The organism is Williamsia limnetica, assembly GCF_003217475.1.
Taxonomy (GTDB): domain Bacteria; phylum Actinomycetota; class Actinomycetes; order Mycobacteriales; family Mycobacteriaceae; genus Williamsia; species Williamsia limnetica.
Window position 1 is genome coordinate 161499 of sequence record NZ_QJSP01000006.1, and the last position, 57134, is coordinate 218632.

A 57134-nucleotide genomic window follows, 5' to 3' on the forward strand; every position below is an offset into this window, starting at 1 on the left:
GTGATCGCACGAGCGATCTCCTGGGCATGCGCAACGTCCTCGACGCCCTCGCAGATGATCAGGAACTCATCTCCACCCAGACGGGCCACGGTGTCCTGCGGGCGGGTCGCCGAGTTGAGTCGGCGGGCGAAATGGCGCAACGCGATGTCGCCGGTGTCATGGCCGAGACTGTCGTTGATGATCTTGAAGTCGTCGATGTCGAGCAGCAGTATGGCCACCAGGGATCCGTTGAGTCGCGCGCGTGCGAGCGCTTCATCAATACACTCGTAGGCCACCTCCCGGTTGGGCAGACCCGTCAACTGATCACTCATTCGACGGTGCCGCAGCCGCCGGTCGAGTTCGATGCGACGAATTGCCGTGGACAGCACACCCGCCACTGTTTGCAGGAATGCGATCTCGCGCGGGCCGTACGGGCGAGCGCGGACACTGTGCACCGACAGCGCACCCCACGGCCCGGAACTGCCGGCGATCGGAACCGACGCCCCGCTCTTCATGTCGGCGGTGGCCATGGCGCTGGTGTCGAAGCGGGTTTCCCCCGCGATGTCAACGCAGACGATCGGCGTATTGCGCAAGATCGTGTAACCCATCAGGGAATAGGTACCCGCGGGTATGCGGCCCAACTTCCAGGGCGTTCCGGTGAACGCCTCGAGGACCAGAACGGAGTCGTCGCGGACATCGGCGCGGGTGATCGTCGACCGCTCGACGCCCATCATCGTGGCGGCCGCGTCGGTCGCGATGGGGAGTAGCTGGGGAAGGTCGCCGCTGATGGCGAACCGGCTGAGTTCGGCCACCGACTGCTGCTCCGCGGCAAACTGCGACGCGCTGGCGGCCGCGTCGAGGAGCTGTAGGTCCCGGTCATGGCCCGCGCGGCGGTCGCGGACATAGGACGCGATCAACTGCGGATTGTCGCCGTCGCTCTCCACCACGAACGTCGAGATGGCGACCGGGATGGCCTCTCCCGTGCCGAAGTGGCGCATCTCGCTGCGACCTTGCCAATGTCCTACGGTGCTCAGCCCTTCTTCTACTTCGCCTGCCACCCGCAAACCTTCTGGGGTGAAGAAGTCCTGGGTGGTGAGGGGGCCGTCGGTCGGCAGCGCGTTCAGTCCCAGCAACTCGAGGCCGGCCGGGTTGATGTACCGCACCAGGCCGGAGAACTCCGACAGGGAGATGAGATCGGGCGAACGCTCCATCAGCGCTTGCAGGATGGGCAATTCGTGCTCGGGTCCTGGCATCGTTGTCCTCCTCCCGGAGCCGTGGCGTCGGCCGGGGCAGGCGGGGCTTGACCTCAGGCTGCCTATGAATCTACTGCGGTACGTCGGGTGGCGGACGCATTTGACCACCGAAGCGCTCGCGCGTTCAGCAGTTCAGAGCCCAGGGATGCCACCGCGATACCGGGCAGGTGTTCTCACGGAGTTCACCGCGGTGCCACCGTGTGTTCTGTCAACGGGTCTGGCAGACGCCGACACTGCGACCATGCGAATACTGCAGGTCGCCAACTTCTACGGTCCACGGTCGGGGGGACTCCGTACCGCGGTCGACGAACTGGGGTCCGGATACGTCCGGCGCGGCCACCACGTGACGTTGATCGTTCCTGGACCGGCTGCCGAGCGTGAAGTTCTCACCTCGGGAGTTGTCCGGGTGACGGTGCCCGCCCCGGTGCTTCCGTTCACCGGCGGATACCGTGTCGCTCGCTTCACATCCGTTGCTGCGGTGGCCGCGTCGCTGGATCCTGACGTCATCGAGGTGTCCGACCGCCTGACATTGCGGCGCATGGGGGCCTGGGCGCGAGAACGGGATGTGGGCAGCGTGATGATCGCCCACGAGCGACTCGACCGGCTACTCGGCCAGGTTCTTCCACGTTCCATGGCGCAATCACTCGCCGACGTTGCCAATCGGGCGACCGCTCGTGCCTACGACACAGTGGTGTGTACCACCGCGTTCGCCGGTGAGGAGTTCGACCGCATCGGCGCGAGCAACCTCTGCCGAGTTCCGCTCGGCGTCGACCTCGAGGTGTTCCATCCGAAGCGACACGACGACGCAGTACGTCACCGGGCCCGACGAGGAGCTGAGCATCTGCTGATTCACTGTGGACGGCTGTCGGTGGAAAAGCACGTACACCGCAGTATCGATGCCGTTGCGCTGCTTCGTGACTCGGGGATGTCCGTACGACTGCTGGTCGTCGGCGACGGTCCTGGGATGCGCAAGCTCACGCGGCGTGCGGAGGGGCTTCCGGTCGACTTCGCGGGCTACCTGGGCAGTCGGTCCGAGGTTGCCGCCTTGATGGCGTCCGCAGACGTGGCGCTGGCGCCGGGACCCCACGAGACGTTCGGGCTTGCCGCTGTCGAAGCGCTCGCGGCAGGCACCCCGGTGGTGGTGTCGCGCAGTTCGGCGCTGGCAGAGATCGTGACGCCCGAGTCCGGTGCGCTGGCGTCGGATTCGGCGGATGGTGTGGCCCGCGCGGTCATGGCCGTATTGGACTCACCCGTCGCTCAACGGCGGTCCAGTGCCCGCGAGCGCGCGGAACAGTTCAGTTGGCCGCACGCCGTCGACGGCATGCTGGCAGCTCTCGTCGGCTGACCAACGGTCACTGCCACCACGTGTCGGAAGGCGCAACCGGTAGATGACGCTTGTGCCGGGTGCGCAGGTAGGCGGTCTCGATCGTCTCGGCGGCCTCGGCAGAGACCGACTCGCCTTGCAGGTAACGGTCGATCTCCGAGTACGTCACCCCGAGCGCTTCTTCGTCGGGCAGCGCGGGCCGGTCGTCCTCGAGGTCGGCTGTCGGTACCTTCTGCCACGTCGACTCCGGAGCGCCCAAGGAGCGAAGAATCTGCGCACCTTGGCTTTTCGTCAAGCCCGCCAGGGGATTGATGTCGGTCCCGCCGTCCCCGTATTTGGTGTAGAACCCGGTGACGGCCTCGGCGGCATGGTCGGTTCCGACCACGAGTAGGTTGCGCTCGCCGGCCACTGCGTACTGCGCAACCATGCGGGCGCGAGCTTTGACATTCCCTCGTACGAAATCCCGCAAACGGTCGACCCCGAGACCGTCGGCGATCGCGGTGGACTCGGCGTCCACGCCTGGTTTGATGTCGATGCTGATCACCCGGGATGGCTTGATGAATTCGAGAGCGATGTCGACGTCGGATTGGTCGGACTGCTTGCCGTGCGGCAATTGCACGCCCACGAACTCAGCGTCACCCCCGGCCTCATTGACCTGGTCGACGGCCATCTGGCTCAATTTTCCCGCCAGCGTGCTGTCTTGACCCCCACTGATGCCGAGCACCAATCCTTGTGTGCCGGTGGCAGAGAGATACGAGACAAGAAACTGCACTCGCGATTTTGTCTCGGCCTCGGGGTCGATCGTCGGTGACACCTGCAGTGAATTGATGATCTCGTCACGGAGTGAGGTCATGAGGCCTGCTCCCCGGGTCGCGGGGTCTGTTCCTCCGGATTGCCGACACCCGCCTTCGCGTGCTGGATGAGCAGATCCACGCCGGTCGCGATCGTCGCAGCGAGAACGTCTGGTGGTTCTCCCTCGAACACGCGGTGCAGTGTCTGGACCGATCCGTTGTCGTAGACCCCGAACCACACGGTCCCCGGTGGCACGTCTTCCTGCGTTTCGGGTCCGGCTTCACCGGTCACCGCGACTGTCAGGTCGGCACCGAGCAGCGCCGCAGTGCTACGCGCCATCGCTGTGGCTGCCGCTTCGCTGACCACCGGTCCGTCTGGGACGTGCAAGACGTCATGTTTGACCTGCTTGCGGTAGGCGATGATGCCTCCGCTGTACCAGTCGCCCGACTCGGATGCGCGTCCCAGCTCGGCGGCGATGTTACCGGCGGTGAGCGATTCGGCGGTGGCGATCACCCGGTCGTTCTGTTCGGCCAACTCTGCCAGTTGCTCGCACCATTGCGCGAGCTCCGAATCAGTGGGTACCCGGTCGTCGGGATCGGCGATCATCGGCTCCTCCGTACTCGAATGATGCTGTGTTGCAGGTCTTCAGGCGTCAGTTCTTGTCTTGCGCGTCGTCCACCAGCTGCTGCTCGTGCTCGGCCCGTTCGTTCAGGGCGTCGTCATCAAGGTGCTTGGGCGACTTGGCGTGTTCGCGGTGATCGGGGTTCACGGTCTCGGTAGGGACCATCACCTCATCGAGCCCTGTTTCATTGTCTGATTTCGGCATGCCTGGAACGTAGCCATTCTGGGCGGCCCTGAAACGTGGGTGGCCGCGAAGCCCGATCAGTCCTCGGAAGCCACCCAGTCGTCGGTGCGCGGATCAAACGCGATCAGACCTCGGTCGCGGAAGCCGTCGAGCCAACCCTGCATCGGCCACCATCCCCACCGGGAGTGAAAGATCCGGGCATTCCGCAGGATGTCGTCGAGGTGTTCCACCGGAGGGTCGGACACCGGGTGGTACTGGTGATAGGCGTGCGCGCCTCCGACCCAGGCGATACGAAAGTCATTCGCCGCAGCAGACATGGCGAAATCGGTGTCCTCACCGCCGTAGCCCTCGTATGCGGTCGAGAATCCGCCGATGATCTGCCAGTTCGCCGCGGTCGTCGCGAACGACAACGACCAGAACAGGGTCATCTCGGTTCCGAGGACGATGTCGCCGGACTCCGGGTCGGGGCGTGCACCGTGCGGATGTGTCAGCGCCGCGAGGTCGGACAGGTCCGCCTGCGGAGGCAGGTAGGTGACGGGACCGCAGTAGAGCAGTCGCTCGCCCACCCTGCGCTCGGCGGCAGCGCCGTAGTACCGGAACAACTCGGGACCGGGTACGCAGTCGACGTCCAGGAAGACCAGTAACTCAGCGCCGGCATTGATCGCGGTCTGCGCGCCGAGGTTGCGCGCGAGCGCCAGAGGCAGGTGCGCGCCTGTGCGTTCGACGTCGATGACCCTGGTGTCGGTGTACTGCGAGGCGATGTCGTGTACCGCAGCATCATCCATCGCAACGATGAGGTGTTCTGCAGGCGGCGTCATGGCTGCCCTCACCCCGTCGAGCTGGCGCGCCAGGTGATCATGGCGACCGGAGACGATGGTGATGGCGACGACCTTCGGTGACCGGGGTGCCGAGGTCATCCGAGCACTGCCTCGATGGCCGCCGCTGCCCGTCGCGCGGCGCCTGCTGTGCGCCACCGCGACCAGGACGACGCCGACTTCGGTATCGAGGCCAGGATGGTCGCCCATTCACCGGCGGAAGGCCACGCCGGGGCGACGTGCGCCAGACCCGCACGGGCGACGGTTCTCCCGGTGCGTAGCTGTTCGTCGAATGGGCGGTCCTGGGGCAGGAGTACCGCAGGCTTGCGGGCGGCGGCCACGTCGGCGACGCTGCCCTGTCCGGCGTTGGTGATCACGAGTCTGGTGCTGCACAACTGCAGCCATGGATCGTCGCTCCACGTTCCGAACGCCGGTCCAAGCCCGCGAATGGTGAGGTCGGGGTGGTCGGCGGCCAACCGCGTCACCGCCTCCTGCGAGGTCGTGGCTCCGCCGGTCCCCGTCATGATCAGGACGTCGGACTCGCAGTCGGTGGCCACGTCCAACGGCCGCCCGTCGAACCTGCTGATGCCACCCGTGAACGTCGTCTTGTGCAGGTGCGGGATTAGCCAGTCCGGTTGGTAGAGCTCCTGCGGCCACGGGGCGATGATGGCGTCGGCCAATTGATATGCCAGCAGATGAGGTGGGTCGGTCCGTTCCCCCGGCATCGCGGTGACGATCACGGGAACACCGAGCAGTCGTACGAAGGCTGCGACCTCGACGGAGACGTCGACCACCATCGCGTCGGGGCGGTGCACGGACACGAACTCCGCGATCTGGGCCATCCGCGCCCGCAGTCCGCTGTCCAGGCGTGGCGCCCAATGCAGCGCTCCTCCTGCGGCGACGTCAAGGGGGTTCTCCGACAGATCATCTCGCATGAGCCTGATCAGGTCGGCGTACCCGGTGCTGTCGATGTCGGCGCTGCTGAGCGCGACAACCGGTACCGAGAGCTGACCGGTGATCGCCTCCGCGCGCATGCGGTGGCCGCTGCCCTGGTGGTGGATGTAGTAGCCGATCATGCCGGGATGTTCTCGCGGCCGGCCATCTCCGAGTAGAGCACGTGGTACTGCTGCATCATGGCGTCTTCGCTGCAGTGGGTCAGCGCGCGCTGCCGGACGCTGCAGCGGTCGTACCGCGCTGCCGCGAGCGCCGCCGACGCCAGCGCCGCAACGTCTCCGGGTGGGACGAGGATTCCGCCGTCGGCGCCGACGATCTCGGGAATGCCACCGCGGTCGAACGAGGCCACGGGTGTGCCGCACGCCAGTGACTCGGCGACCACGAGCCCGTACGGTTCGTCCCACATCGGAGTGACGAGGGTGGCCGCCGACGAGCCGACGAGTTCGGCCAGGGCACTGTGCCCGAGATGCCCGACGTAGCGGATCTGGTCGTCGAGCGCAGGCTCGATCATGGTGGTGAAGTAGTGCTCGTCGCTCCGGGGGCCGGCAAGTCGCAGCGGCTTCCCGGCCAGGCGGGCGGCCTCGATCGCCAGGTGTGCGCCCTTCTCGGGGACCAGCCGTCCGAACCAGACCAGGTCGGTGCCGCCCGTGCCTTCGGGCCAGTGCTCGATCCGAACCCCGTTGCGGACCACGGGCGTCGGGCCCAGCACATGTTCCCACAGCCGGGCTGTGTGACCGCTGACGGCCACACAGCGAGGATGGGGCGCGGCGGTCATCGCCGACTCCAGCCAGGGCGTGGGTGGGGTGTGCAGAGTGGTCACCATCGGGGTGGACAGAGCGGGGGCCATCGCAATGGGCAGGTAATGCAGGCTGTGGTTGTGAATCACATCGAACCGGCCCGGATCGGCGGCGAGTTCGAGCATCAACGTCAGGTACGCGTGATGATCGCGCATCGCTGTCTCGGACGGCATCGACACATCACCCCGTGCCACCTCGGAAGGCTCGAAGATGTTGACGTGCATCACATGCACGCCGGGGCCGACGTCCGATCCCGGTCCAGCGAACAGGGTGACCTCGTGTCCCGCGGCGGTCAGCGCCCGGGTCAGGTGCCACACGTGGGCTTCGAGACCGCCGGCGAACGGCTCTGCGATGGGGTGGCGGCTCGAAGCGATGACCGCGATCTGCAAGGGGCGTTCCGTCGTTCCGTCAGGCATCGAGGCACCTGCTGTAGATGGCGGAGTGTTGCTGGGCCAGCCATTGTCGCTGTGCCAACCGCTCCGACCAGGACGGTGCCGGCGCGGGAGTCTCGTATGCCGATTTCAGTGCTGCAGCCAGGGTCTCGGGGTCGAAATGGTTCTCGTCGAGGTCGAATCCGAAACACTCCTGCTGTTGACCGTAGAAACCGCAGCTGGGGGCGAGGACTTTTGTGCCGAGATCGTGGCATGCCTCGAGCCAGCCGGAGTGTGTCCCGAAGCGGTACGGAAGCACCGATACGGACAGTCCCTGCAGATACGTCCACAACTGGTCATCGGTGAACCGTCGATGCTCGACCAGCCGCGCGTGACGGTTCGCGCCGAGCGTGCGCAAGGCCTTTCCGAGGTCGGGGTCGAACCCGTGACTGCTGCGATCGAAGATGTCGTCGTGCACGTTGATCTGCACCACCATGTTGTCGTACGACGCGGCGATCTCCACCAGGGCCTGCGCCACGGTCAGCGGATCGCAGTTCGCTCGTGCGCTTTTGGCGTGTACGCCGACGGTGAACTCGGGGGAGTCGGTCGGGCGTCGGGTGAACCACCGCGGCGGAACCACATGAGGGTGGGGCAAGACAGTGGCGGTGCGGTTCCAGCTGCCCTGGATGCGCTCGGCCGCACCCGGGGTCAGCGTGATGATCTCGTCGGCCTCCGGAACGAGGATGTCGAGTATCTCCTCGTGCGCTCCAGGCTCCGGATGGTGCGGATTGCGCAGATCGTGCAGCGTGTAGACGATCGGTTTGCCGTGCGATCGAAGCTCGGAGATCACGTCGATCATGGTCGCCGGTGTGACGTCGTCGAATCCGAAATGGATGTGAAAGACATCGAACTCGGCGTGGTGGTCGCGGATCCACTGCGGATCGAACATGCGGGGCGGCCACCACACGCCCGGCTCGTCCGTGCCGTCGGCAGGGAGAGGATCAGGAAGCCGGATGACATTCGTCTCCTCCGGCATCAGTGGCGAGATGTGCCGGACGTACACATGAGAGTTCGGCACCGACGCGACCCTGATACTGCTCCGCTTCACGCACGACCTCACTTCACCATCGCTCACGGGCGTTCAGGGCTGACTACTCAACCAAAGACAGGCACGGCGCGGCGGTCCCGCCGCCTCGCCATGCCGAAGGAACTTGTACCCAGCAATGAGGGCGGCTAATCGTCTGGGAAGGAAATGGACGATCAGTCCCGGAGCGCGCGGAACAGTTTGGTCAGCCAGAGTGCGGCGGGTTCTCCGCTGTCAACGTCGGGTGCGCGCAAAGATCCCGTAAAGATGCAGGCTGCGCGCGTATAGAGGTCGTCAACGATCTGGTGGCGGACGGCGGACGGTGACCATGCTGAATCCACAGGCCGGACCCGACCGAGTGGTCCGGCTCCCTCATCTTCAGGAGTGGGCGTGGCAGATCTGTATTTCGTGCCGGCGATCATCGGCGGCTTCGGAGTGTGCGCACTCGTCCTGCGCCTCGTGGCCGCCAGGACCCGCAGGTGACCGCCGACGGCGCGACGAACGTCGTATTGCTGATCATCGCGGTCGTGGTGGTGCTCTACCTCTGCGCCGCCCTGGTGTTTCCCGAAAGGTTCTAGGCAAACGTGAACTCTTCTCTGGCCGCCGCCCTCCAGGTCGGGCTGGTGGTCTTCATCCTCGCGGCGGCGTACGTCCCGCTCGGCGACTACATGGCTCGCGTCTTCTCCACCCAGCGCGATCGTGCGCCGGAACGGATCCTCTACAAGATCGCGAGGGTCGATCCGCACCGGTCCCAGACATGGACGGGTTACGCCACCGCGGTGTTGGCGTTCTCCTTCGTCGGGGTGCTGTTCCTCTACGCGCTGCAGCGAGTGCAGGGCGTGCTGCCCTGGAGCGACGGTCGCGACGCGGTCTCGCCGTCGATGGCCTTCAACACCGCCATCTCCTTCGTCACCAACACCAACTGGCAATCCTTCTCACCCGAGGTGGTGATGAGCAACCTCACCCAGATGATCGGGTTTGCGGTCCAGAACTTCCTCTCGGCCGCGGTCGGCCTCGCGGTGGCGATCGCGCTCGTCCGGGGCATCATCGCCAAGAAGGGTGACGGTGAACTCGGCAACTTCTGGGTGGACCTGACCCGCGCAACGCTGCGGATCTTGTTGCCACTGAGTCTCATCGTCGCGGTACTGCTGCTCAGCCAGGGCGTGGTGCAGTCGTTCAAGAGCGGTTTCGACTTCATCGGTCTCGACGGTACGAGCGGGTCCGGCGTGGTCGGGCCGTTCGCATCTCAGGAAGCGATCAAAGAACTCGGCACCAACGGCGGTGGAACCCTGTCGGCCAATGCAGCCCACCCGTTCTCCAATCCCACACCGCTGAGCAACATCGTCGAAATCATCGCCTTGCTGATCATCCCGGTATGCCTGACCCGCACCTACGGCACCATGGTCGGCGACCGCCGGCAGGGCCTGGCCATTCTCGGGGTCATGGCGACGATCTGGTCCGGCATGGTCGCCGTCGTCTGGGCGTTCGAATCGCACACCAATGGGCTGGCGGCGCAGGCGGCAGGCGCGATGATGGAAGGCAAAGAACAGCGCTTCGGGGTCGCCGGGTCCGCGCTGTTCGCGGTCTCGACCACGGGCACGTCCACCGGGGCGGTGAATTCTGCCCACGACTCGTATTCCGCGGGCGGCGGCGGCGCTCTGATCTGGAACATGCTGTTGGGTGAAGTCGCACCCGGCGGCGTCGGCACCGGGCTGTACGGGATGCTGGTGCTGGCCATCATCGCGGTGTTCGTCGGCGGCCTGCTCGTGGGTCGAAGCCCGCAGTTCCTGGGTAAGAAGATCGGCCAGCACGAGATCACGATGGCGGCGTTGTCGATCCTGGTGATGCCGGCGCTGGTGCTCATCGGCACCTCGATCACCGTGGTTCTGTCATCCACCACCGGTTTCCAGGGAAACGGCGGCGACCCCGGGACTCCGGGATCGATTCACGGATTCTCAGAGGTGCTGTACGCGTTCGCCTCTGCGGCGAACAACAACGGTAGTGCGTTCGGCGGACTGACCGTCACCAGTGACTGGTTCCAGACAGCGCTGGGCATCGCCATGCTGCTCGGCCGGTTCCTGCCGATCATCTTCGTCCTCGCACTGGCAGGACTGCTGGCCTCGTCGAAGCCCCGACCTTCCAGTTCGGCCACCCTTCCGACCCACGGCCTGCTCTACGGCGGCCTGCTCACCGGCACAGTTCTTCTCGTCGCCGGACTCACCTTCTTCCCGGCCATGGCGCTGGGACCCATAGCAGAGGCATTGTCATGACCGCAGTCGCCGAGCGCGACCCCTCACCCGTCCGACCCGACGATGACCTGGCGGGTAGCGGAGCATTCGACCCCCGGCAGCTGATCACCTCGGTACCCCAGGCCCTTCGTAAGCTCAACCCACGAGATCAGGCCCGCAATCCGGTGATGTTCGTCGTCTATCTGGGCGCGATCATCACGACGGTCCTCGCGGTGTGGCAGCCCTCGTGGTTCTCGTTCGCCGTGGTGTTCTGGCTCTGGTTCACGGTGCTGTTCGCAAACCTCGCCGAAGCGGTCGCCGAGGGTCGCGGCCGTGCACAGGCCGCGAGCCTCCGGAAGGTCAAGCAGGACACCACCGCCCGGCGTCTGGACGCAGACGGCGCGATCACCGAGATCTCGGGCAGCGCGCTGGTGATCGGCGACCTGATCGTCGTCGAAGCCGGGGAAGTGATCGCCGGAGACGGCGACGTGGTCGACGGCATCGCCACGGTCGACGAATCGGCGATCACCGGCGAATCCGCACCGGTGATCCGGGAGTCGGGCGGTGACCGCAGCGCGGTGACGGGTGGCACGGTGGTGTTGTCCGACAAGATCATCGTGAAGATCACGACCTCGCCGGGTGAATCGTTCGTGGACCGGATGATCGCTCTCGTCGAAGGGGCGTCGCGGAAGAAGACCCCCAACGAGATCGCTCTCGACATCCTGCTCTCGAGCCTGACCATCATCTTCCTGTTGGCTGTCGTGGCCGTCGGGCCGATGCAGCAGTACGCGGGACAGACGCCGGATGCGGTGAAACTCATTGCCTTGCTGGTCTGTTTGATACCGACGACCATCGGCGCGCTGCTTTCGTCGATCGGGATCGCCGGCATGGACAGACTCGTGCAACGCAACGTGCTCGCGATGTCGGGGCGTGCGGTGGAGGCGGCAGGTGACATCGACACGCTGCTCATGGACAAGACCGGAACCATCACCTTCGGCAACCGTCAGGCGACTGCGTTGGTGCCGGCTCCCGGTGTGACACTGCCGGAATTGGCGCTGGCAGCATGTCAATCGAGCCTGGCCGACGACACCCCGGAAGGCCGCAGCATCGTGGAACTGTGTCGGGTCGAGTTCGGTCAGGACCCGGCGGCGCTCGACGCCGCGGATCGCGCCACCCGGGAGATCGTGCCCTTCACCGCCCAGACGCGGATGAGCGGGATGGATGTGCCGGGTACCGCGGGGACGGTCAGGATCCGCAAGGGCGCGGCCGACGCGCTGTTGCGGTGGGTCGCCGACAACCACGGGGACACCCCGAGCGAGGTGAGCGACGAGGTCGCGAACATCTCGCGAGCAGGCGGCACACCGCTGGTCGTCGGCACCCAGACCGGCGACGACCGTGCGGTCATCCTGGGGACCGTCGCACTCTCCGACGTCGTGAAGCCGGGTATGGCCGAGCGTTTCGCGCAGCTGCGTGCGATGGGGATCCGGACGGTGATGGTCACCGGCGACAACCCGCTCACCGCGACGGCGATCGCTGCGGAAGCCGGTGTCGACGACTTCGTCGCCGAGGCGACGCCGGAGGACAAACTGGCACTGATCCGCAAGGAGCAGGCCGGTGGGCGGTTGGTCGCCATGACCGGCGACGGCACCAACGACGCCCCGGCCCTCGCGCAGGCCGATGTCGGGTTGGCGATGAACACCGGTACCTCAGCCGCCAAAGAGGCGGGCAACATGGTGGATCTGGACTCCGACCCCACCAAGCTGATCGATGTGGTGGCGATCGGCAAGCAACTGCTGATCACCCGTGGAGCGCTGACCACGTTCTCGCTGGCCAACGATCTGGCGAAGTACTTCGCCATCCTGCCTGCGCTGTTCAGTGGCATCTATCCGCAACTCGACAAACTCAACATCATGGGATTGCACTCGTCGGAGTCAGCGATCACATCGGCGGTGATCTTCAACGCCCTGATCATCGTGGCCCTCATCCCGTTGTCATTGCGCGGTGTCCGCTACCGGCCCAGTTCGGCATCGAAACTGTTGGGCCGCAATCTGTTGATCTACGGGCTCGGGGGTGTGATCACGCCGTTCCTCGGGATCTGGCTGATCGACCTGGTGGTCCGTTTTCTCCCGGGAATGGGGTAGGCGCATGAGAACCATGACGATGTGGATACGGCAGTGCACGGTGGCCGTCGCCGTCCTCGCGGCGATGACGGTGATCCTGGGGATCGCCTATCCGGCCGTCGTGTGGGGGGTTTCGCGCCTCGGCACCACCTCGGCCGAGGGGTCGCAGGTCACCGACCGCAACGGCTGCGTGGTCGGATCGACCCTGATCGGCATCGACCCGCAGGTGGCCCCCGGCGAGCCTGACCGGTATCTACACGCCCGCGTGCTGGGGTCGGCGGACGATCCGATGGCGCCCGGTGATCCGGCGGCGTCCGCGGCGAGCAATCAGGGCCCGAACAGCGAGAAGCTGGCCGGCTGGATAACCGAACGCCGGGATTTGATCGCGACCCGGGAGGGCGTGGCCCCTGACCAGGTGCCTGCCGATGCGGTCACCGGGTCCGGATCGGGTCTCGACCCTCAGATCAGTGAGGCCTACGCACGGCTCCAGGTTCCGCGGCTGGCCAGGGAGAACGGTAAGTCCGTCGAGGAGATCGAGCAGGTCATCTCCGAGCACACCGCGGGCCGTCAGCTGGGCTTCCTCGGCCAGGCCAGGGTGAACGTACTCGAGGTGAACCTAGATCTGGGGCTGACCGCTCCTGGCTGCGACTAAGGTCGGCGCAGTGACCGGCGAAACCAGAGGGCGTCTCGAGGTGTTCCTCGGCTGCGCTCCCGGTGTGGGTAAGACGTACGAGATGCTGGCTCAGGCCCACGCTCTGCTCGGTGAAGACGTCGACGTGGTGGTCGCGGTGGTGGAGACACACGGGCGGTCTGTGACGGCGGCCATGACCGACGGGCTCGAGATCGTCGCTCGCCGGGACGTCGAGCATCGTGGGGCCGTCCTCGCCGAGATGGACATCGATGCGGTGCTGGCCCGCCGCCCGCAGGTGGCCCTGGTCGACGAACTCGCCCACACCAACGCACCCGGTTCACGGAACGCCAAGCGGTGGCAGGACATCGACGAGCTGCGTGCCGCAGGCATCGATGTCCTGTCCACGATCAACATCCAGCATCTCGAGAGCCTGAACGACGTGGTGCAGGAGATCACCGGGATCGTGCAGCGCGAGACCGTACCCGATGACGTGGTGCGCGCCGCCGACGAGATCGAACTCGTCGACATCGCGCCGCAGGCACTGCGCCAACGTCTTTCGGCGGGCAAGGTGTACCCCGGCGATCGGGTGGGCGGTGCGCTGGCTAACTATTTCCGCGAAGGCAACCTGACCGCGCTGCGCGAACTGGCGTTGCTGTGGCTGGCGGATCAGGTCGACGACAACCTCGCGACCTATCGCGCCGCGCATCAGATCACCGCGACCTGGGAGGCCCGCGAACGGGTCGTCGTGGCGCTGACCGGAGGTCCCGAGTCGGCGACCCTGCTGCGCCGCGCAGGCCGGATCGCGTCGAGGTCGAGCGCCGAACTCGTCGTGGTGCACATCGCGGCAGCCGACGGTCTCTCCGATCCCGCCGCGGTGGACATCGCCAAACTCACCGAACTGGCCAAAGGATTCGGTGCACAAACGCACACGATCGTCGGTGACGACGTTCCCGGCGCGCTGCTCGAGTTCGCCCGCGGGGTCAACGCCACCCAGCTGGTCATCGGTACCTCCAGGCGTAGTCGCTGGCAACGGATCCTCGACGAGGGCGTCGGGTCGACCGTGGTGCGGAATTCCGGGAAGATCGACGTCCACATGGTGACCCATGATCAGACGCGCGCGCGAAACCCCCTCGACATCAGGCAGACCCGCTTCCACCGTCCGTTGAGCTGGGTGTTCGCCGTCCTGGTCCCGGCCGCGGCGGCGGGACTGCTCGCTTTTCTGGATCGATGGCTGGGTATCGCCAGCGAGTCGGCGTTGTTCTTCGTGGTGGTTCTCGCGGTGTCGATGCTCGGTGGCATCGGTCCGGCCGCGTTGTCGGCGATCGTCTCGGGGCTGCTGCTCAACTACTTCTTCACCTCACCGCGCTACACCTTCACCATCAACGAGGCCGACAATCTCATCACCATCATCGTGATGCTGATGATCGCCATAGCGGTTGCCGCGCTGGTCGATTCGGCCACCGTCCGGCGGGTGCAGGCGCAGCGGGCCAGTCGCGACGCCGAACTCCTCGCCACGTTTTCCGGCGCTGTTCTCAGCGGGGAAGGCCTTGAAGGTCTGCTGCGTCGGGTCCGCGAAACGTACGACCAGCAGGCGGTCACGCTGATCCGTCGCAGCGGCCGTGAGGCGGGCACCGTGGAGAGCTCGGTCGGGGAGGACCCGCCCGTCGAGCCCGGTGCCGCCGACACGGTGTGTCCGGTCCCTGGCAGCGACTTCGCGATACTGCTCAGCGGCCCCAAACTCGGCGGTCGCGAGCGCAAGGTGCTCGGTGCGGTGGCCACCCAGGCCGCCGGCATCGTCGAACGCCGCGAACTCGCCGCCGAGGCCGCTGAAGCGCGGGCGCTGGCAGAAACCGATCAACTCCGTCGGGCACTGCTGTCCGCGGTCAGTCACGACCTGCGGACCCCGCTGGCCGCGGTCAAAGCGGCTGCGTCGAGCCTGCGGGGCACCGACGTCACCTTCTCACCCGAAGACACCGCGGAACTGCTCGCGACCATCGAGGAGTCGACTGATCATCTGACCGCGCTGGTCGGCAATCTGCTCGATTCATCGAGACTGGCCGCAGGCGTCGTTCGGCCGGACCTGCAGATGGTCTATCTGACAGAGGTGGTGAGCCGGGCCATGATGGGCATCTCCCGCCTCGACCCCAGCGGAGCGGACAGGGTCGAGCTCGACGTCGAGCAGATGCTGGTCTACGCCGATCCGGGGTTACTCGAACGTGTGCTGGCCAACCTGATCGACAACGCGCTGCGGCACAGCGGTCAGGCGACGTCCGTGCAGGTACGAGCGTGGTCGGATCCGTTGGACAGCGCGAAGTGCACGGTGTCGGTCAGCGACCACGGGGCCGGGGTGCCCGCCGAGTCATGGGACAAGATCTTCACCGCCTTCCAGCGCCTCGGGGACTCGGGCAGCGGCAACGGGGTCGGGCTGGGATTGTCCGTCGCGCAGGGTTTCGTCCGCGCGATGGGATCGGAGATCACCCCGTCGGAGACACTCGGCGGTGGCCTGACGATGTCGTTCGACCTGCCGTCCGGCCCGCCCCCGGGGGCCCTCGGTGTCGAGGTGGAGGTACCGAATGGCTGACGAGGTGCGCGAGGCCAAGGTGCGCGTGCTCGTCGTCGACGACGAGCCGCAAATCTTGCGCGCGCTCCGGATCAATCTGAATGCGCGAGGATTCGACGTCACCACCGCCTCCAGTGGTGCGGGCGCACTGACCGCTGCCGGGCAGACGAATCCGCAGGTGATCGTCCTCGATCTCGGGCTGCCGGACATCGACGGCTTCACCGTGCTCGCCGGGTTGCGGGGATGGACCAACGTGCCGGTCATCGTGTTGTCGGCGCGCACCGATTCGTCCGACAAGGTGCAGGCCCTCGACGCGGGCGCAGACGACTACGTGACGAAACCCTTCGGCATGGAGGAGTTCCTGGCCAGGCTTCGGGCAGCGGTCCGGCGCGGGAGCGTCGCCACCGAGTCCTCCGAACCGGTGGTGGAGACCGATGCATTCACGGTTGACCTGCGCGCGAAACAGGTCATCCGTGCGGGGCACCCCGTGCATCTGACGCCCACCGAATGGGGCGTTCTGGAGTTGCTCGTCCGCAACGAGGGCAAGCTGGTCGGTCAACGCGACATCCTCACCCACGTGTGGGGTCCGAGTTACGGCACCCAGAGCAACTACCTGCGGGTGTACCTGGCCAGCCTGCGGCGCAAGCTCGAGATCGATCCGACGACACCTCGTCATCTGCTGACCGAGGCCGGGATGGGCTATCGGTTCGTACGGTGAGGCCGATATACGACACCCTGTAGTACCCAGACACGGTCGTAGCTAGTAGGGTGCCGCTGTGGACTCCCGGATGCAGGTGCTCGCGCGACTGCGCGGTGCCTTCGTCGGGTTGATGTCCGGAGCTGTCGCCATCGCCGGTCACGGACTCGGTGGCGGAGCGATGGCATTGTCCGAGTCGTCGCTGCTGTTGCTCGTCCTGGTGTGCGCTTCAGCCGGAGCTGCCGTCACCCCGAACCAGGTGCAGTCGAACCGGCTGCTCGTCCTCCTTGCCGTGCTCGGCCTCGGCCAGGTCATGGGCCACGTGATCCTGACGCTGAGCCACGGACACGCACATGGGCTGATGCCCGCGCCGTCCATGGTTGCCGGTCACCTCACGGTTCTCGTCCTGACCGCAGTGCTCATCCGGTGGGCCGAACGCGGTTTGATCGCAGCCTTCGGTTTCGTCGCACGTCTGCTCACCCGTGCGCTCGATGTCGCGGCGGGCCTCGTCCCGCTGTGGACGGCCACGATCACGAGCTACCGACCCACCGCACGCCGCTTCGTCGCGTTGTCGACCGCGGGCACCCGCGGACCACCTCTGACCGCGTAAGTCTTTCTGCTCGTATGGATCCGACTCGTCGTCGGTCCGTGCGCACACCTCTGTGGTGAGCCCGGCTCCGGTCGCCCCGCAGAGCGATTCTCCGATCGCTGCGAACCCCTGAGGTCCGCCGCGCCATGAGTTCTTCACTGACGAATAGAGAGTCATGTCGATCATTCGATCCGACCATGACCAACCGGACGCGGATTCCGCGTCTGAGTCGACGACGAGATCACCTGCGCCAGTTCAGGTGGTCCGTCCTCTGGTCATGCGTCTGCACTTCTACGCGGGGCTGTTCATCGCCCCATTCCTCATCGTCGCCGCCATCAGCGGCGGCCTCTATGCGATCGCGCCCACTGCCGAGCAGTGGGTGTATCGCGACGTCCTGCACACCGATTCGTCCGGACCTGCGGCGCCACTGGCCGAGCAGGTTCAGATGGCGCAGAGCGTTGTTCCCGATCTACAGGTTGACGCGGTTCGCCCTGCCGCCGCGACCGGCCAGACCACCCGGGTGCTGTTCGCGGACCCCTCGCTCGGACCATCCGAGCGGATGACGGTGTTCATCGATCCGGTGACAGCGACGTCGAAAGGCACCGAGGTCGCCTACGGGTCCAGCGGATCGCTACCCATGCGGACCTGGATCTCGCAGCTGCACCGCAACCTGCACCTGGGTGAGCCCGGCCGCATCTACAGTGAACTCGCCGCATCCTGGTTGTGGGTGATCGCGCTCGGCGGGCTGGTGCTCTGGGTCATCCGGTATCGCAGCGTCAGGCGGTCGAAGGGGTCGGCGCCACTGCTGACGATCGACCGCACGAGCACGGGCCGCAACCGGACACTCAATTGGCATGGAGCCGTAGGGGCCTGGATCGTTGTCGGCCTGGTGTTCCTCTCGGCGACGGGCCTGACCTGGTCGAGATACGCGGGCGAGAACATCAGCGATCTGCGGCAATCGCTGAGTTGGACGACGCCGGCGATGGACAGCTCGCTGAACCCCGTCTCGGTGGGCCCCGCCGAGTCGGGTCACCACGGGCACGGGGGCGCCGACCACGTGGCCGTGGCCGCCGATCAGCAGATCCTGACCCGAAATGTCGACGCCGTCGGGTCGGTGCTCTCCACCGCGAGGGCGGCAGGGGTGACCGGGGCGGTGGAGGCGACAATCCCCTCCGATGCCGAGACTGCCATGGTGGTCTCACAGGTTCGAACGCCCTGGCAACTGGAAACCAACTCTGTGGCCATCGATCCGGCGACCGAGACCATCGTCGACGCGTCGGAGTTCTCCGAATGGCCACTGGCGGCGAAACTCTCGAGTTGGGGTATCGCGCTGCACATGGGCCTGCTGTTCGGGCTGGCCAATCAACTGGTGTTGCTGGCCGTCGCGGTCGGACTGGTCAGCCTGTGCGTGCGCGGATACCTGATGTGGTGGAAGCGCCGCCCGACCCGGGGTCGTCAGGGTCTCGTACTTGCTCGCGCACCCCGGCGCGGCGCACTGCGAAAGATCCACCCGGCCATTGCCATCGCAGTGATCGTCGCTGCGGTTCTCGTCGGCTGGTTCATCCCCCTGCTGGGGATCAGCCTGCTCGCCTTCGTCCTGATCGATACGGCGATCGGGTTCTACCTCCGCGACCGTGGACGGCGAACGCCGCCGGTCTCGACTTCCATCACCACGAAAGGTGCATGACCATGCGTAATCTCTTCACCCGCACTGCCCGAACCGTTGCGGCGGCTGCCCTGTGCGTCACCGTGCTCGCCGCGTGCGGTGGCAACGACGACTCGGCGACCCAGGCCGAGTCGGTCACCGTCTCCGACCAGTGGGTCAAGGCTGCCGACAGCGGTATGACCGCCGCGTTCGGACAGCTGGCGAACACCGGCAACTCTGAGGTTCACCTGGTATCTGTCTCAAGTCCCGCAAGCGGTTTCATGGAGATTCACGAGATGGCGACCAGCGACACCGGCGGGATGGTCATGCGCGAAAAGGACGGGGGGCTCGTCATTCCGGCCAAGGGGTCGCACAGTCTCGATCCAGGGGGTGATCACCTCATGTTCATGGACATCACCGCGCCGGTGACAGCAGGCCAGACCGTCGACATCACCCTGACCTTCGACGACGGTTCCACGAAAGATATAGAGGCCCAGGTCCGTGACTTCAGCGGTAACGAGGAGAACTACGACCCCGGCACCACCGACATGCCGATGCCGGATCACGACATGATGCCGAGCACCCCGAGTGCCCCGAATGCCGGTGCCTGAGCGCAAGTCGTCCCGCGTCGGATTCAGCCGGCGGCGTCTCCTCGGAGGCGCCGCTGGGCTGGGTGCTGTCGGCGTCGGGGCCGGAATAGGCTGGGGTGCAGCGGAAGCAGTGACTGCGAACGGCTCGGACGGAAGCGCGGGGCAGCAAATCGAACCGTTTTACGGGCCCCATCAGGCGGGCATCGCGACCGCGGCGCAGGCCCATGCGCAGTTCGTCGGACTCGATCTCGTGGAGGGATCCGACAGTGCTGCGCTGACCGGTATTCTCAAGGTCTGGACCGAAGACGCCGCGCGCCTGACCGGGGGTCGGGCGGCGTTGGCCGACACCGAACCCGAGTTGGCCCACATCCCGTCCCGGCTCACGGTGACCGTTGGGGTCGGAGCCGGGGTGTTCGGGCCAGCGGCTCCGGCACAGCGCCGGCCGACCTGGCTGCGGCCCCTGCCCGCGTTCTCTATCGATCGCATCAACGAGAGTGTCTGGGGCCAAACAGATCTGTTGCTGCAGGTCTGCGGCGATGATCCGACCACGGTCGCACACGCTGTGCGGGTGCTGACGAAGAATGTGCGTTCACGCGTGCGAATCGCATGGGTTCAGCGTGGTTTTCATCATGCGCGGGGGAGCACGCCGAAGGGCACTACGATGCGGAACCTGATGGGTCAGGTCGACGGCACTGTCAACCCGAGATCGGACCTGGATTTCGACAGTCTTGTCTGGGACGACGGAGGGCAACAGCCGTGGTTGGCGGGCGGGACTGCGCTGGTGCTGCGCCGGATCGCCATGCAACTCGACACCTGGGAGGAACTCGACCGCCACGCACGGGAGCTCACCGTCGGCCGCACGATCCCTAACGGGGCGCCGCTGACCGGGACCGATGAGCATGACACCCCGGATTTTGAGGCGACCCGGATGGGGATCCCGGTGATTCCTCCGTCGTCGCATATCGCTCGGGCTCACCAGCGCAGCGCCCGAGAACAGTTTCTGCGGCGGGCGTACAACTACGACGACCCACCCGGGCCCGGCGAGACGTCGAACTCCGGCTTGATCTTTGCCGCCTACCAGCAGGATGTGGACGCCCAGTTCCTGCCGGTTCAGCAGCGTCTTGCCGATCACGACGCGCTCAACGAGTGGACCGTTCCGATCGGGTCGGCGGTGTATGCGATCTTGCCGGGTATCGCGGAAGGAGACTTCCTGGGTTCTACCCTCGTCAGTTGACCAGCCGCGTCGTCGCGATGAGTGATTCAGCCGAGGCCGGATGGGTACACGGGTCTGTGATGAGTCCTGAAACGGTTCTTGCCTTCTGTGCGATCGCGATGGTCGCCTATGTGACGCCTGGTCCCGACTGGTTCGTCGTGATGAGATACGCGGTCCGTTCCAAAGGTGCAGGCTGGGTCGCCGCGGCCGGCGTGCAGTCTGGACTGCTCGTCCACATGACGGCGGCGGCGATCGGTGTCGCCGCCGTTGTGTTGGCCAGTGCAACGGCTTTCACCGTGCTCAAGCTTGTCGGGGCCGCGTATCTGGTGTACCTCGGGGTGCGCGCACTATGGAACTCACGATCGAGGTCGGACGCTGTGGCCGAACCCGACGAGCGGTCCGATCTGCGGTTGTCCAGGGTCTGGCGGCAGTCGTTCGTGGCCAATGTCCTCAACCCGAAAGCGGCGTTGTTCTTCGTCGCGGTGCTCCCGCAATTCGTGTCCGCCGACGGCGCCGTCTCGTTGCAGATCGTCGGACTCGGTGTGATAGACGTGGCTCTCGGAGTCCTGTGGTGGGCGTTGTTCGTGGTCGGCGTGCACCGCTTGCGCACCCTCATGGGTGGCCGACGAGCCCGGGTTCTGACCGATCGGATCTCAGGAACCGCGCTGATCGGGTTGGGCGGGGGATTGGCGTTGACACCGGCCAAGGTGTGAGTGTGTGGGCCGATGCCTCGCTTGGCGCGCGCGAATACGTATGCCGTGAGCCGCCATCCGCACGCGAGTGTGCGCGGGGCCGGAGACGGCTCCGGAATTACAGACCGCCGATGCCTTTGCCGATCAGTACGATGCCGATGACGAGGATGAGTACGGCCATGACTGTTGCGTTGTTGGTCTGAAGCCACTGTTTGAGGGCATCGAGAGGTGCTCGCAATCGTTGTGCGGCAACGAGGTAGCCGATCACGGGAATGGCGACGGTCGACGCGGCGATCACGGTGAACACGGCGACAGCACCGACCTGCTGTCCCACTGATAGCGACGCACCGCCGATCGTGACGCCGGCGGCCACACACATCAGGAGGTTCTTGGGGTTGATGGCTGCGAGCGCAAAAGCGAGACCGAAACCCTTGGCTGCGGTGAGGTCGTCGATCGCGGTCATCCACTTGGGGGTGGCGTGCTCGCCGGTGCGTCCACGCCACTGCCGCACGCCCACCGCCAACAGCAGAACGCCCAGAACGATTTTGATCAACGACGAAGTGGTCGATGGACCGTCGGAGCTGCTGATGGTTCCGGCCAGCGCTACGAAAATGGTGGTGGCGACGACGATCCCGGCCAGCCAACCGATCGCGAATCCCACGCTGGTAGTGCCGGCGCGTTTAGACAGCAACATCAAGATGGCCGCGATGATGGGGATGGGGGAGACAGCCACCCCGACCGCCAATGGCAGAAGATCACCGATGACTGCGCCCACGTCGCGTACTCCTCCGCTCCATCAGACCCAGCGTCAGTGTCGGGCCCGCCGGCGTCGGCCAGCTGAACTCAATCTAGCCCACGCGCCGGGATGGCGGGAGAGCGTGAGGCCGTGCGCGTAGGTCTGTCGGGATCGTGCGCGGTGCTGCACACTGATCAGTGGATGCTCGCGTGCATTCATGGCAGGTAGATCCGCACAATGATTGGTGGAGGTCGGTCTGTGAGTGAGTTGCCTGGTCGCCTGAAGGTGCATTACGAGGTGTTCGGCGCCGCTGGCTGTGACATCGTCCATCACGTGACCTACCGTGATCGACTCGGCCTGATCACAGCGAACGCGACAACCCCGTACATCCAGAACTTCTTCGATCTGAGCGAGACCGGGCCGTTGGTGATCGAGCTCCCCGCTGGTCCGACCGCGGGCGGGCTGTCAGACTTTTGGCAACGCGAAATCGGTGTGATGGGCGAGATGGGTCCCGACCAAGGTAAAGGCGGGCGCTGCCCGATCGACAACGACCAGCAACGCGGCGACCGGGGCTCACGCGACCCGGACCTGGCGTACAACGATGACGGATCCGTGGACCTGTACTTCGGGCCGCACGAACCTGAAGGTCATGGCAGCAACTGGATTCAAACACTTCCCGGCCAGCACTGGTTCTCCTACTTCCGCTTCTACGGACCGCTGGAATCCTACTTCGACCGCAGCTGGAAACTCGGCGACATCGTTGCGGTCTGACGCCGGCATATGACATCGCGACGCCCGGGCGGGGCTGTGTTCACGTCGTTGCACCACTACCGTTCGGCATGCCTCCGGCCGGATGTGGTTGCTGGACTGACCGTGTGGGCCGTCCTGGTCCCCGAAGCCCTGGCGTATGCGGCCATCGCCGGGGTCCCGGCGGTCGTCGGTCTGTATGCGGCGGTCCCGGCGCTGATCCTCTATGCCGCGGCCGGCAGCTCGCGACATCTGGTTGTCGGTCCGATGTCAGCGACCGCAGCATTGTCGGCGGCCATCGTAGGCCCGATCGCCGGAGATGATCCGCAACTGTTTCTCGCTACGACGGTCGCGTTGTCGCTCGCCGCCGGTGTGGTGGCCCTGGTGGCCGGTGCCTTGCGGATGGGGTTCATCGCCTCGTTCATCTCCGAACCGGTCCTCAAAGGGTTCATCGTCGGGCTTGCGCTGACCATCATCATCGGACAAGTCCCCAAGCTGTTCGGAGTACCGAAAGGGACGGGGAACTTCTTCGAACAGACCGTTTCCTTCATCACCCATCTGTCGGAATGGAATTGGCGCACCACGGTCATCGGCATCGCCAGCCTCATACTCGTGCTGGCAATCAGGCGGTGGCTTCCGCTGGTCCCCGGATCGTTGGTGGCGGTCCTGGGCGGCATCGGCGCCGTGTGGCTGCTGGGCCTCGACGACAAGGGCGTCGCCATCGTCGGTCACATCGATCCAGGCCTACCCTCGCTCGGATTACCGTCCGGTGTATCGATGGATCAGTACCTCGAATTGGTCGGTCCTGCAGTGGGGATCGTGCTGATCGGTTTCGCTGAAGGCCTCGGTGCAGCCAAGACCTACGCCGCCAAAGCCGGGTACACCGTCGACGCCAATCGTGAACTGTTCGGGCTCGGGGCCGCGAACATCGGATCGGGATTGTGTTCGGGGATGGTCGTCAACGGCAGTCTGTCGAAGACGGCGGTCAATGGTGGTGCCGGTGCCAAGACGCAGGTGAGCGGGCTCGTGGTCGCCGCGCTAACAGTCCTGACCTTGCTGCTGTTGACCGGCCTGTTCGAGAAATTGCCGGATGCGACGCTGGCTGCTGTGGTGATCGCTGCGGTCATCGAGCTCGTCGACATCGCCGCATTGCAGCGCCTGTACCGGGTGTGGACCGCTCGGTTGGGCAGCATCTACGGCCGCGCAACACGTATCGATTTCATCGCTGCCCTGGCGGCTCTGTTCGGGGTGCTGGTTTTCGATACTCTGCCCGGGCTGGTCATAGGCATCGCGGTGTCGATGCTGCTGCTGCTCTACCGGGTCTCGCGGCCGCATGTGGCGACGGTCGTCAAGGACGGAACCCGGTGGGTCGAGGCGACCGGCGATGCGGACCGGCGGCAACTCGCGGGCGTGAAAGTTGTTCGCGTAGAGGCCGGACTGTTCTTCGCAAACGCCGACGACGTCCGGGACCGGATCACCGCCCTGGCCGACGCGGATATCCGCGTCATCGTTCTGGACGCCGAAACATCACCATTCATCGACGTCAGTGCCGTGTCGATGCTCGTCGAACTTCACGATGCCCTGGCGCGTAAGGGCATTGCGTTCCGGATCGCTCGCGATGTAGGACAGTTCCGGGACGTCATTCGCGCCGCCGCCCCAGGTACTGACCTGCAGATCTTTCCCACCGTTGCGCAGGCTTTGGCCGATGGGCCGCCGGGGGAATACGGTCCGCCGACCGCACCGCAGCGATGACAGTGGCCACAGATGGGGTCGATGTGCCGCGCCCTCGGCGACCGAGGTCAAGGCGCAGTGCTTGCGACGCAGGAGACTCTTCACGCCACCAGTCGCCGCTACCCGCCTTCTCGCATGGTGATGCCGTAGTTGTGAATGAGTTCCACGGTTGGGTGCCACGGGACCAGATCGGCGACAGACTTTTTTAGGTCGTCGACCGGCGGTAGCGGCGGCGGTCCCAGCACGGTGATGGTCACCTTGTTCCCTTGCCAGATCACATCGGACACCTCCGCTCCTGCGGTGTCGGCCAGCCAGTTCTCGGTGGCTGAATACACCTGGCTTGCCCACAGCGACGACAGCGAGTTGACGACCATCGGTACGGCAACGACGATGAGCGCTATCGCGAGCAGTAGGTACGCACGTGCGCGCTGGCGTCGATGGTCACCGGCTCTCGCGTGGTAGTCCGCGCCGATGAATACTACCGCCGCAGTGATGATCATGGCCACGACGTTCGATGCGAACAGCACGAACGCGCCGAGTGCCAGGCTCGGTGCCGAAGAGCCGAGACAGACACCGGTGACGGCGAGCGGTGGTACAAGAGAAATGGCGATCGCGACACCGGGCAAGACGTCGCCGACGTCGCGACGGGTGACGGCCACAGCGCCGACCAGCCCAGTGGCGAGCGCGGCGAGAAGGTCCATCAGTGTCGGAGACGTGCGGCCCAGAACCTGGGAGTTCGACAGCACATTCGTCGGATTCGGGAGCAGCTGCGCCAGGAGGAATCCGACCGTCACAACCAGCACGATGCCGGCGAGTATGTAGAGCAGGCTGCGCATGATGAGGCCGCGACGGCCGGTGACGATTCCGAGACCCACGCCCAGAATCGGCGTGGACAGCGGTGCGACGATCATGGCGCCAATGACCGTTGCGGTCGAGTCTGAGGTGATGCCGGCGGCGGCGATTACGCTCGACAGCAGCAGCATCACCCAGAACGCGGACTGCTTCGCGCGAGTGTCGCCTGTTGCCAGGTCGAGGCGCTCGTCGAGCTCCTCGGTGGTGCGACGCTGGTTGTCCGGTATCAGCGCCGACATGGGTGTGCCCTTCACTGGTGGTCAGGGCGTGACTATGGCGAAATCGGGATCGGGTTGGTCGAGGTAGCCGGCGAGTTCGGCGAACCGTGCTGCGTCTCCGTCAACCGACACCGCTCCGTCTGAGATGGCGCTCGCAAGGTCGACCCCGCCCAGCAAGACGCCCAGCAGCGCGGTCTTGGAGAGGGTGAATGTCGCCTCGGCAGATCCGGGTCCGTCGGCGGAAACATCGAAGTGGACGAGTAGGCCGTTGCGCAGCTCGGTGCGATGTCGCCGGTCCTGATCGCTGATGATCCAGTCGATCGTGATGTGCGCATCCCAGCTCGCCGGTCCGTCGACGCGCAGCGCGATGGCGTCGAACAATTGCTCGACAGTCATGGCCGCGATGATGTCAGGGGCGGCGGCCGTCGTGGGCGTACCCACCGCGCCGTTGCGCAGCTCGTAGGCACCCATCAGGTAGAAGTTGCGCCAGGTGCCGTTTTCGGCGCCATATCCGAGCTGTTCCAGGGTGTCAGCTTGTAGGTCCCTTGCCGCGTCATTATCCGGGTCGGTGAACAGCACGTAATTGAGGACGGTTGCCGTCCAACGGAAATCGCCATCGGCATAGGTCTTTCGCGCCTTCTCGACCACGGCGTCGACACCGCCCATGAACTCGATGTGTCGCTTCGCGGACTCCACCGGAGGGTGCTCCCACAGATGGGCCGGATTGCCGTCAAACCACCCCATGTACCGCTGGTAGATGGCCTTGACGTTGTGGCTGACCGATCCGTAGTAGCCGTGTGTGTGCCACGCGTCGCCGAGGGCGGGTGGCAATTGGATGTCCTCGGCGATCTCGAGGCCGGTCTTGCCCTGGTTGAGTGCCCGTAGCGTCTGGTCATGCAGGTATCCGTAGAGGTCACGCTGAAGTGCAAGGAATTCGGTGAGTTCGTCGGTCCCCCAGGTCGGCCAGTGGTGCGAGGCGAACAGGACATCGGAACGATCGGCAAACATGTTGATGGCCTCGGTCAGATATTTCGACCATACATGCGGATCCCGGACGAGCGCTCCGCGCAGCGTAAGAAGGTTGTGCAGCGTATGGGTGGCGTTCTCGGCCATACACAGAGCGCGCATCTGCGGGAAATAGAAGTTCATCTCCGCGGGCGCCTCGGTGCCGGGTGTCATCTGGAACTCGATGGTCACGCCGTCGATGGTTTCGGTATGGCCAGTGCGGGAGATGTCTACTGTCGGAGAGATGAGCCCGGCGTGTCCGGTCGATGTCGACTGGCCCAGACCGGCTCCGACGGCGCCCAGTGGTCCGCGAGGCAGTGCCGCGCCGTACATGTAGGCGGCTCGGCGTCCCATAGCTGTTCCGGCATAGACATTTTCGGCCACCGCGTGTTCCACCAAACCCGATGGAGCAACGATGAGGCAGTCGCCGGCGTCCACGGCTTCCTGGGTGATGACCCCTTTGACCCCGCCGAAATGATCGATGTGGCAGTGGGTGTAGATGACGGCAACCACGGGTTTGTCGCCACGCTGTTCCCGATAGAGTTGGAGGCCGGCGGCCGCGGTCTCGGCCGAGATCAGCGGATCGATGACGATCACGCCCGTGTCACCTTCGACGAGGGTCATGTTCGACAGGTCGAATCCTCGGATCTGATAGATCCGGTCGGTCACTTCATATAAGCCGTGCCGGGCGACGAGTTCCGATTGTCGCCATAGGCTGGGGTTGGCTGTGGGTGGGCACTGTTCGGTGAGGAAATCGAATTCGGCGCAGTCCCACACATGAGCGCCATCGTCGCTTGTGATCACCGTTGAGTCCAGGGTCGCGATCAGCCCGCGGGATGCGTTGTCCAGGTCGCGGGTGTCTCCGAATGGGAGTGAGGATTGTGCTGCGGCGTTCGCATCGGCCACGGATGAAGTCGCTTCTTGCGGGTTTCCCATTAAAGTCACCTTGCCTGTTGGTGTGGACCTCTGTGAATCATTGTTGCCTGTGTGGGACTGCGGCGCAGTCGTATCCAGCGCCTCACCCGAAATTGTCTGGCATTGACGTGTCAGGGGTGAGTGAATAGCAATCAAAGACCCGGCAATTGCCATTGGAAATCCTCTGGTGGCTCGGAACTTCTGGGATCGGCACTTTGCGAAGCTCGGACAAGGGTGATGCGTCCAAGTAGTCTTTCTGACATGCCCGACAGCACCGATCATCGCGCTGGAAGCGAGCCCGTGAAACGCCGTTCACTTCCGGCTCTGTCTCTGTCGCGGGGGATTGCTCTCGTTCTGACGATTCTGGCGGTCGTGTTCATCGTCCAGAACCGCGACTCGATCTCTGTTGATTTGTTCTGGGTCAGCGTTCGCTCGCCGTTGTGGTTCATCCTCATTGTTCTGTTCGCGGTTGGTTGGCTCGCGGGAGTACTCACGGGTCGTGGACGCAGCAAAAGGAAATCGGCGTCAGCCGTTTAGAAAGGTCTGACTCAGAAGAGCACCTGGCGTCGGAAGGTGGTGACAACAATCCGGGTTCTGATCCTCGGTGGAGACGGATTCTGCGGGTGGCCGACAGCGTTACACCTTTCTGCTCACGGCCATGACGTCACCATTGCTGACAGCCTTGTTCGCCGCCGAATTCGGGGGTGCAGTCGCTGACTCCGATCGCCACCACGGAAGAGCGACTCGATGCGTGGAGCTCGGCATCCGGGTACGGCATCGATTTCGTAGAACTGGACCTCGCGCACGTCGGAGCTTTACGGGCCGACAAGCATCTCTGGGATTGGCCGATGGGCCGCCGGGCGAATCCGGCGGGCTCGCTACTGGGCCGTCTGAACCCGGGTGATGGCGGGCACCACGTAGGTTTGATCGAGTACGGCCGGGTCGGGTTCGTACATCCGCAGGACCGGCCGAAAGTCCCCGGCAGGTGCTGGAAGCCAATTCGCCCGCGCGACTGGGTCTGTGGGTTCGGTGTGGCTGATGGTGATGGTCAGGGCGCCGTCAGCGTCGCGGCGCACACCGGGAGTTCTGTCCCCGATGGAGTAGCGATCAATCGGGTTGTCCACGAGGTAGAAGTCTGGGACCGAGTACATGGTCAACGACCAGAACGCACCTACGGGCGGGGTGGGATCGAGCCGCAGCGTGTAGGTGCTGGTGCCCGTGAGTTGTTCGCCGTCGTCGTCGAGATAGGTCATGATGTACGCCGCTTCGTAGGGATGGTTGCCCCAGAGGCCACCTTTGGCGGCGGCGGCCCGTTCGATGATCCGCAGCTGCGGGTTGTCGATTTTGAAGGCCGGGTCGTCGAGGGCGCCGACCTCGAAATAGTCGAGGTTGTAATCGAATGCATGAAACGTCAGCTTCCAGCCGTTGACCTCCGGACTGGCGCCTTGGGTCAGTGCGGTGAGCAGGTTCTCCTGGCCGGCGCGCAGGCCGGCGGCGAGTTCGGCCGCGAACTCTGAGTCCGGCGCCGCATACGGGGAAGTACCTTCGAGGCCTATGCCGACCGATGCGAGTGAAGTCTGCAGGTCGAGGTCGCGGGGCGCCGGCGGATAGGCGCGTGACCACAGGCGCAATTTCTCCAGGAACAGCAGGTCCGGGTCGACGGTGGAATCTGGTGCGGGCAGGCCGGCAGGCTGGGCGCCTGCGTCGAGTGCGATGAGGACTGTGGCGTCCTGCAGCGCGTGTACCGCCGGTAAGTCATCGGCGCCGCTGCACGCCCACCGTCCGACGATCGAGGCGACCGTGGTCGGAAAGGTGATGACCGTGGTGTCCTGCGGGGTCGGGCCTGTCCACCCTGGGGGTACGAGCATGAAGTCACCGGCGGCGGTGCCGGTCGCCCGATGACCGACGTAGGCGAAGTTGTTGGTCCAGGCATCGACGAACTGCAACACGTAGTAGCGGCCTGCGGTATCGGGGACGTGGAGCGACACCGGGCCGACGGAAAGATCGATTTGGGCCATGGAATAGAGGGTGTCGTTGTTGATGGTGACGAACGTGTCTTTGGGGCCTGCCAAAGTGCGTGCATGACTGAATGAATTGAACGGCGCCGCGGGATTGGCACCGATACCTTCGTGGACATACCGGTTCATCTGATCGAGATTGAACACCAATGGGAATCCATACATGTACGCACGTGCCGCGACCTCAGGCACTGCACCGGTTTCAGCCATGCCATCAGCCTACTGCTCGAGCAGCGCACTCACTCGGTTGCATCGTCTATCCCTTTCGGGGTGCAGTGATTTCGAGATGTACAAAGAACTCCACGTCTGCGTCCAGCAGCTGCCTGCGATCAGCAATCAGTCACGCGGGATGTACGGTCAGAGGCAGGGCGTGCAGGCGTCGGGAGAGCAGGCTGCGGGTCCACTGTGGTGTTGGATCATCGAGGGTGAACTCACCGGCGGCGTCGAGGAGAAACTCGATGCAGGTGCGGGTTTCGAGTCTGGCGAGTGCCGCGCCGACGCACAGGTGGATTCCTTTGCCGAAGGCCATGTGGGAAGGGCGTTTCGCGGGGTCGAGGACGATGGTGTCGGGGTCTTCGAACCGGTGCGGGTCGCGGTTGGCCCCGCCCCACGCCAGGTACAGGTGCGAGCCTGCGGGGAGAGCGATGTCGTCGAGGGTGGTGTCGTGAACGACGTGACGGTAGTGCCCGCGGAACGGCGATTCGAGCCGTAGCGCTTCCTCGACGAACGGCGCAATCAGGGTGTTGTCGGCCCGTAGGCGGGTGGCGATATCGCGGTGGCGGCCCAGGAGCCAGACGCTGGTGCCGAGCAGGCTGATGGTTGATTCGGCTCCGGCAGCGACGAGCTGGATCAAGATCATCACCGCGGTGTCGTCGTCGAGTGTTCCGGCGGCACCCAGGCGGGCGAGGTCGCCGAGAATGTCTGGGCCCGGATTCGCAAGAGCTGCAGAATAAGCCGCAGACAGGTAGCCGGCCAGTTCCCCTACCGCGGCGGTAGCTACCTCGAGATCGTCGCTGGTGATGACACCATCGAGCAGCATCGTGGACGCAAATGCCCAGCGCACCAGATCGTCGACGTCATGGGATGGCAACCCCAGCAACTCGGTCACCACAAGCATCGGAAGACGCTGGGCGACCGCCTGCACCCAATCAATGCGTCCATCGCGCAGTCCTTCTCGCCATAGGTCGCCAGCGGCGGCTTCGATGAACGGTGTCAGAGCCCGGACGCGACGCGCGACCAACGCGGGCATCACCATCGTGCGATGGTCCCGGTGCACAGGATCGTCAGCGGTGGCCAACACGTGCAGCGGCGACCCCAGGTCCGCGACCGGACACTCGGTAGTCGAACCATCGGGATGGACGATCATGGTGGCGGTCAGGTTCGAGGAGAAGTCTTCCGGGCGCGCCAACACCTCAGCGATCAGATCCCACGAACTGACCACAAAGAACGAGGAATCGCCGAGCCGATGCACCGGGGCATGCGATCGCAGGTGCGCGAGATACGGGTACGGGTCATCAAGATCTCTCATGACACCAGCGTCGAGGTGCGGCGTCGCCAGAGGCAAGAGCTGGACGTAAAGACGATACGAGTTTGTCGCAGAGCCAGTCCCGAATATCTCACGCTATGCCAATGAGCTGCGACAATGCCCTGTAACTTTGATGCCAAATGTCTCATACTGAGATATGCCCCCAGATTGGCTCATCGGCTCCGACCGCTCCGGCACGGCCCGCGCACGCCTGATCGACCTCGCCGGCGCACTGATCGCCGAGCGCGGCATCGACCGCTTCGACATCAACGACCTCGCCACCCGCGCGCACTGCTCACGCGCAACGATCTACCGCCACACCGGCGGCAAGAAACACATCGTCGAGACCGTCTTCATCCACACCTCCACGCGCATCACCACCACCGTGACCGACGCAGTGGCCGGACTGTCCGGCATCGACCGAGCACGAACCGCGATCGCAGAGGCGCTGACCCAGATCCGGAATGATCGGATCGCCCGCCAATTCCTGCACTCACAGCACGCCATAGATGGAGCTGGAGCGGCCACCAACTCGGACGCGCTGAGAGCGATCGCCGCCGAGCTCATCGGGCTCGACCCAACGAACACCATCGTGTCCTCGCTGGCCGTGCGCACTTTTCTCGCCCTCGTCCTGTGGCCCCCGACCGACCCCGCCGACGAACCCCACCTCATCGACGCCCTGAGCACCGCGCTACTCGCCGCCGCTTCGCCGGAGTCTTGACATGCACACCGGCGCAGCAGCTCTGACGTACGGGGCCCACACTGCGACCCGGCAGTCTCAGACCGGCTGTGCGCGGCGGACTTGGTCGGCGGCTCGTGCCGGGTGTAGTTCCACATCGCAGGAGATGACCGCCGGGCCGACGCGTAGGACCCCGGACGTCAGCGGTTGTGTTCTCAATCCGCCGCGTCCGATCAGTGCCTTGCGGGTGCCTTCGCCGGCCATCGTGTCCATCCACACACAGGGGTGGGCAGGTCGTCCGCCGCGGAACCGGACCGGGCCGTCGCCGGTGTCGATGTCGAACTCCTCGCCGCGCAGTGGATCGAGTTCGAGTCCGCGGACCATCACGTTGCGGCGGGCGACCGCCGGATCGACGTCTCCCGCCGCGGTCTCCCAGGCCTCGAGGGCGAGAAAGGTGATGGCCGCCTCGGTGTGCGCCCGGACGCCGAAGAAGCGGTCGCCGCGGATACCTTTGTTCGCTGTGATCTCGATGTGCGCGGGTGTCTGCGTCGTGACGTCGGCTGCCGGTCCGTCCTTGGCCCGGCCGAAGTAGGCGTGGGCAGGGGACACCAGCAGGGAGACGATTTCGAAGCGGTACTCGCGTTCCATGGGTCTACGGTGGCACGTCGTCCACCTCCGGCCAAACATGAGTTCTGACTTCTGCTTAGCGCATCGGGCCTCGGTATGGCACTGTCGGACGTCGGGACCCGTCGATATCAGGAGATGGCCGTATTACTACCCGCGAGAAGATGACCACGGAGTCGCCGCGGATGAGCCTACCCACGCTCACCGCCTTGGTGGTCGGGTCGATGATCGGGGCAGGGGTCTTCACCCTGCCGGCGCGCTTCGGGGGATCCGCCGGTGCGTTGGCCGCAATCGTCGCCTGGGTCATCGCCGGGGCCGGAATGTTGACCCTGGCACTGGTCTTTCAGCATCTCGCGATGCGCAAGCCGGACCTCAATTCCGGGGTCTTCGCCTACGCGAAAGCAGGATTCGGCGACTACGTCGGGTTCAACTCTGCCTTTGGTTACTGGGCAAGCGCGTGTGCGGGCAACGCGTTCTTCTGGGTGTTCATGATGAGCACGATCGGTGAGGTGTGGCCGTCGCTTGGACAAGGGGACACGATCGTTGCCGCGTCATTGTCCACCGTGGGCATCTGGGTGTTTGCGGGCCTGATCGCCAGAGGAGTCAAGGATGCGGCCGTCATCAACCGCATCGTGACAGTTGCCAAGATGATTCCCATCCTCGCCTTCATCATGATCGCCGCCTTCACTTTCGATCCGGGGACGTTCACCGGCAACTTCTGGGGGGCCGACACCTTCTCGATGTCGGCGGTGGCGGAACAGGTCAAGGACACGATGGTGATCACCGTGTTCGTCTTCATGGGTATCGAAGGTGCGAGCGTGTACTCGCGCTATGCCCGACGACGTGAAGACGTCGGGTGGGCCACAATCTTGGGCCTCGTGAGCGTGTTGTGCGTCTTTGCATCCGTCACCCTGCTGTCGTACGGAGTTCTGCCGCGCAAGGAGATCGCAGATCTACGGCAACCGTCGATGGCGCCTCTGCTCGACGAAATCGTCGGCGAATGGGGGAGTGCCTTCATCAGCGTCGGTGTGGTCGTGGCAGTGCTCGGAGCTTATCTGGCCTGGACTCTTATGGCGGCCGAGGTGTTGTTCGTCCCTGCGCAAAACGACGACATGCCGCGTTTCATGCGCCGCGAAAACGGCGCGGGAGCTCCTATCGCCGCGCTCCTGATGACCACGGCGATGGTGCAGGCGTTGATCGTCGTCGTGCTCTTCTCCCGTGACGCGCTCGATTTCCTGCTCGACTTGTGCGCAAGCTTGTCCCTGATCCCTTACTTCCTCGCCGCGGCCTTCGCACTCAAGCTCGCGGTCGACCGCAAACCTGGTGCTGCACTCGAGAAGAAGCCACTGATTGTTGCGGTGCTGGCCACCATCTACACCGTCTTTCTCGTGTACGCCGCCGGACCGGAGTTCCTGCTCCTGTCATGCATCTTTTACGCCCCCGGGACGTTGCTCTACGTAAGGTCTCGCCGGGAGTCGGGTGATCGAGTCTTTCGTCCGCTGGAACTGGTCCTGTGCGTGCTGATCGTCGTGGGCGCGGTACTCGGCGTCGTGGGGCTGGCAACTGGCAGCATCACCATGTGATGGGACCGGGCCGGGATCAGCCGACGTACAAGCCTTTCCCGGTGACAAGGGGCAGATCCAGGGTGGTGCGGATCCCAGGCGGCGCGGCAATGACTGCCGGGATGGCGTTGACGATACGACCGGCGGCGGCCACGATCGCGGCGTGATTGTGGTCGCCTTTGACGCTGGTCGGGCAGATGTCCACGGCGTAGTTCGGTTCGCCGATGATCTCGACGCGATACGAACCCCCTTCTTGCGCCGGGCGGGCCCAGTCGGGACGGAGGTCGTCACGCAGACGGGTGACGTGTTCGACGACAATCACCGAGTGTCCGTTGACCTTTCCGTGGATCTCGAAGCGCATGGCTGCCACAGTGCCCTTTTCGATCCTCCCGACTGCGACGTCGAAAGCCTCGGGTGCGGGCTCCAATTCGAAGTTCTCGGTGATCTCATCGACCTCGATGCCGAGTCCTGCAGCAAGCTGCCGAATCGTGGTGCCCCAGGTGAATCCGAGGATGCCGGGCTGGAAGAGGATCGGCAGCTCGTCCAGGGGTTTGCCGAATCCCATGACGTCGAACATCACGACCGCGCCGTCGTAGGTGGCGTAGTCGGCGATCTCCATGACCCGGATCTGCTCGATCCGCTGGCACGTGCCCGCCAGCGCGAGGGGGATCAGGTCATTGGCGAACCCGGGGTCGACACCGGTGATGAAGATGCTGGCGTCACCGTGCGCGGCCGATGCCTGAACCCGGTCGATGTTTTTGTCGGGCAGCAGTTGCCATGGATACTGCAGGATGACAGGTGCAGAGCCGACGACATCCACACCTGCCTCCAGGATCTTTTGACAATCCCGCAGCGCGTCGCCCGTCCGGATGTCGCCCATGGCGCAATACACAACGCACTCTGGCTTCGTCGCGAGTACGGCATCGATATCGCCGACCGCGGTGATGCCGGTGACCGCATCGACGCCGGCCAGTTCGCCGGCATCCTTGCCCACCTTGGATTCCGTGGAGACGCCCACCGCGGTCAGTTCGTAGTCCGCACTCTCGATGAGTTGGGTCAGCGCCAGGCGACCGACGTTGCCGGTGCCGATGAGGGCGACGCGGATCGCCATGAGTGTCTCCTCAGAAGTGTTGTTCAGCAGGTGAAGTGGACTGGTCGTCGCCGGTCCGTCACATGGATTTATGTGGGACGTCCGTGACCAGACCGCCGTCGACGACGAACTCTGTTCCGGTCGCATACGACGATTCATCGCTGGCGAGGAAGAGGACGAAGGTGGATACCTCGCTGGACTGTCCTGGCCGGCCCAAGGGAATCGTCACGAGATCGTCGGGGAACTTCTCGGTCATCGGCGTGCGAATCAGGCCGGGGTGCAGGGAATTGACGCGGATGTTGTGGGGCGCCAACTCCAGGGCCACCGACTTCGCCAACCCGCGCACAGCCCACTTCGTGGCGACATAGCCATGCGCCCAGGGTGCTCCGCGCAGCCCCTCGATGGATGAGACGTTGATGATCGACCCTCCGCCGGCCGCGATCATCGGATCGGTCGACGCTTGGATGCCGAAGAAGGTGCCGGTGAGGTTGACGTCGATGATCTTCTGCCACTTGTCGTGTTTGAACTGCTGGATCGAGCTGCCGTTGGCGATACCGGCGTTGTTGACGAGGACGTTCAGCGACCCGAAATCGTTGACGGCGACCCCGACTGCGGCCTGCCACTGGTCGAACTGCGACACGTCGAGGTGGACATATCGCGCCGACTCTCCGAGTTCGTCGGCAAGCGCTTGTCCCTTTTCGTCGAGGATGTCGCCGATCACGACCTTCGCGCCTTCGGCGACCAGGAGTCGGGCGTGCGAAGCCCCCATCCCCTGAGCGCCGCCGCTGATGATTGCCACTTTTCCGTCCACGCGTCCCATGGCAGGCACGCTACCTCGCCGGCCAGACATGTGTCCAGACCCTAGTTTTGTCGAGTGTCCATCTCTGTCTGACGCTGTGCAGGACGGCGGGGGAGTGCCAACTCACGCAGCCGCACCCAGTCCATGTGCAGAGGTGGTTTGCGAAGTCCCCGACGGGTGCGGGGTACCCGCACCCGCAGAGCGCCTGGCGCGATGGTGCACACCACCGGGACCCGGACCATGAGCGCTTCGCCGTCGACGCCGACAGGGATCTCGTCGGTGTCCGCGTCGATGATCACCTCGTGGGTGGCGTTCTGCGTGAGCCCACTCTGGCGGGTCCGACGCAGCAGACCGAGCGCCTCCCTGGCCGACGAGACCGATATCGTCACCACCCCGAGGAGGCCGGCGTCCAGACGTGCCCGACGTCCGAGGCCTGCCAAATCGTGGGTCTCGTACAGCCCGTTGCTGACCAAGACCGCCTGTGGGTTGTCGATTGTCAGATTCCCCGATCGAACGCGCAAGCCCGCGCCGCGGTGGTCACCGATCAGATCGGGAAGCATGCGTAAGACGGTGCCACGCTTGTCATCCCGGTACTCGGGACTCTGTACCACCTCCGCGTAGGCACCGAACGAGGCGTTGTTGACGAATGTGCGCCCGCCGATGTTCCCTAGATCGATCCGCAGCTCTATGCCGTCCACGAGAGCATCGAGACAGGTGGCCGGATCGTCGAGGTCGAGTCCCAGGTCCGAAGCGAAGTGGTTGCGCGTCCCCGCGCTGATCACCAGGTAGGGCAGGTCATGCTCGGCGGCTATGCCCGCGACGAGCGCCTGCGTTCCGTCGCCGCCGGCCACCCCGAGCAGGTCGGCACCGCGAGCGACGGCGTCCCGGGTCAGGGCGGCGACGTCGACGATGCCGGGGCCCTCGAGCAGTGCGACCTCCGCACCGAGAGCCTCGGCCTTCTCCTTCAATCCGAACCGGCCGACCTTTTCGCCGCCGGAGCGGGGGTTCATCACGAGAAACGCCTGTCGTGGGGCCGCCATGGTCTGCTCGGGCGCCTTCGCCGTGTGCGGCGCGACACGAAGCGCTCCACGCGCGCACAGGACTGAGGCGACCGCGAGAGCCGCCGCCACCAGCACCACCCACAACAGATTCGCGCTGATGAGCAAAACGAGGAACGCGAGCGGGGCGAGGATCAGCAGCGCCAACGACACCCATCGCGTTGCTCCGCGACTGGTGAGAAACCAGAACAGCGCCGCGGTGGCGATGACCACCGTGCCCACAGCCGAGATCAGCAGCGTCAGTGTGTGCAGGCCGGCGAAGACCACCAGAACGGTGATGGCCACCGCCGGCAGGACGAATGCGGCCCGCGCCAGCAGGCGGCGACCCGGAGTTCCCGGTCGACGCCCTACAGGGTCCCTCGACATGTCGTCGTGTGTCATCAACGCAGCAGCGAGTTACTTGGAGGCGGCCTTTCGGGGTCGCCGAGTCGCCGCCTTCTTCGGGGCTGCGGTCGGCTCTGCCGCCGGTTCCTCGGCCCCACCGCTGTGTGCGGTTGCCGAAGCACCATCGCGCCAGCTGATCTCGATCTCGATCTCCGTTTCATCGCCGTCGACCTCGATCTCGAGTTCGAACTCGACGCGGTCCGCCACCTCCACGGTGATCGAATCGCCACCGGAGCCCAGCTCTACTTCGGACCCGCTCGCGAGCGCTTTGCCGAGGGCGATCAGCCTCTCGGACACCTGCTTGCGGGTGAGTTCTGAGGTTCTTTTGATCTCCAGCTTCGGCACGGTTGCTCCTGATGTCGTAGGGGGTGAAGGTGAGGGGCTGCAGTCGAGCCCTTCACCGCCCGCCGCCCGAATCGGTGTCGGTGGGCGGAGCTTTCGGGGCACCAGGGGGTGCGGCTTTCGGGGCACCGGGCGATGCGGAATCGGGCGTCGCGGTTCGCGGGCTCTGGCGGCGCTCTATTGCCTTGGCGATCACCGAGGCGTCGTCGTCCTGGACTCTGCGCCGGATGACGGGATGGCCGATCACGGCGCGACGGTTGATCCTTCCTGCGCGCATGGGCATGTCAGGTTCCGGACTGCTGGTCGGCCGCGATGGTCGCGATGAGCGCGCGGGTGGGGATCCGGCCCTGGGCGACGATCGACGCTCCGATGTCGGTTGCAGTTGCCGAGATGGGGGCGATACCGGTGTTCTCCCACACGATCACTCCCGCGGCGAAGCCGGGTTTGATCGCCCGAGCCAGGTTGCGGATGTCTTCGGCCGCCAGGATCTCGGCCAATGCGCCGTTCAGAGAGGAAAGTGTCCCTTTGCCGAATTCTTCGAACTCAGATACTTCGATGTCTCCGTCGGCTGTCTTCACCATCACCAGCAGGTCGAGTACCCGGATGATCTCGCGGTCTACGAGACTTATGAGGGTATCGGTCATGGACGGCGTGAAACTGTCGACGCCGGAGGGGAATTCGACGACAACATAGTCGACGGGTCCCAGTTCGGTGCTCTGGTTCGCCATGTGATCTCCACAAAGTTGTCCGCCGCGGATGTACGTACCGGAAGCGACGCTCCTCGAGCCTCACCTGCAAACCATCGTGTAAGTGAAGCCCCATCTTGTCGTCACCCGATCCGAATGAGGTGTGCTGACGCGTAACTGAACCTATGATCAAACGGTGTTCCCCTCCCGCGTCGGACGGTCGTCGGGAGCTGACCAGCAAGGGGGGGTCAAGAAATGGCCGACCAATCCAGCGCGGCGTTTCGGCTGCGCACCTCACGAGCGTCCATTCCCCCAGGGTTCGTGCAGCGGCCTCGATTGTGTTCCATGTTGGACAGGGGGGTTCACAAACCGCTCACGGTGGTCAGTGCCGGACCCGGATACGGAAAAACGCTGGCTGTGTCGGCATGGATCAAACGCGGCACCCTCCCCGGACCGGTCGCCTGGCTGACTGCCGACCATTCCTACGACGTCCGGGGGTTGTGGACAGACCTGCTCGGTGCGCTGCGCACCGCGGACGTACTCCCAGCGACCAACCCACTCATGGAGATCCTGCCCGGGCCCAAGTTCGGCGATCCGGAACTGGACCGCATCATCGATGCCCTGGCCTCCTTGCCCGGACCCGTCGTACTGGTCGTCGACGACTTTCACAACATCACCGATGGCGTCGCCCTGGGCACCATCGAGCGTCTCGTCGGCAGCCACATCCCACAGTTACGGCTCGTACTCATCGGACGCACCGAACCCGCATTGCACCTGTCGCGGTTGCGGCTTGCCGGCGACGTCACCGAGATCGGAACTCACCAACTCGTCTACACCACAGCCGAGGCCCGCGATGTGTGCGCTCTCGGCGGGTTCCCGCTCGCCGCGGAGGAACTGACCCGGTTGTGGAGGCGAACTCAGGGCTGGCCCGCCGGCCTGCGGCTGGCTCTGATGAGCGTGGCCGACTCCGAGGTGCCGACCGTCGATCACTTCACCGGCAACAACCGCAGGGTTGCGGAGTATCTCCTGGAAGAGATCCTTGATCGGTTGTCTCCTCGGGACCGGTTGTTCCTTCTCGCCACCTCCGTGGTCGACCAGATGACTGCGGATCTGGCACGCGCATTGTCGGGGCGCACCGACAGCGGGGCGCTCCTCGAAGATCTGGTGGAGCGCAATGCCCTGACTCTCAAGTTGTCCGACCGTCCAGGGTGGTACCGGTACCACCCTCTGCTCCGTGAACTGTTGCAGGACAGGCTCGCTGCCGAGGACCCGGACAGCGTGCCGGAGCTGCACCGGCTCGCTGCGGACTGGTACGCGCGCGTCAACGAACCCATCGTCGCCCTTCGTCACTATTCCTGTGCACACCGTTGGGCAACGGTGGCAAAGCTTCTCGGAGAGGTGGCGCTGCCCCAGATCCTCACGTCGCAGGCAACGGCGCTGGTTTCAGCGCTGTCGACGGTGTACGAAGAGAACGCCCGACAGGCGACCATCGATACGCTCGTCGTGGCCGTGGTGTGTGATTATCAGCGCCACGACTTCGAAGCGCTGCGCAGGCGCGCAGACGATGCGGACAAGCTGCTGCCCGACGAACCGGAAGTACCGCTGGTCTACCGAGTGATCATTGCGCTCGCGCGGATGGTGCACGCCCGTGCCGGTGCACCCGGCAACCTGGTCGAGGCGTCGACCGCACTGCTGAACCTGGTCGAAAGTGTTTCTCAGCAGACGGTTCCGGCAGCGGCCGCCTACACGCTCATTGCGCTCAACAACCGGGCAGCGGGGCTGGTTCTGGAGGACAGGATCGTCGAGGCGCAGATCGAACTGACGGCGGTTCGAGCACAGGGAGCTCACGCCGGGATGAGTCTGCTCGAGTTGTCGGCGACGTCGTATCTCACGCTGATCGACGCCCTGTACGGAAACCTGGCGCAGGCGGCGGCCGACGCCTGCGGCGCGCTCGACCTCGCGGAGACGAAGGGATGGTCACGGGAACCGCAGCTGCTGGCGGCGTACGCCGCCAAGGCGCTGGTGTGCCTCGACCGCCATGACCTCGACGACGCTCAGGAGTGCATCGATGCGGGACTCATGGCGAGTACCCAGGGGTCCGACGTCGGCTGTCGACTGCTGTTGTCAATCGCGGCAGTGGGTGTCGCCAACGCCAGGGGTGACGGCGCCGCGGCACACGCAATGCTCAGCCGCCTCGACGTACTCACTCACATGGCGCAACCGCTGCCCGTGCTGCTCGCCGGCTGGATTCGCACGGCCCGCGCCGATGTATTGCTGGCTCAAGGAGATCCCCGCGGGGCATTGAGCATGGCCACCGAAACGCAGGGCGACGCCGGGTTCGCGGCCGGGCTGCAGCGCATCGTCCGGGCGAAGGCGCACCTGGCCTTGTCCGACCCGGCAGCTGCGCTCGACACGCTGCGGCCACCGGGTCGCTTCACCGGCTACCGAGCGCTCGCGGCCGAGGCGGCTGTCCTCGAAGCGGTCGCACGTGGACGGCTTCGGCAGGACTCGCTGGCCGCAGAGCGCATGCAGAACGCGGTGGAATTGGCGGAGCCGATCGGACTGAGGCGGCCGTTCTACTTCGAGGACGGCCAGATCGCGGTGCAGTTGAACCGATTCCGGCATCTGAATGACGACCGGAGCCCATTCGTCGCCGAACTCGTGCAGACCATGGGCGCCACAGACACGGAGTCGGCACCGCACACCGCAGTGGTGCAGGCACTCACCGACCGGGAGATGGCGGTGCTCAAATATCTGCCGACGATGCTGAAGTCGTCAGAAATCGCCGCCGACCTCTTCGTATCGGTGAACACCGTCAAAACCCATCAGCGATCGATCTACCGGAAGCTGGGTGTCTCCAACCGGCGCGAAGCCGTGGAATCGGCGCGCTACTGGGCGATGCTGTAGATCGTCGGATCAGGGAATGTCAGGCCACCCGCGTTCAGATGGGATGACCCCTTCTGCAACAGCTTTCGCCAGCTGGGCGTGATCCGCGGCATTCTGGTCGGCGTACGCGCTCGAGAAGTCGACCAGCGCGTCCTCCACCTTGTCGCTGTTGCCGAGATAGTCCGCGATCGCTGCTGAATCTCCGCTGCGTGCGTGCGCGCGTGCCAGCACATGGCCGCACGCGGCAGCGAAGCGTGGCAACACCGGAGCGACGCCCTCGCCCTTGGGAATCACCTTGCCGTCCCGGAACTGCCGAACATAGAAGTCGAGATCGAGGTCCAACTCCGCCCACTGGAACGACGTCCAGCCGACGAACATGTCGGTCGCACTCTGGATCAGATGCTGCCCCTGCACCACCCGGGCGCCGTGGTTGTCATACTTGCTCTTGCCGAGGAACTGCTCGTACACCGACGGCCCGGCCTGCTTGACCTGCAAGAACAACGGGTCGCCGCTGCGACGTTCTTCGAGGAGCGTCAAGAAGACCCGCATCCCGACGCTGCCCACGCCGACGACCTGTCGCACCGCGTCCACCGCGTCGTACCGGGTGAGGAGATTCTCGAGATGGTCGGGGACCGACTCGTGATACTTCGCGAGGACCACCCGCAGAATTTCCTCCGCGGCATCTCCGAGTCGATGAGTCCGGTACGGCGGATCCTCAGTGATCTGCCTGCGGCCTTCGACGGTGGTGAGCAGCTTCTTCGACACCCCGCGGCTGGTCCGCTTCTTGGCCCGACTCTCGATGAGAGCGTCCAGCTTCTCTTCGTTTTCCTTCTTGGCGTACTGAACCAGCTGTTCGATATCGATCTTGTCGTACCAGACGTCGATCTGCGGCATCTCGGAATATGCCTGCATGTGCTTGCGGTAATTGCGGTAGCCGGCTCGAACAGCCTCCTGCCCTGCTGATTCGGAGATGCCGTTGTCGCGTGCGAGCACGATCAGACTGGCGAGAAACCGTTTCAGGTCCCACTCGAAGGGACCGGGCAGCGTCTCGTCGAAGTCTCGCAGGTCGAAGATCAGGTGGCGTTCGGGAGAAGTCCACAGCCCGTAGTTCAAGACATGGGCATCACCGCACATCTGGACCATGATGCCGGTGTGGGGTGTGGACGCGAGATCGGCGGCCATCACGGCTGCCGCACCGCGGTAATACGTCCACGGGGAGTGACTCATCCTGCCGTGGCGGATCGGGAGCAGGTCTGGAGCCCGGATGTCGCTTTGCGCCAGGATGGTCTGCAGGGAGTCGTGTCCGCGCTTGGCAGGGTTCCACCGCCCGAGCTCGCGGCGCGGAACCAGCTTCCGAGACTCTCGCCCGGGGCTCGGATGCTCGGGGACGGGTGCGTCGATCACCTGTTGGTCTGGCCGTGCGTCGAGATCGGTCACCGGCACTCCTTTGTCGTGGTCCGCCCTGAAGCATTCTCCTCGATCTGGTGCTGAGCTTCATCCGTTCTGGGTGAGTCGGGGACGTGAGATTGCAGGGCTCGGAGCTTGCCGGAGACGTCGCGCGGTCCATGGCGCCTAGCGTGGAAGTCATGAGTATCCCGAATCTGACATTGAACAACGGCGTCGAGATCCCGAGCTTGGGCTTCGGCGTCTATCAAACGCCACCCGATGAGACCGCCGTCGCGGTCGAGACTGCCCTCGAGGCGGGCTACCGGCATATCGACACGGCCGCGGCCTACCTGAACGAGCGGGGTGTCGGCGACGCGATCAAGGGCTCCGGACTCGACCGCTCCGACATCTTCATCGAGACGAAGGTCTGGATCACCGACTTCGGCTACGACTCGACGCTCCACGCCTTCGACAAGGCCGCCGGCAAGCTAGGTGTCGAGCAGCTCGACCTGCTGATTTTGCACCAGGCGCTGCCCGGCGAGTTCGACCTCACCATCGACGCGTACAAGGCGCTGGAGAAGCTGCTCGCGGACGGCAAGGTCCGGGCTATCGGCGTCAGCAACTTCATGCCCGATCATCTGACTCGACTGTTCGACGCGACATCTGTGGTGCCGGCGATCAACCAGATCGAGGTCCACCCGTACTTCCGCCAATCCGAGCTTCTCGCATTCAACGACAAGCACGGAATCTTGTCGCAGGCCTGGGCGCCGATCGGTGGCATCACGTTCTACCGGGACGGCAAACACGGCTCGACCCTGGAGGATCCGGTGATCAAGGACATCGCCGCCGCGCACAATAAGAGCCCGGCGCAGGTGATGCTGCGCTGGCATCTACAGCAGGGCCGGCAGGTGATCCCCAAATCAGTGACCCCATCGCGGATCGTCGAGAACTTCGACGTCTTCGACTTCGAGCTGTCAGCCGACCAGCTCGCGTCGATCGACGCACTCGACACCGGTATCCGCGGCGGTCCAGAGCCTGAGGTCGTCACGCGCGAGAAATTCGGGCTCGACATCCCGGAAGCTCGACCGCTGAGCTTGATCGCGCCGTGAACCGTTGACAGCAAGAAAGACACTTTCGCTCACAGATCTTGGTCCCGCTCGCGTCACGGAGCGAGCGGGACCAAGTTTCGCGGGCGGGACGGTGTGCAACTGCACCGTTACCGGCCTACAACCGAAAAACCTCAGCTGCAGTCTCTGGCCGGGAGCTGACTCAGCCCACACCAGAGTTCGGTTCCACCACGGCGCACGGCGCCGATCGGGGACTGCTCGGATCGAGGGCCGTCAACACGAAAGCGGCCACGCGGCGGGTCGCGGCAAGACCGCGATGGGCGGTGTGGTCCATCGAGCATCCCTGCTGTACAACGATATTGGTGACATCGGTCCCAGTAGGCCCCGGTACCTGCCCGGATGAATACGGGATCACCAGCTCGTCGTACTCGGTCGAGATGTTGGTGTACCGCACGCCGGGCACGTAGGGACTACCGCCCGAATTGAGCTTCTCGATGAACGGCTCACCACTGACCGCTTGAGTGCACGCCGGGCAGAACGGGATGGACGGGACGTTCGGCAGTCCGAACTGCTCCTGCAATGCACCCAAGGTGTTCTCTCCGGAACCGGTGCCCTGCCACAGAGCGCCGAGCGACACCAGGTTCGCCACGGTGGCGTCGCCGCCGAGGAACTTGATGTAGTAACCCGACGTCAGGCTGCCCTGAGAGTGCGACACGATGTCGACCTTGTTCGCGCCGGTCGACGATCGGACCCGGTCGACAAACGATGACAGCTCAGCCGCACCGGATTCCAGCGGTGCGAGCGCGCCGATCGCGGACAATGGCCACGCCGCCCCGGGTATCGCGCCGTACGTCAGCGTGTAGACGCAGTAGCCCTCGTTCTTGAGCAGGGGACCATAGACGCCCCAGTTCACCTGCTGGCTCGCGAAGCCCCCGTGTACCAGCACCACCGGATGCGGATGGTTTGCGTTCGGTCGGCATGACCAGTCATTGGTGCCCGGCAACGACCCGTTCGGATCGGTCAACTCGGCGATGATCCCGGTGTTGAAGTCGTAACTGACCGGTAGCGGCGCGCCTGAGGCCGTGGCCGGCAGCAACGCCGCAAGACCGACCGTGGCCACCGCCGACAGCACTACAAGTCGAAGAAATCTGCGCATGTTTGCCCTCCCCCTGGGTGCGAAGATGCGGCAACGTTAACAACGGAACTGTCGATCGATTGTCTATTTCGGGAGAAGTCATTCGACGTATAGGTGACAGGCCGCGACCGCACTACGGTTGATGCGGCAACCAAGACATGGAGGACCAGTTATGCGCACCCTGATCGTCACCGCCTTCGTTTCTCTCGACGGCGTCATGGAAGCCCCCGGCGGGGAACCCGGATACCGCAATTCGGGGTGGACGTTCAAAGACGTCGAGTTCGATCCCGCCGCTTACGAGATCAAAGGCCGCGAACAAGAGGAGACCACTGCGCTACTGCTCGGTCGAACCTCGTACGAGGCGTTCGCTCCGATCTGGCCCACGATGGACGACTTCGCCGGATACAACGCAATGCCGAGGTATGTCGTCTCCACGACATTGCAGTCCGACGACGAGCGTTGGCCCGCAACCATTCTCCGCTCAGTCGACGACGTGGCGGCGCTGAAGGAGACCGAAGGCGGCCCGATCGCGGTGCACGGCAGCGCGACGCTGGGCCGCAGTCTCGCCGACGCCGGTCTGGTCGACCGATATCACCTTCTCGTCTTCCCGCTGCTGCTCGGTGCAGGCAAGCGGGTGTTCAGCGACGCCGACAAGGACGCCACCAAGCTGAACCTCGTCGAGTACGAGGCGTACGGCAACGGTATCCAGAAGCAGGTCTTCGACGTCGCGCGATGAGGCGACCTCGGGTCGGGAGTCGCGCGGCCGCCGCATACGGTGGAAGAGTCCGTCCCGTCCCGATCCGAGGAGCACCTGATGAGCGCGCGCACCCCCAGCCAATGGGAAGAGATCACCGCCGCTGATCCGGAACACTCGACCCGGTACGTCGAGCGCTTCCGGGACATGGCAGCCAAAGGCCAGGACATCGTCGGTGAGGCGCGATTGGTCGACGCGATGCTCAGTCGAGGTGGACGCGTCCTCGACGCCGGCTGCGGACCCGGCCGACTCGGCGGTCATCTGCATGAGGCCGGCCACGTGGTGGTCGGCGTCGACGTCGATCCGGTTTTGATCGCCGCCGCTGAGCAGGACTATCCCGGCCCCACCTGGCAAGTGGGTGATCTCGCCGAACTCGATCTGCCGGCCCGGGGAATCGCCGCCGGGTTCGAGGTCATCGTGTGTGCCGGGAACGTGATGGCTTTCGTCGCACCGTCCACCAGGCGGGCTGTGCTGGCGGGATTCGCCCGTCATCTGGCCCCGACCGGACGCGTGGTCGTCGGGTTCGGATCCGGACGCGGTTACGACTTCGGCGAGTTCTTCGACGATGCCACCAACAGTGGACTGTCGGTGGACCATCGGTTCTCCACCTGGGATCTGCGGCCGTTCACGAACAGCTCCGACTTCGTGGTCGCGGTGTTCTCGCGCGCAGGCTAGCTGTACTTGCCGGCGCCACCGGTAACGAGATCAGAGGTTACGGACGCGACCGCAGACGTCTTGGTAGATCGAAAGCAGATCAGCTCCAGACGATTCCGTGGTCGCGCGGCTGACCCACTCGTCGAACGCGAACCTCAGCGCGAGTTGGGCGACCTCGAGGATCAGCCGGACGTGCGAGCGGACCTCGATGCCGTACTCGCTCTCGACGAGTGCCGATAGGCGCTGCGAGTTGTCCGAACACCGGCCGACCACAGCAGTGCTCAAACTCGGATTTGCGCAGACGAGCTTCTGGATGCGGGCGATGGTGCGCGCGACTTCGCTCTGCTCGTCGCGAAAGCCCTCGATGACCGTGGTGAACGCGGCCTCGACATCGGCCAGCGAGAAGTTGGTGGGATCGGTGGTGACGACGCAGTCCCGCAGAGCCTCGTCGAAGCCGTGCATGTCGGCGAGCACCGACTCTTCCTTTGTGGTGAAGTATCGGAAGAACGTCCGCGCGGACACTCCCGCATCTCTGGCGATCTCATCCACTGTCGTCACCTCGAATCCCTGTCGCTCGAACAGGGTGATCGCTGCCTGCTGGATCTCGTGCAGCGTCCTGGTGCGTCGCCGGGCCCGCAGGTCGGTGGGGGCGTCGGGTGCTGACGTGGCTGGCATGCCACGAGAGTATCCGCTGGAACCACAATTTGGTCAGCTGGTGACAATGTGGCAGTCACTGCCACTTGGTATATGCTGCTGAAGTTCTTAACAGCAAACAGGGGGATGTGATCGTGACCGAGGATGCAATGGTCGAGACCAAGGCGGATGGCCCCGCCGGTCAGAAGGCCGCCAATCCCGTCTTGCTGATCGGCTTGCTGCTGATCGCGACGTTCGTCGTGATCCTCAACGAGACGATCCTCAGTGTCGCGCTGCCCACCCTGATGGTGGACCTCGACATCACCGCGTCAACAGCGCAGTGGCTGACCAGCGGATTCCTGCTGACCATGGCCATCATCATCCCGACCACGGGCTTCATCCTGCAGCGGTTCCACATGCGCACCGTGTACATCGCGGCGATGAGCGCGTTCACCGTCGGCACCCTGGTCGCAGCCCTCGCCCCCGGATTCGAGGTGCTGATGGTGGCCCGCGTGATCCAGGCCGGCGGCACGGCGCTGATGATCCCGTTGCTGATGACCACCATCTTGAACGTGGTCCCCGAGCACTCGCGTGGTCGGACGATGGGCCTGGTGTCCATCGTGATCTCGGTGGCACCCGCGATCGGTCCCACGGTGTCGGGACTGATCCTCGAGTCGTTCGACTGGCGTGCGATGTTCTGGATCGTGCTCCCGATCGCCGCGGCGGTGCTCGTACTCGGCGGACTGTTCGTCCGCAACGTCACCGAGCCCCGCAAGGCCCACCTCGACTTCATCTCGGTTCCGCTGTCGGCGCTCGGTTTCGGCGGATTGGTCTACGGGCTGAGCAGCATCGGTGAGTCGGCGGCCGGACACGCACCCGTCCCGCCGTGGGTCCCTCTGATCATCGGTGCGGTTGCGCTCGTCCTCTTCGTCATCCGGCAACAGCGCCTCGTCAGTCGCGGATTCGCACTGCTCGACCTGCGGACCTTCAAGGTCGCCTCGTTCCGGCTCGCGGTCGGGCTGATGGGTGGCCTCATGCTGACCCTGTTCGGCGCACTGATCCTGCTGCCGCTCTACCTACAGAACGTGCTCGACAAGAGTGTGCTCACCACCGGGCTGGTCCTCCTGCCGGGCGGTCTGGTCATGGGTCTGCTGGCACCCGGAGTCGGTGCCCTGTTCGACCGCTGGGGCGCGCGGCCGCTGGTACTGCCGGGCACCATCGCGATGAGTGCGGGAACATGGCTGCTGGCCACCCTGAACACCACGTCCTCGCTGTTCCACGTGATCGGCGCACACGTCATCCTCAGTGCGGGTATCGCTTTCGCCCTCACGCCGCTGATGACCTCGGCCCTGGGTTCGCTTCCGCCGGAGCTGTACTCGCATGGCAGTGCGACGGTCAGCACGGTGCAGCAGGTCGCGGGCGCCGCGGGCACCGCTCTGTTCATCACTCTGATGACCCGTGGGACCACCTCGTCGGCGAGCGATGGAACCGACGAGATCACCGCCTACTCCGACGGCACACACCTTGCATTCTTGGTCGCCGGAGTGCTGTCGGTGGTGCTGGTCCTGGCCGCGACCATGGTCAAGTCGACCAAGAAGTCCGGCGCCGACATCTCGCAGTAGCGCCAGAAGAGCAATGCCACACAAAAAGGGGCTGGGCCGAATCGGCCCAGCCCCTCATGTCGTGATCGTCGTTCAGGACTTGTCGGCGCGCTCGGCCTGACGCTTCTGCTTTTCCGCATCGGCGAGCTTCTCTACCCGATCGGCCTGCGCGCGGGTGGCGGCGGCATCACTGCGCTTGTCGTCGGCGTCCTTCTTCTTCGACGCTGCCGCGGCGGTCGCCTGATGCTCGGCGGCGCGGATCTTTGCCTGCTCGTCGCGTTTGGCGGCATCCACCGACTTCTTGCGCTGGGCAGCCACCTCGTCGGCGTTCTTCTTGGCGGCGGCGGTGCGTTCGGCAGCATCTTGCGCGGCCTGCTTCTTGCGCTGCTCCGCCGTGTCACGCGCCTCGGCGACCTCTTCTTCAGCGGTCTCCCGGGCGTTCTGCTGTTCCGCAACCGCCTTCTCACGCTTGGCCTTCAGCTCGGCGTCCGCGGCTTTCCGCTTGGCCGTCGCCTCGGCGTCGAGTTCGGCGGCCCGGGCAAGCGCATCGCTCCGGTCGGCCAGGGCCGAACCGCGCTCGGCCAACGCCGAATCACCGAGCACACCACCAATGGTGGCGTCGAGGGCACCCAGCGACCGCTCGTAGAAAAGCCGGGCGGGGGCCTCGGAATCCCACCGGGCCACCACTTTGTCCTCGATGACCTGGAGCGGAATACGGGCGATGCGGTACTGGAAACGTAGAACTGCGAACGGTAGTGCGGTCACACTCATCAATGGCTCCTGGTGCTGGTGGATGGTCAGGGTAGGTCGGCCTCGGCGGACAGGCGATCACTTTGTCGCCTGATCCGATCGGCCTCTGTCTGAGCGCTGGTCGCCTCGGCCGTCTTGTTGCGATGCTCGTCGGCGGCGTCGATGACCTCATGTGCGGCTTCGGCAACGTCGTCCCGCTCTTGCGCCTGGGCCAGGGTGATCTCGCGCTCGGCGTCGCGTTCGGCCTGCGACTTCTCGCGGGTGGCCTCCGCTGCTGCGGCCTGCTCGGCAGCGTGCTTCTGCGCGGTGTTGCGCGCGTCCACCGCGTTCTTCTCGCTCCCGGCCTCGACGCTGACCGCAGTGCGCTCCTGCGCACTTTCCAGCTTCGCCTCGTTTTCCTCGGCACGCGCCTGCGCTGCCTCGGCGTCTGCGACGGCCTCGACGCTGTTCGCCTTCTTGCGCTCGGCGGCCTGCGTCTGCTCGAGCTGCCCTTCGGCGGTGAGTGAATCGTTTCCGGTCACGGCCCCGGCGACTTCCTTCGCCTTGCCCTTGACCGAATCGATCAAACCCTTACGGGCCTGGTCAGCCTGGTTCTTTTCCGTCATGTTCGCTCCCTCTCGAGAAAAATTCTGTCAACTCGCGGTGAGTTCGCGGTTCTGATGCCCGGTGCAGTGGTTCCACCGGTAGAACGTGTTCAAACCCGGATGTGACGGGTGACTCCACCCCAACCCACCCGCCCCATGCGTCTGATGTCCGATTCGCGGGTGCTGTCCGCTGCTAATCTCTACCGCGTTGCGTTGCCACACGACTTCTTCAACCCCGAGGACATGCCATGGCCAGCACGACCGATGCCCGCGATCACGCCACCCCCGTCGCCTCCCCGCCTCCGAAGGTCGCCGTCAATTGGCCCGTCTTCATCGGATCGGGCGTCGGCATCCTCGGAATCATCATCTGGGCGCTGATCGACCAGGAAGGCGCCGACGAGGTCATCGGCACGGCCGTGTCCTGGGTGGCGACCAACCTCGGGTGGTTCTACATCCTGCTCGTCACCGTCGTTTTGGTGTTCGTGTTGTGGGCGGCGTTGTCTTCGGTCGGCCGCGTCAAACTCGGGCCCGACCACTCGAAGCCGGTGTACAACCTGTTCTCGTGGACAGCGATGTTGTTTGCGGCCGGTATCGGTATCGACCTCATGTTCTTCTCGGTGGCGGAACCGGTGACCCAGTACCTCGCGCCACCGGTCGGGGACGGTGAGACCGCGGAGGCCGCTCGCCAGGCATTGGCGTGGACGCTTTTTCACTACGGCATCATCGGGTGGGCGCTGTACGCACTGATGGGTATGGCGTTGGGATACTTCGCCTACCGGCACAACTCTCCGCTCAGCATCCGGTCTGCGCTCTACCCGATCTTCGGCAAACGTGTCGAGGGAGCCCTGGGCAACTTCGTCGACATCGCAGCGCTGCTCGGGGCGATCTTCGGCCTGGCGACAAGCCTGGGGATCGGGGTGGCGCAGCTCAACGTCGGACTCGATGAACTGTTCGGCATCGCACAGGGCAACCTCGCCCAGGCGGGGCTCATCGCGGTCGCCGTGGTCATCGCGACCCTGTCGGCGGTCTCCGGCCTCGACAAGGGTGTTCGCCGACTGTCCGAACTCAACGTGATCGCGGCCGTCGGGCTGATGCTGTTCATCCTGATCGCCGGCTCGACCGCATACCTCTTCGACGGCATCGTGCAGAACGTCGGTGATTTCGCGAGCCGGTTCCCCGGCATGACCCTCAACACCTTCGCCTACGACCGACCCGACGAATGGCTCTCGGCGTGGACCCTGTTCTTCTGGGCCTGGTGGATCGCCTGGGCCCCGTTCGTGGGGTTGTTCCTGGCCAGGATCTCGCGCGGACGCACCATCCGGCAGTTCGTGATGGGCACGTTGACGGTGCCGTTCCTGTTCATCCTGGTGTGGATCTCGATCTTCGGGAACAGTGCCATCGAGGTGGTCCGAGGGGGCAACGCCGAGTTCGGGGAATCGGCGATGTCCGCGCCGGAAGAGGCCTTCTACGGACTGCTCGACGAGTACCCGGCCGCGCCACTGCTGATCGTCATCGCCACCCTCACCGGGTTGCTTTTCTACGTCACCAGCGCAGATTCCGGTGCGCTGGTCATGTCCCATTTCTCATCGCGGATGACCGACAACGAGTCCGACGGACCCGCCTGGGTGCGGATCTTCTGGGCCGCCGCGACCGGCCTGCTCACGCTGGCGATGCTCATGATCGGTGGCATCACCACCCTGCAGAACGCCACCATCATCATGGGGATACCGTTCGCGCTGGTCCTGGTGTTCGTCATGCTCGGTCTGTTCAAAGCGCTTCAGGTGGAGCGCAATTGGGCCGCGTCGGCCCGGTTGTCGCTGCCGAAGGCGCTGTCCACCAGGGGATCCGGTGGTACCGCGCTGCACTGGCGGCAACGCATCGAACGCTCCGTTCGGTATCCGGACGTCGATGCGACCGAACGCTACGCCACCACGGTGGTGGGGCCGGCTCTGGCCGAGGTCGCCCAGGAACTCACCGCCGCCGGACGGAAGGCATCCGTCGGCGACCAGGTCGTCGATTCCTGCGGCATCCACGCGTACCACCTCGACGTCGTTTTCGACGGTGAGCGCCCGTTCCACTACCAGGTCTATCCCACCGAGCACCTGATCCCGCAGTACGGCCGGCTGCCGAGCAGCCCCGCGAAGTTCTTCCGGCTCGAGGTGTTCTCGGCGGACGGCAGCAACGGATTCGACGTCTTCGGATTCACCAAGGACCAGCTCATCAGCAACGTGCTGGACCACTATGAACGCCATCTGGAGTTCTTGCACCGTTCCGTAGGTGCCGATTCGACCGCGGTCGACGCCGAGCCTGTGCTCGACTGGTCGCAAGACTTCGAACCCATCCCCACCGAAGACGATGACGTGACAACACGGAAAGAGGACGCATGACTGCTCAGACCCTGTTCATCGACGGCACCTGGGTGGCGGCGGCAGACGGCGGCACCCGCGACATCGAATGCCCGGCCGATCGAACCCTGGTGGGAACGGTCAGCGAGGCCACCCGCGCAGACACCGAACGCGCCATCGCCGCGGCGCGCAGAGCCTTCGACGACGACCGGTGGTCTTCGGTGCCCGCACCCGACCGCGGCGCCTTCCTGCTGCGGGTGGCCGGTGCACTGCGCGAACGCAAAGCGGAGTTCGCACGTGCAGAATCCCTCGACACGGGCAAGCGGCTGGTGGAGTCGGAGATCGACATCGACGACATCACGGCGTGCTTCGAGTACTTCGGCCGTGCCGCCGCCCAGGACGCCGGGCGCCTGGTGGATGCGGGCAGTAACGACGTCATCAGCCGCATCCAGCACGAACCGGTGGGTGTCTGCGGCATGATCACGCCGTGGAACTATCCACTGCTGCAAGCCGCGTGGAAGATGGCGCCCGCGCTGGCCGCCGGATGTTCGTTCATCCTCAAGCCCGCCGAACTGACACCGCACACCGCGATCCTGATGATGGAGGTCTTCGACGACCTCGGACTGCCCGCCGGGGTGGCGAATCTCGTGACCGGTACCGGTCCCGAAGCCGGGGCGCCGCTTTCAGAACACCGCGACGTCGACATGGTCTCGTTCACCGGGGGACTGGTCACCGGAAAGGTGATCGCCGCGGCGGCAGCCGCGACCGTGAAGAAGGTGGCTCTCGAACTGGGTGGCAAGAACCCCAATGTCATCTTCGCTGACGCCGACTTCGACGCAGCGGTCGACAACGCCCTCAACGGAGCCTTCGTGCACTCCGGCCAGGTGTGCTCGGCAGGGGCACGAATCGTGGTGCAGGACTCCATCGCCGAGAAGTTCACCGATGCCCTGGTCGCGAGAGCCGAACAGATCCGCCTCGGCGGACCGTTCGACGCCAACGCCGAGACCGGCCCGCTGATCTCGGCGGCCCACCGCGACAAGGTGGACGCCTACATCCAGAAAGGCGTCGCCGAAGGCGCCCGGTTGCGGTGCGGCGGCACGAACGGCACCGGAATGTCCGGGGACTCCGACCTCGACGCCGGCTACTACTACAAGCCGACGATCCTCGATCAGGTCCGCCGCGGGATGTCGGTGGTGATCGACGAAGCGTTCGGCCCGGTGGTCACCATCGAGACGTTCACCGACGAAGCCGACGCCATCGCGATCGCGAACGACACCGACTACGGTCTCGCCGGGGCGGTCTGGAGCCAGGACGCAGGCAAAGCGCAACGAGTGGCGAATCGTTTGCGGCACGGCACGATCTGGATCAACGACTACCACCCGTACCTGCCGCAGGCCGAGTGGGGCGGCTTCGGGCACTCCGGCGTCGGTCGCGAACTCGGACCCACCGGCCTCGACGAGTACCGCGAGGCCAAACACGTCTACCAGAACATCGCGCCGGCGGTCACGGGCTGGTTCGACGACAACTCTCAGGAGAACAACCGATGAGCACCGAGCAGACGTTCGACTACGTGGTGATCGGCGGCGGCTCCGCGGGGTGCGCTGTAGCGGCGAGGCTCTCGGAGGATCCCTCGATCAGCGTGGCGCTGATCGAGGCCGGGCCGGACGACCGCGACATCCCCGAGGTCCTGCAACTCGATCGCTGGATGGAGCTCCTCGAATCCGGTTACGACTGGGACTACGTCGTCGAGCCGCAGGAGAACGGCAACTCGTTCCTGCGTCATGCGCGGGCCAAGGTGATGGGCGGATGCTCGTCGCACAACTCGTGTATCGCGTTCTGGCCGCCCGCCGAGGACATCGATGACTGGGAAGCGGTCCACGGCGCGACGGGCTGGAACCGAGAAACGGCCTGGCCGCTGCTCAAGCGTCTGGAGACCAACTCCGACGCCGGTCCTGCTCATCCGCACCACGGCGACGATGGCCCGGTGCACCTCATGACCGTCCCGCCCGCCGACCCCTGCGGTGTGGCCCTGCTGGAGGCCTGCGCGCAGACCGGCTTGCCCACCACCGAGTTCAACACGGGTACCACGGTTGTACAGGGCGCCAACTTCTTCCAGATCAACAGGCGCGCCGACGGGACCCGGTCCTCGTCTTCGGTTTCCTATATCCATCCGATCGCCGATCGCCCGAACTTCACGCTGCTCACCGGACTCCGGGCCAAGAAGTTGATCTTCGATGAACGACGCTGTGTCGGCGTCGAGGTCGTGGACGGACAGTTCGGCCGCACGCACGCCGTCCGCGCGACTGCGGAGGTGGTGCTCTCGGCGGGCGCCGTCGATTCCCCGAAGTTGCTGATGCTCTCGGGGATCGGGCCCGCAGATCATCTGCAGGATATCGGGATCGAGGTACTCGTCGACTCGCCCGGTGTCGGGTCGCATCTGCAGGACCACCCCGAGGGTGTCATCTCGTGGGAAGCGAAGCAGCCCATGACCGAGACCTCCACCCAGTGGTGGGAGATCGGGATCTTCGACACCATCGACGCCGGGCGCGATCGCCCGGACCTGATGATGCACTACGGGTCGGTGCCCTTCGACATGCACACGGTGCGGCAGGGCTATCCGACCTCGGAGAACGTCTTCGTGCTCACCCCCAACGTCACGCACGCGCGATCCCGCGGGACGATCCGACTGCGGTCCAGGGATTTTCGGGACAAGCCGCTCGTCGATCCGAAATACTTCACCGACCCGGAGGGCTACGACATGCGCATCATGATCGCCGGGATCCGGCGAGCGCGGGAGATCGTGGCGCAACCGGCGATGGCCGAATGGGCAGGCGTGGAACTCTTCCCCGGCAGCGACGTGCAATCCGACGAGGATCTCGCCGAGTACATCAGGCTCACCCACAACACCGTCTATCACGTCGCGGGTAGCGTGCGGATGGGTGCGAGCGATGACGACCAGTCGCCGCTGGACCCCGAACTCCGGGTCAAGGGCGTCGACGGGCTGCGCGTCGCCGACGCCTCGGTGTTTCCCGAGCACACCACCGTCAACCCGAACATCACGGTCATGATGGTCGGCGAGCGGTGCGCCGATCTGATCAAGGCGGCGCGGGCTCGCTAGGGCGTTCCGCGGTCACGTCCGGCGGCGGCGTCGGCAACCGCCGAATCACCGTCTCGCAGTTCGAGTTGGGTGAGGAAGGGGTCGATCGAGTCCTCGATCGCCTGGTTGTACCGCACCGGCTGCTGCATCGGATTGGCGTGACCCGTCCCGGCCATACGGACCACCAGAAGTCGGCCGCCGGGGCCGCCCGTGTGCTCGAAGAGCGCCTGCTGGCTGTAGTCGACGTCCACCACCGGATCGGCTGAGCCGACTGTCGGCCGGAGGAAGACGAACGCCGGCCCATCGTCGCCCTTGGTCAGGGTCTCGAGGTCGTCCTGGGCGCCTGAGGCGACGATCGCCCGGAACTGTGACTCGATCAGACCATTGCTGGCGGTGTTCGTCGACAGAATTTTCTTGTTCAGTACCTCGTCGACGACGCGCTCCAGTTCGCCGACGTCGACGAAACGGTTGCGGCCCGACGACGGAAAGAGGTAGCGGTCCTTGCGCGCGACGGTCTCCACCAGCAAGCGCAGCGATCGACTCTCGCGGGCTCCGGGAAGCCAACCCATCCAGCGCAACATGTCCTCCCCGGCGTCGCGGCTCTTCGCGCGGACGGCATGCAGATTGATCGGGGTGCAGTCGAGGACGACGGCCTGCAACTGGAGGTCGGTGTCCTCGGCGATGTGGTCGGCGACCTCGAGTGCGATGATCCCGCCCATGCTGTGACCGGCCAGCACGATCCGGTCGACTCTCTTTCGCCGGGCGTGTTCGGCGATGATCCTGCTGATGACCGCGGTGTCGAGACCGGAATTGTCGTACTGCACCGCCCACACCTGACCTATCCCGGTGAACGCGGGCAGTGCGGTGGCGGTGGCGCTCGCATCGAGATTGCCCAGACCGACGAGATCGACGACGGCGGTGTCCTGATCGAGCGGATCCTGGGCGTCGTAGATGTGGTGCACCTGTGGTCGCGTCGAGGCCAGCCGGGCCCGCTCGGGGGCGACGTCATACACCCAATACTGGGTGCACACGATCACCACCGCGAGCACCGCGAATCCGAGCTGCACGAGCAGGCGGCGAGATCTGGAACCTGCGCCGTGACGGGTTTCGGCCAGACGCTTCTTGCGGCGGTCATCGTCCCAATCGGTGACCGGCCGCTGAACGGGGCGCAGGTCGGAAGCCATTGCCCTCCAGTCTAGGCGCCTGCGGAGGGGGCCTGCGCGCTGCGAATACAGTGGCCGACATGACAGATGGTTGCTGTTCTCCGAGCCGCGGCCCGGCCGAAGACGAACCCGCCGCTGCGGTGCCCGGGCGCGCGCATCGGGCGGTGGCCGATTCACTGATCACCGTGCCGGCACTGACGTTCCGGATGGGTGATGATTCGGCGTGGGCCTACCCCGCGGATGGGGAGGGGCCGGTGCACGAGGTGTCGCTGCCGGCGTTTCGGCTCGACAGTCATGCGGTGACCAACGCCCGTTTCGCCGAGTTCGTCGCAGCTACCGGCTGGCGTACCGACGCGGAGAAGTACGAGTGGTCATTCGTGTTCGGCGGCCTGCTACCTGCCGACTTCCCGGCCACCCGCGGGGTCGAGGGCACCCCGTGGTGGCGGCAGGTATTCGGTGCGGCGTGGAATCATCCGGAGGGACCGCAGTCCGATATCGACGGACGAGCCGATCATCCGGTTGTGCATGTCTCGTGGAACGATGCCCGCGCGTTCTGCGCCTGGTCCGGCACCCGGTTGCCGACCGAAGCCGAGTGGGAGGCCGCTGCGCGGGGCGGGTTGAGCGGCAGTCCATTTCCGTGGGGCGACGAACTCGAACCCTCGGCGGCGCACCGGATGAACGTCTTCCAGGGCGTGTTTCCCGGCGAGAACACCGGGGCCGATGGCCATCTCGGCACCGCCCCCGTCGACGCGTATGAGCCGAATGGGTACGGGCTGTACAACATGACCGGCAATGTGTGGGAGTGGTGTGCGGACTGGCGTGACCCCGGGTACTACGCCCATTCACCCGCCGTGGGGCCGACCGGACCATCCACCGGATCCGAACGCGTTCAGCGCGGCGGTTCCTACCTGTGCCATGCGTCGTATTGCCGGCGCTACCGGGTGTCGGCCCGAATCGGCAGTGCACCCG

At 65.1% G+C, this 57134-nt stretch carries 52 protein-coding genes (2 of these 52 cut by a window edge); 26 read left to right on the forward strand and 26 right to left on the reverse strand.

Annotated features, from left to right (window positions below):
- A protein-coding gene (locus tag DFR67_RS11750; protein ID WP_110469713.1) for a putative bifunctional diguanylate cyclase/phosphodiesterase crosses the window boundary here: on the reverse strand, positions 1-1232 show its 5' portion. The gene continues 967 nt to the left of window position 1, outside the view; the window shows 1232 of its 2199 coding nt (coding positions 1-1232); it begins with the start codon at positions 1230-1232; its stop codon lies beyond the left edge, outside the window.
- A 241-nt stretch (positions 1233-1473) separates the two neighbouring features.
- On the opposite strand from DFR67_RS11750, the gene DFR67_RS11755 reads away from it, so the two are divergent.
- Positions 1474-2577, forward strand: a complete 1104-nt coding sequence (locus DFR67_RS11755; protein WP_110469868.1) for a glycosyltransferase — start codon at positions 1474-1476, stop codon at positions 2575-2577.
- Positions 2578-2584: 7 nt separating this feature from the next.
- Here the strand turns inward: DFR67_RS11755 and nadE are convergent, their stop codons facing one another.
- The 7 genes from nadE to DFR67_RS11785 are packed head-to-tail and all read right to left on the reverse strand — an operon-like array spanning position 2585 to position 8198.
- The gene (gene nadE / locus DFR67_RS11760; RefSeq protein WP_110469714.1) at positions 2585-3409 is read right to left on the reverse strand and encodes an ammonia-dependent NAD(+) synthetase; all 825 of its coding nucleotides are present in this window, start codon (positions 3407-3409) and stop codon (positions 2585-2587) included.
- Positions 3406-3954: a CinA family protein gene (locus tag DFR67_RS11765; protein ID WP_110469715.1), complete on the reverse strand. Its 549-nt coding sequence runs from the start codon at positions 3952-3954 to the stop codon at positions 3406-3408. The genes nadE and DFR67_RS11765 overlap by 4 nt, the downstream gene beginning before the upstream one ends.
- Before the next feature lie 46 nt (positions 3955-4000).
- Positions 4001-4174 carry a hypothetical protein gene (locus tag DFR67_RS30785; protein WP_170135213.1) on the reverse strand — a complete coding sequence of 58 codons (174 nt, stop codon included), beginning with the start codon at positions 4172-4174 and terminating at the stop codon, positions 4001-4003.
- A 56-nt stretch (positions 4175-4230) separates the two neighbouring features.
- Positions 4231-5070 carry a glycosyltransferase family 2 protein gene (locus tag DFR67_RS11770; RefSeq protein WP_110469716.1) on the reverse strand — a complete coding sequence of 280 codons (840 nt, stop codon included), beginning with the start codon at positions 5068-5070 and terminating at the stop codon, positions 4231-4233.
- Positions 5067-6044: a glycosyltransferase family protein gene (locus DFR67_RS11775; RefSeq protein ID WP_110469717.1), complete on the reverse strand. Its 978-nt coding sequence runs from the start codon at positions 6042-6044 to the stop codon at positions 5067-5069. Before DFR67_RS11775 ends, DFR67_RS11770 begins: the two co-directional genes overlap by 4 nt.
- Positions 6041-7135, reverse strand: coding sequence for a glycosyltransferase (locus DFR67_RS11780; protein WP_110469718.1), 1095 nt, complete (start codon positions 7133-7135; stop codon positions 6041-6043). Before DFR67_RS11780 ends, DFR67_RS11775 begins: the two co-directional genes overlap by 4 nt.
- The gene (locus DFR67_RS11785; protein ID WP_110469719.1) at positions 7128-8198 is read right to left on the reverse strand and encodes a glycosyltransferase family protein; all 1071 of its coding nucleotides are present in this window, start codon (positions 8196-8198) and stop codon (positions 7128-7130) included. The genes DFR67_RS11780 and DFR67_RS11785 overlap by 8 nt, the downstream gene beginning before the upstream one ends.
- Before the next feature lie 455 nt (positions 8199-8653).
- Here DFR67_RS11785 and DFR67_RS11790 point away from each other — a divergent pair, with 455 nt between their 5' ends.
- The 11 genes from DFR67_RS11790 to DFR67_RS11840 all read left to right on the forward strand — a co-directional run bounded on the left by DFR67_RS11790 (position 8654) and on the right by DFR67_RS11840 (position 21160).
- Entirely contained in the window at positions 8654-8752 is a 99-nt protein-coding gene (locus tag DFR67_RS11790; protein WP_110469720.1) for a potassium-transporting ATPase subunit F, read from the forward strand.
- A 6-nt stretch (positions 8753-8758) separates the two neighbouring features.
- Positions 8759-10444, forward strand: a complete 1686-nt coding sequence (gene kdpA / locus DFR67_RS11795) for a potassium-transporting ATPase subunit KdpA (protein WP_110469721.1) — start codon at positions 8759-8761, stop codon at positions 10442-10444.
- A complete protein-coding gene (gene kdpB, locus DFR67_RS11800; protein ID WP_110469722.1) occupies positions 10441-12543 on the forward strand; it encodes a potassium-transporting ATPase subunit KdpB in 2103 nt (700 codons plus the stop codon). Before kdpA ends, kdpB begins: the two co-directional genes overlap by 4 nt.
- Before the next feature lie 4 nt (positions 12544-12547).
- Positions 12548-13174 carry a potassium-transporting ATPase subunit C gene (locus DFR67_RS11805; protein WP_110469723.1) on the forward strand — a complete coding sequence of 209 codons (627 nt, stop codon included), beginning with the start codon at positions 12548-12550 and terminating at the stop codon, positions 13172-13174.
- Positions 13175-13184: 10 nt separating this feature from the next.
- Complete coding sequence (locus DFR67_RS11810; protein ID WP_245937894.1) at positions 13185-15734, forward strand: sensor histidine kinase; 2550 nt, start codon at positions 13185-13187, stop codon at positions 15732-15734.
- Positions 15727-16431, forward strand: a complete 705-nt coding sequence (locus tag DFR67_RS11815; protein ID WP_110469725.1) for a response regulator — start codon at positions 15727-15729, stop codon at positions 16429-16431. Before DFR67_RS11810 ends, DFR67_RS11815 begins: the two co-directional genes overlap by 8 nt.
- Positions 16432-16489: 58 nt before the next feature.
- Positions 16490-17020, forward strand: coding sequence for a hypothetical protein (locus DFR67_RS11820; RefSeq protein ID WP_146240430.1), 531 nt, complete (start codon positions 16490-16492; stop codon positions 17018-17020).
- 154 nt (positions 17021-17174) lie between these two features.
- Complete coding sequence (locus DFR67_RS11825) at positions 17175-18686, forward strand: PepSY-associated TM helix domain-containing protein (protein WP_110469727.1); 1512 nt, start codon at positions 17175-17177, stop codon at positions 18684-18686.
- A gap of 2 nt (positions 18687-18688) precedes the next feature.
- Positions 18689-19255 (forward strand): copper chaperone PCu(A)C, encoded by a 567-nt coding sequence (locus DFR67_RS11830; protein ID WP_110469869.1) that lies wholly within the window; start codon positions 18689-18691, stop codon positions 19253-19255.
- Positions 19242-20468 carry a Dyp-type peroxidase gene (locus DFR67_RS11835; RefSeq protein ID WP_110469728.1) on the forward strand — a complete coding sequence of 409 codons (1227 nt, stop codon included), beginning with the start codon at positions 19242-19244 and terminating at the stop codon, positions 20466-20468. Before DFR67_RS11830 ends, DFR67_RS11835 begins: the two co-directional genes overlap by 14 nt.
- Positions 20465-21160, forward strand: coding sequence for a LysE family translocator (locus DFR67_RS11840; protein WP_245937895.1), 696 nt, complete (start codon positions 20465-20467; stop codon positions 21158-21160). The genes DFR67_RS11835 and DFR67_RS11840 overlap by 4 nt, the downstream gene beginning before the upstream one ends.
- A gap of 97 nt (positions 21161-21257) precedes the next feature.
- On the opposite strand, the gene DFR67_RS11845 is transcribed toward DFR67_RS11840, so the two are convergent.
- On the reverse strand, positions 21258-21914 hold the full coding sequence (locus tag DFR67_RS11845; protein WP_110469729.1) for a GAP family protein: 657 nt from the start codon (positions 21912-21914) through the stop codon (positions 21258-21260).
- A 219-nt stretch (positions 21915-22133) separates the two neighbouring features.
- Here DFR67_RS11845 and DFR67_RS11850 point away from each other — a divergent pair, with 219 nt between their 5' ends.
- Positions 22134-22646: a DUF1214 domain-containing protein gene (locus DFR67_RS11850; protein WP_245937896.1), complete on the forward strand. Its 513-nt coding sequence runs from the start codon at positions 22134-22136 to the stop codon at positions 22644-22646.
- A 36-nt stretch (positions 22647-22682) separates the two neighbouring features.
- Entirely contained in the window at positions 22683-24374 is a 1692-nt protein-coding gene (locus DFR67_RS11855) for a SulP family inorganic anion transporter (protein WP_110469871.1), read from the forward strand.
- 98 nt (positions 24375-24472) lie between these two features.
- Here the strand turns inward: DFR67_RS11855 and DFR67_RS11860 are convergent, their stop codons facing one another.
- Both DFR67_RS11860 and DFR67_RS11865 read right to left on the reverse strand, forming a co-directional pair.
- Positions 24473-25444, reverse strand: coding sequence for a TIGR00341 family protein (locus tag DFR67_RS11860; RefSeq protein WP_110469872.1), 972 nt, complete (start codon positions 25442-25444; stop codon positions 24473-24475).
- Between the two features lie 21 nt (positions 25445-25465).
- Positions 25466-27364 (reverse strand): alkyl/aryl-sulfatase, encoded by a 1899-nt coding sequence (locus DFR67_RS11865; RefSeq protein ID WP_110469731.1) that lies wholly within the window; start codon positions 27362-27364, stop codon positions 25466-25468.
- Positions 27365-27604: 240 nt separating this feature from the next.
- Between DFR67_RS11865 and DFR67_RS11870 the strand changes: the two genes are divergently transcribed.
- On the forward strand, positions 27605-27880 hold the full coding sequence (locus tag DFR67_RS11870) for a LapA family protein (RefSeq protein WP_110469732.1): 276 nt from the start codon (positions 27605-27607) through the stop codon (positions 27878-27880).
- A gap of 341 nt (positions 27881-28221) precedes the next feature.
- On the opposite strand, the gene DFR67_RS11880 is transcribed toward DFR67_RS11870, so the two are convergent.
- Positions 28222-29571 carry a DUF1254 domain-containing protein gene (locus DFR67_RS11880; protein WP_110469733.1) on the reverse strand — a complete coding sequence of 450 codons (1350 nt, stop codon included), beginning with the start codon at positions 29569-29571 and terminating at the stop codon, positions 28222-28224.
- 130 nt (positions 29572-29701) lie between these two features.
- Positions 29702-30889 carry a cytochrome P450 gene (locus DFR67_RS11885; RefSeq protein ID WP_110469873.1) on the reverse strand — a complete coding sequence of 396 codons (1188 nt, stop codon included), beginning with the start codon at positions 30887-30889 and terminating at the stop codon, positions 29702-29704.
- 154 nt (positions 30890-31043) lie between these two features.
- Here DFR67_RS11885 and DFR67_RS11890 point away from each other — a divergent pair, with 154 nt between their 5' ends.
- The gene (locus tag DFR67_RS11890; RefSeq protein WP_110469734.1) at positions 31044-31607 is read left to right on the forward strand and encodes a TetR/AcrR family transcriptional regulator; all 564 of its coding nucleotides are present in this window, start codon (positions 31044-31046) and stop codon (positions 31605-31607) included.
- A 57-nt stretch (positions 31608-31664) separates the two neighbouring features.
- On the opposite strand, the gene DFR67_RS11895 is transcribed toward DFR67_RS11890, so the two are convergent.
- A complete protein-coding gene (locus DFR67_RS11895) occupies positions 31665-32213 on the reverse strand; it encodes a molybdenum cofactor biosysynthesis protein (protein ID WP_110469735.1) in 549 nt (182 codons plus the stop codon).
- A 140-nt stretch (positions 32214-32353) separates the two neighbouring features.
- Here DFR67_RS11895 and DFR67_RS11900 point away from each other — a divergent pair, with 140 nt between their 5' ends.
- Positions 32354-33772 carry a basic amino acid/polyamine antiporter gene (locus DFR67_RS11900; protein WP_110469736.1) on the forward strand — a complete coding sequence of 473 codons (1419 nt, stop codon included), beginning with the start codon at positions 32354-32356 and terminating at the stop codon, positions 33770-33772.
- A gap of 16 nt (positions 33773-33788) precedes the next feature.
- On the opposite strand, the gene DFR67_RS11905 is transcribed toward DFR67_RS11900, so the two are convergent.
- From DFR67_RS11905 to DFR67_RS11930, 6 genes are read right to left on the reverse strand one after another with little or no spacing between them, the layout of a single operon-like run.
- On the reverse strand, positions 33789-34862 hold the full coding sequence (locus tag DFR67_RS11905; protein ID WP_110469737.1) for an NAD(P)H-dependent amine dehydrogenase family protein: 1074 nt from the start codon (positions 34860-34862) through the stop codon (positions 33789-33791).
- Positions 34863-34920: 58 nt separating this feature from the next.
- Positions 34921-35661, reverse strand: coding sequence for a glucose 1-dehydrogenase (locus DFR67_RS11910; protein WP_110469738.1), 741 nt, complete (start codon positions 35659-35661; stop codon positions 34921-34923).
- Between the two features lie 41 nt (positions 35662-35702).
- The gene (locus DFR67_RS11915; RefSeq protein WP_245937897.1) at positions 35703-37064 is read right to left on the reverse strand and encodes a diacylglycerol/lipid kinase family protein; all 1362 of its coding nucleotides are present in this window, start codon (positions 37062-37064) and stop codon (positions 35703-35705) included.
- A 30-nt stretch (positions 37065-37094) separates the two neighbouring features.
- Complete coding sequence (locus DFR67_RS11920; protein ID WP_110469740.1) at positions 37095-37427, reverse strand: amphi-Trp domain-containing protein; 333 nt, start codon at positions 37425-37427, stop codon at positions 37095-37097.
- A 52-nt stretch (positions 37428-37479) separates the two neighbouring features.
- Positions 37480-37707, reverse strand: a complete 228-nt coding sequence (locus tag DFR67_RS11925; protein ID WP_110469741.1) for a hypothetical protein — start codon at positions 37705-37707, stop codon at positions 37480-37482.
- Between the two features lies 1 nt (position 37708).
- Complete coding sequence (locus DFR67_RS11930; protein ID WP_110469742.1) at positions 37709-38152, reverse strand: DUF6325 family protein; 444 nt, start codon at positions 38150-38152, stop codon at positions 37709-37711.
- A gap of 303 nt (positions 38153-38455) precedes the next feature.
- Here DFR67_RS11930 and DFR67_RS11935 point away from each other — a divergent pair, with 303 nt between their 5' ends.
- Complete coding sequence (locus DFR67_RS11935) at positions 38456-41017, forward strand: winged helix-turn-helix domain-containing protein (RefSeq protein ID WP_158539953.1); 2562 nt, start codon at positions 38456-38458, stop codon at positions 41015-41017.
- Between the two features lie 9 nt (positions 41018-41026).
- On the opposite strand, the gene DFR67_RS11940 is transcribed toward DFR67_RS11935, so the two are convergent.
- Positions 41027-42433, reverse strand: a complete 1407-nt coding sequence (locus DFR67_RS11940; RefSeq protein WP_425451269.1) for a DUF2252 domain-containing protein — start codon at positions 42431-42433, stop codon at positions 41027-41029.
- 149 nt (positions 42434-42582) lie between these two features.
- On the opposite strand from DFR67_RS11940, the gene DFR67_RS11945 reads away from it, so the two are divergent.
- Positions 42583-43491 carry an aldo/keto reductase gene (locus DFR67_RS11945; protein WP_110469745.1) on the forward strand — a complete coding sequence of 303 codons (909 nt, stop codon included), beginning with the start codon at positions 42583-42585 and terminating at the stop codon, positions 43489-43491.
- 160 nt (positions 43492-43651) lie between these two features.
- Here the strand turns inward: DFR67_RS11945 and DFR67_RS11950 are convergent, their stop codons facing one another.
- On the reverse strand, positions 43652-44605 hold the full coding sequence (locus DFR67_RS11950) for an esterase/lipase family protein (RefSeq protein WP_110469746.1): 954 nt from the start codon (positions 44603-44605) through the stop codon (positions 43652-43654).
- A gap of 151 nt (positions 44606-44756) precedes the next feature.
- Here DFR67_RS11950 and DFR67_RS11955 point away from each other — a divergent pair, with 151 nt between their 5' ends.
- Positions 44757-45320 (forward strand): dihydrofolate reductase family protein, encoded by a 564-nt coding sequence (locus DFR67_RS11955; RefSeq protein WP_110469747.1) that lies wholly within the window; start codon positions 44757-44759, stop codon positions 45318-45320.
- 78 nt (positions 45321-45398) lie between these two features.
- Positions 45399-46013, forward strand: a complete 615-nt coding sequence (locus DFR67_RS11960) for a class I SAM-dependent methyltransferase (RefSeq protein WP_110469874.1) — start codon at positions 45399-45401, stop codon at positions 46011-46013.
- A gap of 30 nt (positions 46014-46043) precedes the next feature.
- Here DFR67_RS11960 and DFR67_RS11965 read toward each other — a convergent pair whose 3' ends face one another.
- On the reverse strand, positions 46044-46667 hold the full coding sequence (locus tag DFR67_RS11965) for a TetR family transcriptional regulator (RefSeq protein ID WP_110469748.1): 624 nt from the start codon (positions 46665-46667) through the stop codon (positions 46044-46046).
- A 128-nt stretch (positions 46668-46795) separates the two neighbouring features.
- Here DFR67_RS11965 and DFR67_RS11970 point away from each other — a divergent pair, with 128 nt between their 5' ends.
- Positions 46796-48247: an MDR family MFS transporter gene (locus tag DFR67_RS11970; RefSeq protein WP_110469875.1), complete on the forward strand. Its 1452-nt coding sequence runs from the start codon at positions 46796-46798 to the stop codon at positions 48245-48247.
- Positions 48248-48319: 72 nt separating this feature from the next.
- On the opposite strand, the gene DFR67_RS11975 is transcribed toward DFR67_RS11970, so the two are convergent.
- Positions 48320-48997: an IF2 family translation initiation factor gene (locus DFR67_RS11975; RefSeq protein WP_110469749.1), complete on the reverse strand. Its 678-nt coding sequence runs from the start codon at positions 48995-48997 to the stop codon at positions 48320-48322.
- A gap of 26 nt (positions 48998-49023) precedes the next feature.
- Positions 49024-49581 carry a CsbD family protein gene (locus DFR67_RS11980; RefSeq protein WP_110469750.1) on the reverse strand — a complete coding sequence of 186 codons (558 nt, stop codon included), beginning with the start codon at positions 49579-49581 and terminating at the stop codon, positions 49024-49026.
- Positions 49582-49808: 227 nt separating this feature from the next.
- On the opposite strand from DFR67_RS11980, the gene betT reads away from it, so the two are divergent.
- Genes betT through DFR67_RS11995 form a run of 3 tightly spaced genes read left to right on the forward strand, consistent with a single transcriptional unit; the run spans position 49809 to position 55023 of the window.
- Positions 49809-51947, forward strand: a complete 2139-nt coding sequence (betT, locus tag DFR67_RS11985) for a choline BCCT transporter BetT (protein WP_110469751.1) — start codon at positions 49809-49811, stop codon at positions 51945-51947.
- Complete coding sequence (locus tag DFR67_RS11990) at positions 51944-53452, forward strand: aldehyde dehydrogenase family protein (RefSeq protein WP_110469752.1); 1509 nt, start codon at positions 51944-51946, stop codon at positions 53450-53452. The genes betT and DFR67_RS11990 overlap by 4 nt, the downstream gene beginning before the upstream one ends.
- A complete protein-coding gene (locus tag DFR67_RS11995; RefSeq protein WP_110469753.1) occupies positions 53449-55023 on the forward strand; it encodes a GMC family oxidoreductase in 1575 nt (524 codons plus the stop codon). Before DFR67_RS11990 ends, DFR67_RS11995 begins: the two co-directional genes overlap by 4 nt.
- On the opposite strand, the gene DFR67_RS12000 is transcribed toward DFR67_RS11995, so the two are convergent.
- Entirely contained in the window at positions 55020-56186 is a 1167-nt protein-coding gene (locus DFR67_RS12000; RefSeq protein WP_110469754.1) for an alpha/beta fold hydrolase, read from the reverse strand. The genes DFR67_RS11995 and DFR67_RS12000 overlap by 4 nt on opposite strands.
- 59 nt (positions 56187-56245) lie before the next feature.
- Between DFR67_RS12000 and DFR67_RS12005 the strand changes: the two genes are divergently transcribed.
- Positions 56246-57134, forward strand: the 5' portion of a protein-coding gene (locus tag DFR67_RS12005; protein WP_110469755.1) for a formylglycine-generating enzyme family protein. Its footprint extends 47 nt past the window's final position; the window shows 889 of its 936 coding nt (coding positions 1-889); the start codon lies at positions 56246-56248; the stop codon falls past the right edge of the window.

What these genes read in the sequence shown, in the direction of transcription:
- DFR67_RS11755 (WP_110469868.1), top strand. Translation starts at nt 1,474, where the DNA reads ATGCGAATACTGCAGGTCGCCAACTTCTACGGTCCACGGTCGGGGGGA.
- nadE (WP_110469714.1), bottom strand. Translation starts at nt 3,409, where the DNA reads ATGACCTCACTCCGTGACGAGATCATCAATTCACTGCAGGTGTCACCG.
- DFR67_RS11765 (WP_110469715.1), bottom strand. Translation starts at nt 3,954, where the DNA reads ATGATCGCCGATCCCGACGACCGGGTACCCACTGATTCGGAGCTCGCG.
- DFR67_RS30785 (WP_170135213.1), bottom strand. Translation starts at nt 4,174, where the DNA reads ATGCCGAAATCAGACAATGAAACAGGGCTCGATGAGGTGATGGTCCCT.
- DFR67_RS11770 (WP_110469716.1), bottom strand. Translation starts at nt 5,070, where the DNA reads ATGACCTCGGCACCCCGGTCACCGAAGGTCGTCGCCATCACCATCGTC.
- DFR67_RS11775 (WP_110469717.1), bottom strand. Translation starts at nt 6,044, where the DNA reads ATGATCGGCTACTACATCCACCACCAGGGCAGCGGCCACCGCATGCGC.
- DFR67_RS11780 (WP_110469718.1), bottom strand. Translation starts at nt 7,135, where the DNA reads ATGCCTGACGGAACGACGGAACGCCCCTTGCAGATCGCGGTCATCGCT.
- kdpB (WP_110469722.1), top strand. Translation starts at nt 10,441, where the DNA reads ATGACCGCAGTCGCCGAGCGCGACCCCTCACCCGTCCGACCCGACGAT.
- DFR67_RS11805 (WP_110469723.1), top strand. Translation starts at nt 12,548, where the DNA reads ATGAGAACCATGACGATGTGGATACGGCAGTGCACGGTGGCCGTCGCC.
- DFR67_RS11815 (WP_110469725.1), top strand. Translation starts at nt 15,727, where the DNA reads ATGGCTGACGAGGTGCGCGAGGCCAAGGTGCGCGTGCTCGTCGTCGAC.
- DFR67_RS11825 (WP_110469727.1), top strand. Translation starts at nt 17,175, where the DNA reads ATGTCGATCATTCGATCCGACCATGACCAACCGGACGCGGATTCCGCG.
- DFR67_RS11830 (WP_110469869.1), top strand. Translation starts at nt 18,689, where the DNA reads ATGCGTAATCTCTTCACCCGCACTGCCCGAACCGTTGCGGCGGCTGCC.
- DFR67_RS11835 (WP_110469728.1), top strand. Translation starts at nt 19,242, where the DNA reads ATGCCGGTGCCTGAGCGCAAGTCGTCCCGCGTCGGATTCAGCCGGCGG.
- DFR67_RS11860 (WP_110469872.1), bottom strand. Translation starts at nt 25,444, where the DNA reads ATGTCGGCGCTGATACCGGACAACCAGCGTCGCACCACCGAGGAGCTC.
- DFR67_RS11865 (WP_110469731.1), bottom strand. Translation starts at nt 27,364, where the DNA reads ATGGGAAACCCGCAAGAAGCGACTTCATCCGTGGCCGATGCGAACGCC.
- DFR67_RS11870 (WP_110469732.1), top strand. Translation starts at nt 27,605, where the DNA reads ATGCCCGACAGCACCGATCATCGCGCTGGAAGCGAGCCCGTGAAACGC.
- DFR67_RS11880 (WP_110469733.1), bottom strand. Translation starts at nt 29,571, where the DNA reads ATGGCTGAAACCGGTGCAGTGCCTGAGGTCGCGGCACGTGCGTACATG.
- DFR67_RS11885 (WP_110469873.1), bottom strand. Translation starts at nt 30,889, where the DNA reads ATGAGAGATCTTGATGACCCGTACCCGTATCTCGCGCACCTGCGATCG.
- DFR67_RS11890 (WP_110469734.1), top strand. Translation starts at nt 31,044, where the DNA reads ATGCCCCCAGATTGGCTCATCGGCTCCGACCGCTCCGGCACGGCCCGC.
- DFR67_RS11895 (WP_110469735.1), bottom strand. Translation starts at nt 32,213, where the DNA reads ATGGAACGCGAGTACCGCTTCGAAATCGTCTCCCTGCTGGTGTCCCCT.
- DFR67_RS11900 (WP_110469736.1), top strand. Translation starts at nt 32,354, where the DNA reads ATGACCACGGAGTCGCCGCGGATGAGCCTACCCACGCTCACCGCCTTG.
- DFR67_RS11905 (WP_110469737.1), bottom strand. Translation starts at nt 34,862, where the DNA reads ATGGCGATCCGCGTCGCCCTCATCGGCACCGGCAACGTCGGTCGCCTG.
- DFR67_RS11910 (WP_110469738.1), bottom strand. Translation starts at nt 35,661, where the DNA reads ATGGGACGCGTGGACGGAAAAGTGGCAATCATCAGCGGCGGCGCTCAG.
- DFR67_RS11915 (WP_245937897.1), bottom strand. Translation starts at nt 37,064, where the DNA reads ATGTCGAGGGACCCTGTAGGGCGTCGACCGGGAACTCCGGGTCGCCGC.
- DFR67_RS11925 (WP_110469741.1), bottom strand. Translation starts at nt 37,707, where the DNA reads ATGCCCATGCGCGCAGGAAGGATCAACCGTCGCGCCGTGATCGGCCAT.
- DFR67_RS11930 (WP_110469742.1), bottom strand. Translation starts at nt 38,152, where the DNA reads ATGGCGAACCAGAGCACCGAACTGGGACCCGTCGACTATGTTGTCGTC.
- DFR67_RS11935 (WP_158539953.1), top strand. Translation starts at nt 38,456, where the DNA reads ATGTTGGACAGGGGGGTTCACAAACCGCTCACGGTGGTCAGTGCCGGA.
- DFR67_RS11945 (WP_110469745.1), top strand. Translation starts at nt 42,583, where the DNA reads ATGAGTATCCCGAATCTGACATTGAACAACGGCGTCGAGATCCCGAGC.
- DFR67_RS11950 (WP_110469746.1), bottom strand. Translation starts at nt 44,605, where the DNA reads ATGCGCAGATTTCTTCGACTTGTAGTGCTGTCGGCGGTGGCCACGGTC.
- DFR67_RS11955 (WP_110469747.1), top strand. Translation starts at nt 44,757, where the DNA reads ATGCGCACCCTGATCGTCACCGCCTTCGTTTCTCTCGACGGCGTCATG.
- DFR67_RS11960 (WP_110469874.1), top strand. Translation starts at nt 45,399, where the DNA reads ATGAGCGCGCGCACCCCCAGCCAATGGGAAGAGATCACCGCCGCTGAT.
- DFR67_RS11965 (WP_110469748.1), bottom strand. Translation starts at nt 46,667, where the DNA reads ATGCCAGCCACGTCAGCACCCGACGCCCCCACCGACCTGCGGGCCCGG.
- DFR67_RS11970 (WP_110469875.1), top strand. Translation starts at nt 46,796, where the DNA reads ATGGTCGAGACCAAGGCGGATGGCCCCGCCGGTCAGAAGGCCGCCAAT.
- DFR67_RS11975 (WP_110469749.1), bottom strand. Translation starts at nt 48,997, where the DNA reads ATGAGTGTGACCGCACTACCGTTCGCAGTTCTACGTTTCCAGTACCGC.
- DFR67_RS11980 (WP_110469750.1), bottom strand. Translation starts at nt 49,581, where the DNA reads ATGACGGAAAAGAACCAGGCTGACCAGGCCCGTAAGGGTTTGATCGAT.
- betT (WP_110469751.1), top strand. Translation starts at nt 49,809, where the DNA reads ATGGCCAGCACGACCGATGCCCGCGATCACGCCACCCCCGTCGCCTCC.
- DFR67_RS11990 (WP_110469752.1), top strand. Translation starts at nt 51,944, where the DNA reads ATGACTGCTCAGACCCTGTTCATCGACGGCACCTGGGTGGCGGCGGCA.
- DFR67_RS11995 (WP_110469753.1), top strand. Translation starts at nt 53,449, where the DNA reads ATGAGCACCGAGCAGACGTTCGACTACGTGGTGATCGGCGGCGGCTCC.
- DFR67_RS12000 (WP_110469754.1), bottom strand. Translation starts at nt 56,186, where the DNA reads ATGGCTTCCGACCTGCGCCCCGTTCAGCGGCCGGTCACCGATTGGGAC.